General features: G+C 44.3%; 30 protein-coding genes (1 of these 30 running past the window's edge). 10 read left to right on the top strand and 20 right to left on the bottom strand.

Annotated features, from left to right (window positions below):
• The 3 genes from QZY95_RS01780 to QZY95_RS01770 all read left to right on the top strand — a co-directional run.
• Positions 1–5,763 carry the 3' portion of a non-ribosomal peptide synthetase/type I polyketide synthase gene (locus QZY95_RS01780; protein WP_290918571.1) on the top strand. 4,131 nt of this gene lie to the left of the window's left edge, so the window shows 5,763 of its 9,894 coding nt (coding positions 4,132–9,894); its start codon lies off the left edge, out of view; it ends in the stop codon at positions 5,761–5,763.
• 16 nt (positions 5,764–5,779) lie between these two features.
• Positions 5,780–15,310, top strand: a complete 9,531-nt coding sequence (locus QZY95_RS01775; protein ID WP_290918568.1) for a non-ribosomal peptide synthetase/type I polyketide synthase — start codon at positions 5,780–5,782, stop codon at positions 15,308–15,310.
• A 105-nt stretch (positions 15,311–15,415) separates the two neighbouring features.
• Positions 15,416–16,417: an AraC family transcriptional regulator gene (locus QZY95_RS01770; protein WP_290918566.1), complete on the top strand. Its 1,002-nt coding sequence runs from the start codon at positions 15,416–15,418 to the stop codon at positions 16,415–16,417.
• Here the strand turns inward: QZY95_RS01770 and QZY95_RS01765 are convergent.
• The 12 genes from QZY95_RS01765 to QZY95_RS01710 all read right to left on the bottom strand — a co-directional run bounded on the left by QZY95_RS01765 (position 16,414) and on the right by QZY95_RS01710 (position 34,078).
• Complete coding sequence (locus QZY95_RS01765) at positions 16,414–17,802, bottom strand: hypothetical protein (protein ID WP_290918563.1); 1,389 nt, start codon at positions 17,800–17,802, stop codon at positions 16,414–16,416. The genes QZY95_RS01770 and QZY95_RS01765 overlap by 4 nt on opposite strands.
• Positions 17,803–17,863: 61 nt before the next feature.
• On the bottom strand, positions 17,864–18,640 hold the full coding sequence (locus tag QZY95_RS01760; protein WP_290918561.1) for an outer membrane lipoprotein-sorting protein: 777 nt from the start codon (positions 18,638–18,640) through the stop codon (positions 17,864–17,866).
• Entirely contained in the window at positions 18,624–19,781 is a 1,158-nt protein-coding gene (locus QZY95_RS01755) for a saccharopine dehydrogenase NADP-binding domain-containing protein (RefSeq protein WP_290918558.1), read from the bottom strand. The genes QZY95_RS01760 and QZY95_RS01755 overlap by 17 nt, the downstream gene beginning before the upstream one ends.
• On the bottom strand, positions 19,781–20,686 hold the full coding sequence (locus QZY95_RS01750; RefSeq protein ID WP_290918556.1) for a cysteine synthase family protein: 906 nt from the start codon (positions 20,684–20,686) through the stop codon (positions 19,781–19,783). The genes QZY95_RS01755 and QZY95_RS01750 overlap by 1 nt, the downstream gene beginning before the upstream one ends.
• 9 nt (positions 20,687–20,695) lie before the next feature.
• Positions 20,696–21,493 carry a 4'-phosphopantetheinyl transferase superfamily protein gene (locus QZY95_RS01745; RefSeq protein ID WP_290918553.1) on the bottom strand — a complete coding sequence of 266 codons (798 nt, stop codon included), beginning with the start codon at positions 21,491–21,493 and terminating at the stop codon, positions 20,696–20,698.
• Positions 21,468–22,226 (bottom strand): thioesterase domain-containing protein, encoded by a 759-nt coding sequence (locus QZY95_RS01740; protein WP_290918549.1) that lies wholly within the window; start codon positions 22,224–22,226, stop codon positions 21,468–21,470. Before QZY95_RS01740 ends, QZY95_RS01745 begins: the two co-directional genes overlap by 26 nt.
• A gap of 8 nt (positions 22,227–22,234) precedes the next feature.
• Complete coding sequence (locus QZY95_RS01735) at positions 22,235–24,568, bottom strand: efflux RND transporter permease subunit (protein WP_290918546.1); 2,334 nt, start codon at positions 24,566–24,568, stop codon at positions 22,235–22,237.
• Between the two features lie 49 nt (positions 24,569–24,617).
• Entirely contained in the window at positions 24,618–25,463 is an 846-nt protein-coding gene (locus QZY95_RS01730) for a DUF4198 domain-containing protein (protein ID WP_290918545.1), read from the bottom strand.
• A gap of 51 nt (positions 25,464–25,514) precedes the next feature.
• Complete coding sequence (locus QZY95_RS01725) at positions 25,515–27,581, bottom strand: TonB-dependent receptor (RefSeq protein WP_290918542.1); 2,067 nt, start codon at positions 27,579–27,581, stop codon at positions 25,515–25,517.
• Positions 27,582–27,909: 328 nt separating this feature from the next.
• A complete protein-coding gene (locus tag QZY95_RS01720) occupies positions 27,910–29,697 on the bottom strand; it encodes a sigma 54-interacting transcriptional regulator (RefSeq protein ID WP_290918540.1) in 1,788 nt (595 codons plus the stop codon).
• A gap of 17 nt (positions 29,698–29,714) precedes the next feature.
• Positions 29,715–33,398 (bottom strand): transporter substrate-binding domain-containing protein, encoded by a 3,684-nt coding sequence (locus QZY95_RS01715; RefSeq protein WP_290918538.1) that lies wholly within the window; start codon positions 33,396–33,398, stop codon positions 29,715–29,717.
• A gap of 86 nt (positions 33,399–33,484) precedes the next feature.
• Positions 33,485–34,078 (bottom strand): GDSL-type esterase/lipase family protein, encoded by a 594-nt coding sequence (locus QZY95_RS01710; protein ID WP_290918535.1) that lies wholly within the window; start codon positions 34,076–34,078, stop codon positions 33,485–33,487.
• Positions 34,079–34,677: 599 nt separating this feature from the next.
• Between QZY95_RS01710 and QZY95_RS01705 the strand changes: the two genes are divergently transcribed.
• The 3 genes from QZY95_RS01705 (at position 34,678) to QZY95_RS01695 (ending at position 39,431) form a co-directional block, all read left to right on the top strand.
• Entirely contained in the window at positions 34,678–36,219 is a 1,542-nt protein-coding gene (locus QZY95_RS01705; protein WP_290918532.1) for an aldehyde dehydrogenase family protein, read from the top strand.
• Positions 36,220–36,440: 221 nt separating this feature from the next.
• Positions 36,441–37,919, top strand: coding sequence for an APC family permease (locus QZY95_RS01700; RefSeq protein ID WP_290918530.1), 1,479 nt, complete (start codon positions 36,441–36,443; stop codon positions 37,917–37,919).
• Positions 37,920–38,060: 141 nt separating this feature from the next.
• Positions 38,061–39,431 carry an aminotransferase class III-fold pyridoxal phosphate-dependent enzyme gene (locus QZY95_RS01695; RefSeq protein WP_290918527.1) on the top strand — a complete coding sequence of 457 codons (1,371 nt, stop codon included), beginning with the start codon at positions 38,061–38,063 and terminating at the stop codon, positions 39,429–39,431.
• Positions 39,432–39,752: 321 nt separating this feature from the next.
• Here the strand turns inward: QZY95_RS01695 and QZY95_RS01690 are convergent, their stop codons facing one another.
• The 6 genes from QZY95_RS01690 to QZY95_RS01665 form a co-directional block, all read right to left on the bottom strand.
• On the bottom strand, positions 39,753–40,784 hold the full coding sequence (locus QZY95_RS01690) for a DUF4434 domain-containing protein (RefSeq protein WP_290918525.1): 1,032 nt from the start codon (positions 40,782–40,784) through the stop codon (positions 39,753–39,755).
• A 10-nt stretch (positions 40,785–40,794) separates the two neighbouring features.
• On the bottom strand, positions 40,795–44,481 hold the full coding sequence (locus tag QZY95_RS01685) for a tetratricopeptide repeat protein (protein WP_290918522.1): 3,687 nt from the start codon (positions 44,479–44,481) through the stop codon (positions 40,795–40,797).
• Positions 44,481–46,730 (bottom strand): glycosyl transferase family protein, encoded by a 2,250-nt coding sequence (locus QZY95_RS01680; RefSeq protein WP_290918519.1) that lies wholly within the window; start codon positions 46,728–46,730, stop codon positions 44,481–44,483. Before QZY95_RS01680 ends, QZY95_RS01685 begins: the two co-directional genes overlap by 1 nt.
• A 433-nt stretch (positions 46,731–47,163) precedes the next feature.
• Positions 47,164–49,503 carry a molybdopterin cofactor-binding domain-containing protein gene (locus tag QZY95_RS01675; RefSeq protein WP_290918516.1) on the bottom strand — a complete coding sequence of 780 codons (2,340 nt, stop codon included), beginning with the start codon at positions 49,501–49,503 and terminating at the stop codon, positions 47,164–47,166.
• Entirely contained in the window at positions 49,496–49,996 is a 501-nt protein-coding gene (locus QZY95_RS01670; protein WP_290918512.1) for a (2Fe-2S)-binding protein, read from the bottom strand. Before QZY95_RS01670 ends, QZY95_RS01675 begins: the two co-directional genes overlap by 8 nt.
• 12 nt (positions 49,997–50,008) lie before the next feature.
• Positions 50,009–50,878, bottom strand: a complete 870-nt coding sequence (locus tag QZY95_RS01665; RefSeq protein ID WP_290918509.1) for an FAD binding domain-containing protein — start codon at positions 50,876–50,878, stop codon at positions 50,009–50,011.
• A gap of 409 nt (positions 50,879–51,287) precedes the next feature.
• On the opposite strand from QZY95_RS01665, the gene QZY95_RS01660 reads away from it, so the two are divergent.
• The 3 genes from QZY95_RS01660 to yqeC are packed head-to-tail and all read left to right on the top strand — an operon-like array spanning position 51,288 to position 53,480.
• Positions 51,288–51,902: a nucleotidyltransferase family protein gene (locus QZY95_RS01660; protein ID WP_290918506.1), complete on the top strand. Its 615-nt coding sequence runs from the start codon at positions 51,288–51,290 to the stop codon at positions 51,900–51,902.
• Positions 51,903–51,914: 12 nt separating this feature from the next.
• Positions 51,915–52,721 carry a selenium-dependent molybdenum cofactor biosynthesis protein YqeB gene (gene yqeB, locus QZY95_RS01655; RefSeq protein ID WP_290918503.1) on the top strand — a complete coding sequence of 269 codons (807 nt, stop codon included), beginning with the start codon at positions 51,915–51,917 and terminating at the stop codon, positions 52,719–52,721.
• A gap of 3 nt (positions 52,722–52,724) precedes the next feature.
• Positions 52,725–53,480, top strand: a complete 756-nt coding sequence (yqeC, locus tag QZY95_RS01650) for a selenium cofactor biosynthesis protein YqeC (RefSeq protein ID WP_290918500.1) — start codon at positions 52,725–52,727, stop codon at positions 53,478–53,480.
• An 88-nt stretch (positions 53,481–53,568) separates the two neighbouring features.
• On the opposite strand, the gene QZY95_RS01645 is transcribed toward yqeC, so the two are convergent.
• Positions 53,569–54,333 (bottom strand): acyl-CoA dehydratase activase, encoded by a 765-nt coding sequence (locus QZY95_RS01645; RefSeq protein WP_290918498.1) that lies wholly within the window; start codon positions 54,331–54,333, stop codon positions 53,569–53,571.
• Between the two features lie 2 nt (positions 54,334–54,335).
• Positions 54,336–55,613: a double-cubane-cluster-containing anaerobic reductase gene (locus QZY95_RS01640; protein ID WP_290918495.1), complete on the bottom strand. Its 1,278-nt coding sequence runs from the start codon at positions 55,611–55,613 to the stop codon at positions 54,336–54,338.
• Positions 55,614–56,438: 825 nt separating this feature from the next.
• On the opposite strand from QZY95_RS01640, the gene pgtP reads away from it, so the two are divergent.
• The coding region (gene pgtP, locus QZY95_RS01635) for a phosphoglycerate transporter protein PgtP (protein WP_290918492.1) at positions 56,439–57,671 on the top strand (1,233 nt) is incomplete at its 3' end.

Below are 57,671 nucleotides of genomic sequence, written 5' to 3'. Positions count from 1 at the left end.
GTGACACTTACAATGTTTAACCGTCCTTCAAATCACGCTGACGGGCATAACATAGCGGGTGATTTCACTTCAGCTCTTGTTCATTCTATGGATACTTCTTCCGGTGAATCATTCATTCAGCGTGCACAGACAATTCAAGCTGCTCTGTGGGAAGATCTTGAACACCGTTGTTACTCTGGAGTTAGAGTTTTACGCCAGTTGCGTTCTCGAAGCCTGCCATCTGCCATGCCGGTTATTTTTACAAGCATGCTGCCTATAACTGCTACCGCTCCAAATGGATTTTATCCTCAAGAAATTGAAGATGATTTTATACAGAATATTCCGTTTGGAATCTTCCAAACTCCGCAAGTCCATTTTGACCATCAGGCATGGGAAGAAGCAGGAAACCTAAAGTGGAACTGGGATACAGTTGAAGGAAGATACCCTGAAGGCATGCTCGATAGCATGATGCAGAGCTATACAACCCTGCTGAAAAAATTAGCAGAACACTCATATATGTGGTCAGCTCCTACGCCATGCGAACTGCCCAAAGACCAATACCTAAAACGCATTACCGCAAACGATACAGCGGAACCATTACCTAACGGCTTGCTCCAAACCCCAATTTTAGAACAAATTGCAAACCAGCCTGACGCTAAGGCGATAATTTATAAAGACGAAGTTACTACATACCGCCAACTAGGACGCTCCATTGCAGGCATTGCTAACCGCTTAAATCAATTAGGAGTAGAGCAAGAGGAGCTTGTCGGCATTATAGCACCTAAACATTGGGCGCAGGTCACTTCAACAGTAGCTGTTATGCAGGCAGGAGCCGCATACCTGCCAATTGATCCAAGTCTGCCGCAAAGCAGAATTGATGCCATTCTGGAACAGGGCAAAGTTCGTATTGCGCTTCTACTTGAAGAGCAACAGTCCTCAATCAAGCTACCAGAAAGCATCACTTGTGTTTATGCAGACACACTATTTAGTGATTCCCCGCTCAAAAAAACCGACTACTCTGAATCACAACTGGCTTACGTTATCTTCACATCCGGCTCCACCGGAACGCCAAAAGGGGTAGCACTCAGCCATAGCGCGGCACGAAATACATGTGAAGACATGAATAAGCGCTTTGCTGTAACAGCTCGAGATGCAGTACTCGGCATTGCCCGATTAAACTTCGACTTATCCGTCTATGACATATTCGGAGCCCTTGGAGCCGGCGGGACGCTTGTCCTTCCTGAACAAGATCAATTACGCAACCCTGACGAGTGGATATCCCTCATTCATCGTCATGATGTAACATTATGGAACTCTGTCCCTGCACAGATGCAAATGCTTGTTGCTTCTTTAGAGCAAATGACACCTCGTCCAGCATTGTCCACCCTGCGTCTTTCTGTAATGAGCGGAGATTGGATCCCAACGACCCTACCAGATCGTTCAAGGGCAGTTCTCCCATCCACCAAATTGCACAGCCTAGGTGGCGCTACTGAAGCAGCCATATGGTCAATACACTACCCTATCCAGAAAGTACCATCTGATTGGGCAAGTATTCCATACGGCACAGCTATGTCTAACCAAACCTTCCATGTATTAGGACACCATGGTGAGATGTGCCCTGACTGGGTAACTGGAGAACTTCATATTGGCGGAATTGGTTTGGCAAACGGGTATTACGGAGACGCTGAAAAAACCAACGCCTCATTTATTACCCACCCTGAAACTGAAGAGCGCCTTTACCGCACCGGAGACTTAGGACGTTGGCACCCTGATGGACACATTGAGTTTATAGGTCGTGAAGATTTCCAAATTAAAATCCGTGGCCACCGCATTGAACTTGGCGATATTGAAGCCACTGTACGTGACATAGAAGGTGTACAGGATGTTATTGCATTAGCAGTCTCTCGTACAAACGGCGTCCACATGATCGCCCTTTTTGTCATAACTTCTAGTTCCGTAGAAACAATTACAGAAATTATTACCCACCGTTGCGAAACGACATTACCAGATTATATGCAACCGGGTGCCATCATCCGTTGCGACAGTTGGCCGCTAACACCGAGTGGTAAGATTGACCGTAAAAAGCTCGTTGTACCAGATACCGCATTACTGCAAAACGTTGAAACAGAAGAAGACCTTATTGAAGTTTCTACTGCTGATGAAAAAACCTTACAGGACATTTGGCAACAACTTTTGAATATTGAAGTTCCTTCTGTAACAGCAAAGTTTTTTGCTCTTGGTGGTGACTCGTTACTTGCGATCAAACTTGCCAGCGCAATCAGAACACAGTTCAGAAAGAATCTTCCTCTTGCTAAAGTATTTGAACTGGAATCGATTAAAGATCAGGCAACTTGGCTCGCAACGCAGCCACATATTGCAGATGAATTACCTAAACCTTACCACCTTCCAGAAGCAGCAAATGATCCTTTCCCCCTCACAGAAATTCAGCAGGCATATTGGATCGGGCGTGGTAATATTTACGCATTAGGTAATATCTCTACACATATTTATCTTGAGATCGACAGTCCGCTAACTGATACCGCGAAATTAAATCAATATTGGAATGAATTAATTACTCATCACCCAATGTTGCGAGCTATTGTCACAAAGGACGGTTCACAACAAATCCTCAAAGATGTTCCTGAATATTCCTTTATTCAAAATGACTTACGTAGCAAAGATGATAAGTTTCGCGAACAGCAATTAACAAGAACTCGAAACGAACTCTCACACCAGGTAATCGAAACAGATGTCTGGCCTCTTTTTGATATTCGCCTGAACCGATTAGATACAGACACCACTCGTATCCACATCAGTTTCGATGCGTTGTGCGTAGATATTTGGAGTCTCTTCTTACTTCTTGACGAATGGTACAAGCTTTACACCACTGATGGTGATCTCACAAAACTCTCAAAGCAAGGCCTCAGCTTCAGAGACTACGTAACCGCAGTTGAGAAATTCCGTTCCAGTAAAACATATAAAGAAGCCAGACAGTACTGGTGCGAGCGAGTTTCTACAATCCCTTCCGGCCCTCAGCTTCCTTTGAAAAAACAGCCGAGTGAAATTGAAACACCGCAGTTCAGCCGTCTGGAACATCGACTGGATGAAACGTTATGGAAAAAACTAAAAGAACGTGCTTCAGCTGAAGGGATTACCCCGTCGTCTCTTCTTTGTGCAGCGTACACAAAAACTATTGCCCGCTGGAGCAAATCTTCAGACTTCTCTATCAACCTGACGTTGTTCAACAGACTGCCTATTCATGAAGATGTAAATAAAATCGTTGGTGATTTTACTTCATTAACATTGCTTGAAGTCCACGATGCAAATTCTTCGTTTAAAGAATACGCAAAGGCACTTCAACAACAACTCTGGAAAGATCTTGATCACAAAGACTTCAGCGGAGTTGAAGTAATGCGTGAAATTGCCCACGCAAACGGCAATGATCATGCTGTTATTCCTGTTGTCTTTACCAGTGCTCTCGGTTCAGAAGCATTAGGACGTGACGCTTCTGTTATTGATAAACTTGGAGCACAGCGCTTCTGCTTAACACAAACCCCTCAGGTCTGGCTGGATCATCAAGTTTACGAAAATGCTGGAGATCTTGTTTTTAATTGGGATTACGTCGCTGAACTTTTCCCTGAAAACATGATTGAAGATATGTTTACCGCCTATGTATCCACCCTTGAAGCCCTGACCGCTCCTCAAGTATGGGGACAAGAAAATCTGGTAGCCCTTCCACGCCATCAAGAACAACGGCGTATCGCATACAATAGCATGGCACTGGAAATTCCAGAAAAAACACACCATCGTTTACTGACTTCCGGCTTTACTAAAATGGCTCTAACTAAGCCTGAACAAGCCGCCGTAGTTACACCTTCAGGGACTATGGACTACGGAACACTTCATGCCTACGCCTGCACAATAGCCAAACAGCTAACAGATGCCGGCGTACATGTTGGAGATGCCGTTGCCGTTATTGCTCCTCGCAGCTGCGAACAAGCAGCAGCAGTCATCGGTTCCATTTACGCAGGTTGTCACTACGTGCCAATCTCCCCTGAAAACCCGGCACAACGAACCTCTGTCATTCTTGAAAATGCGAAAATTACACACGTTCTAACACTTTCATCACTTCTTTCAGAGCTACAACTACCTACCAACGTAGGCATAATCGCTCTTGATTCAATCGCTGAAGCCATTGACTTCAACACCAACTGGTCAATTCCGGAAAGCTCTCCACTCTCTCCGGCGTATTGCATCTTTACTTCCGGCTCAACAGGTACTCCTAAAGGAGTTCTGATGAATCATGCAGGACCGTGCAATACTTTCGACGACTTGAAAACGCGTTTCAATATCACATCTGACGATTCCGTATTAGGCTTGGCGAACCTTACCTTTGACCTTTCTGTCTTTGACATCTTCGGCATACTCGATGCCGGAGGGACATTAGTCTTCCCTGAACCGGAACGTGAAAAAGACCCTGTCCGTTGGCTTGAAATGCTTGAAGAGCACCGCGTTTCTATATGGAACACAGTGCCGATGATGATGGAACTGCTTGTAGAGTACTGCGAAATGCGTGGTAAAAATCTTCCAACATCCTTGCGTCTTGTGATGATGAGTGGTGATTGGATTCCTCTATCCCTTCCGGAACGCATTAAAGCTCTTACAACAGATTGCAAGGTCGTTTCTCTGGGCGGTGCCACAGAAGGTTCAATTTGGTCCATCATGTACCCAATTGAAACACATAACTCTGAATGGAACAGCATCCCATACGGCTTCCCGATGCATAACCAGTCATTCCATGTGTTAGACAGCACTCTTACCCCCACACCTGAGTGGGCAATAGGAGAATTGTTTATCGGGGGTGAAGGCTTAGCAATGGAGTATCTTGGAGATACCCAAAAAACTGCTGAACACTTTATTATGCATCCACGAACCTCAAATCGTTTATATCGCACTGGTGACCTTGGATTCTTTCATCCAGATGGAACAATACGATTTGTCGGGCGTAATGACACTCAAATTAAGCTTCGCGGACATCGCATCGAGCTTGGAGAAATAGAGTCCGTAGCTAATGGCTTAACTGCAATAAACCACTCAGTTGCCGTTGTTACAAAAAATGAACAGAACACATCCCTTGTGCTCTACTGCCAGACAGCACCTGTAGATCAGGCAGCTATGGCAGTAAACTGCCTTGAAGTTCCTGCTCATACTACAACAGAAAAAACTCGAGTCCAGTTAACCATGCAGCTCGAAGATGCACTCCCCAAATATATGCTTCCAGACTACTTGGTGTTTGTAGACTCATTCCCTCTTACAGCAAACGGAAAAGTCAACCGCAAGCAACTTCCTAAAACCACCAAGAATGATGTGTTTGTCTCTTCAGTTGCGTTATCTGAAAAGTACGTAACTTCTTCCATAATCACTAAGGTTACAACACATCTTACTGATAATACTCAAGCAGTTACGCTAGCAGCTGTTATTGAAGAAAAGCTCTCTGAGCTAACAAACTCCCCGTGCCATGACCATCAAACGAGCTTCTTTGAACTGGGTGCAAATTCACTCCACCTCATCCGTTTACAGAATGCTCTGATGCAACATCTGGATGTATCCATTGATGCTGTAACGCTTTTTGCTAATCCAACAATTGAACAGTTGGCGACTGCTCTTTGCAGCCTTTGTTCAATTGAAAAGGAAGCAACTATAGACGATGCAGCCAGCCATGACACCTCTGATCCTGTTTCCCGTTCATCCCGTAAGCGGAAACGTGTTAAACGCCACCGCTAACCACAAGGATATCATTATGAGTAATACAAATATTACAGATGCAATTGCAATTATCGGTATTGCATGCCGTTTCCCCGGAGCAACTGATAAAGACATGTTTTGGAAAAACCTTCAGAGCGGCAAAGACGTTCTGACAACCTTTACAAAAGAAGAATTGTTGCAAAACGGCGTGTTGCCGGAAACAATCGAGAATCCAGACTACGTGCCTTGCGGGTATCCTATTGATGATATTGAAATGTTTGACGCTTCTCTCTTCGGTTACTCTCCGGCAGAGGCCAAACGCATTGATCCTCAACAACGTTTGTTTTTACAGTGCGCATGGACAGCGCTGGAAGATGCAGGCTATGCACCAGATTCAAAACTTCATACTGGGGTTTTTGCTAGCGCCAAGATGAGCACTTATCAAAATGCTCTTTCCGATCCAAATACAATTGGAACAAGTGCCGCCTTCGCCTCCGTTCTTGGTAATGATAAAGACTACATTGCAACCCGAACATCATTCAAACTGGGGCTTACCGGCCCCAGCTTCACAGTACAGACAGCTTGCTCAAGCTCTCTTGCTGCAACACATCTCGCGGTAGAAAGTTTACTTTCCGGCGAGTGCGACATGGCGCTCGCAGGTGGTGTTTCAATCTCAATTCCACAACGAGTCGGATATACCTACGAAGAAGGGATGATTTGCGCACCAGATGCTAAGTGCCGCGCTTTTGATAAAGATGCAGCTGGAATCTGCGCCAGCAACGGCGTAGGTGCTGTACTGCTGAAACCTCTTGAAGATGCAGTTGAAGACGGTGATCCTATTTATGCTGTCATCCGCGGCTCTGCCATGAATAATGATGGAGCAAACAAAGCCGGCTTTACCGCCCCGAGCGTATCTGGTCAGTACTCTGTCATTCGCGATGCATTATCAGTTGCTGAAGAATCTGCAGATAATATTGGCTATGTTGAAACTCACGGTACAGGAACATTGCTCGGTGACCCTATTGAGATACAGGCTCTTACAAAGGCTTACCGGGAAGACACAGATGCCAGCGGCTATTGTGCAATTGGGTCAGTCAAAAGTAATGTAGGCCATCTGGATACTGCAGCTGGAATTTGTAGCCTAATCAAGACTACATTAGCATTACACCACAAAGAAATTCCGGCAACGCTCCATTACTCCACTCCCAACCCACATATTCCATTTGCCAGCACCCCCTTCTTTCCCATTGCCAATGCGACAACATGGAAGAAACGTAATGAAAAACGATTGGCTGGTGTAAGCTCCTTTGGCGTTGGCGGAACAAATGTCCACATGATTCTTCAAGCTGCAGAGGATGTTACTTCATCAAAAAAGCACCGTTGCCCGCTTGACTCCTCCTCGGACTCAACCGTGAGGTTGCCATATCTTACCCCCCTATCAGCACATGACATAGATCAGTTGGACGAGCTACGCACAACAACCATTGATTACATGAAAAAAAACGAAGAGCTTCCACCTTCATCTGTTATGAAGACACTCTTTAAAGGAAGAAAACACTTTCCTCACCGCATTGCTGTCGCAGGATCATCTATAACTGATGTCACTAATGCGTTAGAAAATACAGAATCCACCTCTTCAACTCGCCCACCTAAAATCGGTATGATATTTACCGGACAAGGTTGTCAGTATAGCGAAATGGGTAAGGCACTTTTTACTACTTCAAAAGTTTTTCAATCAGCACTATTACGCATTGAAAATGCTCTTGAAAACCAACTGCCGCATCCACTAACCGAAATTCTTTTCAACAAAAAGCACGCTGGACTTCTTGACCATACGTCCATTACCCAACCAGCCATTTTTGCAATTCAATATGCACTGACCGAATACTGGAAATCGCTTGGTATTGAGCCGAAGGTGGTCACCGGACATAGCATTGGTGAATTTGCTGCCGCTTGCGTAGCCGGTATTATGACACCGGAAAATGCTGCTACATTAATCGCCCACCGTGGAGCTCTTACCGGCTCTCTACCTCAAGGCGGAGGCATGATGGCAGTTCTTGCTCCTCAAGATACTGTTATTACCATGGTGCAAGAGCGCCATGAACTCTCACTTGATATTGCTGCATTCAATGGTACGGATCATATTGTTCTGTCTGGAAAAACTGAAAATCTGAAGCAAGTAAAAGCCGATTTTGAAGAACAAGGTTTTTTCTGCAAACTGTTAAGTGTATCCCATGCCTTTCACTCTCGTCATCTTGACCCTATTCTTCAAGAATTTGGTAATATTGCAAATTCATTATCTTTTGCTACTCCGACCTTAGAGTACATTTCCTCATATACGGGTCAAAAGGAAAATACATTCACCACTACTTCTGATTACTGGATGAAACACCTTCGTAATCCAGTTCAGTTTGTTGATGCTATGCAGACACTGATGAAAGAACAGTGCGATATTGTGCTTGAAATTGGGCCTCATCCTATTCTCATCGGAATGGCAAAAAAATTTATCAAAACTACCCCAAAACCTTTTGCATGGATTCCGTCTATGCAGCGTGAAGATACTTCTTTGCTTCCTACTTACAATGCCATTGCGACCCTCTATAAATCAGGCGCTTCTTTAAACATTGATGCTTTTATCGACACTTCGGCTCAGTCCATTCCTCTTCCGACCTATCCTTTCAAGCGTGAACCACACTGGGAACCAAGAGCTGTTTTTTCTGTAGCTGAGAATGCACCTATGCAACCTACTGGAACTCCACCATTCTTCATTACTAAACAGCCTCACCCGACAACAACCTACACGGCGCAAATCGGACTTGACCAATTCCCGGCACTTAAAAACCATATCATCAATGGAGAACTGGTCGCACCGCTGGGCATTTTAACCGACGTAATGGCTCAAGTATGGAAAAAGCAGAATGAAAATACTCAAAAGGTAACTATCACAAACTTATCCCTTCATGCCCCTGTACTTCTTGATGTAGAGCAGTCACAAACAATCCACTTGCTTCCTCAAGATAATGGAAAAATTACACTCCTTCAAAAAAGAAAAGATGAATGGGTACATTGCGTTTCAGCACAAATTGAAAAACAACTCCCAGAACAGCTTAACGTTAAAGAAAAAACTGGTTCCACATTTACTAAAAACGAATTACCTGAAGTTCTTCAACAGCTTGGAGTTGATTCAGACGGTCACGAACTTTGGACATTAAAAAATGCTCAAGCAACGGAGAATACAGTTCAGGCTAATATTGTCCTTAGCGATCGACTCCTTGCAGGTATAGCTAAAGGCACTGAAGACGCTATTCATCCTTCAATAATAGACCCATGCATCCAATTGCTAGGAGGAATAACACACCTCTTTACTGCAAAAAATGGGGCACCGTGCATTTTACTTCCTACAGGAGTGAAGTCTACAACTGTCTATGGTTCCCACGAAGCACAGGTTTGTTGTGAGATTACTCTTACAAACTCTACAGATCAGACTGCAACGTGCGATATCAAACTGGTAACACCTGAAAAACAATCTGTTGCAGAACTCATTGGCCTTTCTTTTCTTAAACTGCCAGTTGAAAACAAAGAAAACATTTCACACCGATTCACTTCACTTCGTTGGAAAAAATACGAAGAACTTCACAACAACGATGTTCTCCCTACAGTAACTCTTAATAGTGTGATTTCTGAATACACAGTGCTGACAGAACTGCCAAAACCTTTACTCCCGCCGCAGCTCAAAGAAGGAAACATCCTTACATCAGAAGCAATTCCTTCTAGCTCAGCAGAAAAAGTACTTTTCTACGCAGGCAACGTTCCTGAAAAAAAACTGGTTCAAGTTATGAAGTCTCTCGCGTCTCACAACAGGCTTAAAGAACTTGTAGTAATTACGCAGAGAGCAATTGATCACAACCAACACTCTAGTCCTATTCCAGAACAAAGAGTTGCGTGGGAACTTGCACGCGTATTAAAAGCTGAACGTCCAGAATGCTTAGTGACACTCATTGATGTAGACACTCTTAACCAGCTATCAGAACTTCCTCGTGAATCTAAAAAAGGATTCTTTGTTTTACGTAACAAAGAATGGCTCGTCGCAGAATTAGTGGACGAAGAACCCACTAACGAAAGTGTCCTTATTCCAATCGAAGGTACAACAACACTCGTAACGGGGGGCACAGGCGGTCTAGGTCATAACCTTATCGCCCGCCTTATTGATGAAGGACACAAAACTATTCTGGTTACTGGGCGATCTGCGCCAAATGACAGCATTAGAACTGCATATTCTGAATTCGAAAAAAGCGGTGTCACCATAGTATTCCAAAAGGCAGATTGTAGCTCTACAAGCGAAATGAAGAGTGTGCTTGCACTTTGTAACAGCTCGTTGCCACCATTAGGATCAGTTTTCCATCTGGCTGGCCAGACAAGCAATAAGCCTCTCGCCGAACTGACATGGGAAGAGTACAGAACTGCGACTAAAGCGAAAATGATTGGTGCAGCCTTGTTAGATGAGTACACGAGGACTCACCCGGTAGCACAATTTGTATTATTCTCTTCCATCTCAACATTACATGGAATAGCCCATGCTGGAGCATATACTGCTTCCAATGGATACCTTGAAGCAATTGCTGCGAAACGTTGTTATGACGGACTGGCAGCAACATGTATTTCATGGGGGCCATTTAAGGATTGCGGTATGCTCTCTCAGAACGAGGAAGATCATACCGCCCGTGAAGCGTTGGGAATTAATGCGTGGACTGCAAATGCACTCTCTATGCTGAAAAAAACCTCTTCGAACAAAGCCGTTCTTATCGCCGCAGATATTGTGTGGAGCACTTTTAATCAGGCAATGGAAGCTGCCGGAACCCCGTTGGCTTTTACCATTGAACAACCGGTGCAAACACTGCCTGTTTCAAACACTGCTTCATCAAACAAAACCAGCTCTCTTTCTTTACAAAACTTAGAGCAGAGCATTTCTGAAGCAGTTACCAGACTTTTGCAGATACCTACCAGCCCTGATCATGATGAAAATCTACTCATAGCAGGTCTAGACTCCCTGCTTTTCCTTCAATTTTCTCAGCAGATAAAAAAAGAACTAGATGTACGTATAACTCCAGCAGAAGTCTTTGCTAACCCAACCATTACGAATATTTGTGCATGCATCCGAACAAAAGCTCAGCCAGAGACATCTACTACACAAGTAGCCCATTCACCTTTTACAAAAGAAGAAACAAAACCATTCCCACTGACGGATACCCAGTACGCATACTGGGCAGGTCGCAGTGAAACAATGCCAATGGGCAATATTTCCTGCCACAGTTACGCTGAATATGACGTAACTTCACTTGATAATGAAATTTATGTTCAGGCATGGGATGCCCTCATTGAGCGCCACCCAATGTTGCGCATGACCATCAATGAAAAGGGACAACAACAAATTCTGTCTACGGTTCCCTCTCTTGATATACAACATCATGACCTCTCAGGCCTTATTGAAGAGGAGCAACAAGGTGCCATGGAAGGCATTCGTGGCACGCTCTCTCACAAAGTTCATGACACTACAAGCTGGCCACTCTTCACTGTTGAAACCATTCAGCTGTCTAAGTCTGTAACCAGAATATGCATGAGTATAGACTTATTACTTGCTGATGCACGCAGTTTGCAAATCATGATGCGTGAGCTTCGTGATATCTATGCACAGGGACTCATTTCCGGAATTCCATCTGCAATGAAAAACCTTCCGGAACTACAGTACTCTTTTAAACAATACACTGCAGATACTAAAAAGTTTTTAACAAGCTCTGAAGGCGCAACCTTACTTTCCAATGCGGAATCTTATTGGGAAAACCGGTTAGAAAGCCTTCCTCATGGTCCAGAACTCCCTACCCTTGTGGCACCGGAGTCCATTGCTACCCCTAAATTCACGCACCGCTCCTGCGTAATCAAGAAAAACGTATGGGAAGACATTAAAAAGCAAGCTAAAGCTCACGGGTTAACACCTTCTCTTGTGCTCCTAAGTTGTTACGCTGAAGTGATTGCACGTTGGAGCCACAACAATGCTTTTTGTCTCAACGTAACTCTTTTCAACAGGCAACCTTTTCATGAACAGGTTTCGGATGTTGTCGGTGATTTTACCACACTAAGCCTTCTGGAAATAACTAATGACCCAACACTGCCTTTCGCATCACGCGCCGGTGCTGTTCGTGATCGCTTCTGGGCAGATATGGAACATACATCCGTATCCGGTGTTGAAGTCATCCGCAAATTAACACGAAGTGGAAAACTTCCATTCGGTGAAAGCTACCCTGTTGTGTTTACCAGTAACATTTCCGGTGGCAACTCATCTGGACAATTACTGGAAGCATTGGGAACCCGCGGATTCAACATTAGCCAGACACCGCAAGTATGGCTGGATAATCAAGTCCATGAAAACAATGGCGACCTCATCATTCATTGGGACTCTGTAGACGAGCTTTTTCCAGAAAACATGATTGAAGACATGTTGTCTGCCTACAAATTAATTCTGATGCAACTCTCCAATACTGCATCCTGGGACATCAAAATATTTGATTGCCTCCCACAACGCACCTTGCAGGCACTTGAAGATATGAACAAGACAGAAGCGCCATGCCCAGAGTACAACCTATGGTCATTATTCACAGCTAAATACAACGCAACGCCAGATGCGACCGCAATCATTTGTTCTTCCGAAGAGATATCTTACGGCGAACTCGGAGCGCGTGCTGCCGGCTTTGCATCTCGATTATCTGAACTTGGAGTAAGGCCCAACACTCTTGTCGGCATCAGCTTACCTAAAGGAATTGATCAAATTGCAGCAGTATTAGGTACGCAAGCTGTCGGAGCTGTATTCGTACCTATTGCTCACGAACAACCAGCAAGTCGTAAACAGATTATTGCTGAGGAGAGCAACCTCGCTTTCATCATCGCAGAAGAATCATTCAGCGAGAACGTCACACATGTGGCTCCGAATACAACCACAGACTCACCAGAAAATTACTCTGGCCCTGTTTCAAATAGCGACCTCGCGTACATCATTTTCACCTCCGGTTCTACTGGAAAACCTAAAGGAGTAAGTATTACGCATGAGGCGGCAGTAAACACACTGATTGACATCAACAGACGGTATGCCGTCTCTCATAACGATGTGATATTCGGTGTATCCCGATTAACTTTCGACTTAGCAATTTATGATATATTCGGAGCTCTTGCAGCCGGAGCCACTTTAGTCTTACCAGATGATTCAAGACAAAACGATCCAGAGCATTGGATTGATTGTTTAGCATCATACAAATGCACAATATGGAACTCTGCCCCTGCATTAATGCAGTTGGCTATCCAGTACGCACAAGCAGCAAAGCGCACCTTCTCTCACCTGCGCCTTGCAATGCTTAGCGGAGATAAAATCGTTCCAGATATGCCTCAAGCACTGCAACAGATTGCCCCAAACGCAGTTCCAAACAGCCTTGGCGGTGCCACCGAAGCATCTATCTGGTCTATCTGCCACCCAATAAAAAACTATTCTCCAGAAGACGGCCCTATCCCGTATGGTCGTCCTATGATGAACCAAGAGTGGTATGTACTAGACAGCGGTCTGGGGGCTTGTCCTGAGCATGTGGTTGGAGACTTATACATTGGCGGTAAAGGACTGGCACAAGGCTATTATGGCCGCGATGATCTTACCCAAAATGCATTCCTTACTCATCCAGAGACTGGAAAACGTATCTACCGGACTGGAGATATGGGAGCATTTATGCCTGAAGGTTATTTAACAATTATAGGGCGAAGAGATTTTCAGGTGAAAATCAGAGGGCATCGCGTTGAACCTTCAGAAATTGAACATGTATTATCAGCCCACCCTGAAGTGAACCAAATGATTGTTACCCCAATCACTACGAATAGCGGTACAGCCCTAGTCTCATACTATTCGGGCACAGCTCAAAAACACGATCTAGCTTCATACGCTGCGGAGCAACTTCCAAGATATATGGTGCCTGCATACTATGTTGCAATGAAAGAGTTTCCAATGACACCAAGTGGAAAAGTTGACCGTAAACAACTTCCACAGCCTGCGATAGATGCAAGGCCTGAAAAGCAGGCTGAAGTCTCAACTGAACTGACTCCGCTTCAGGCTACAATTACTGAGGTATGGAATGACTTGCTTCAATTAGATCACACACCACTTGATATGGACTTCTTTAACGCTGGAGGAGATTCTGTGCTTGCGGCTCAGCTCGTTCTGGGAATCCGCAATGCATTAGATGTAAGCCTTGCGCTGCCACGCTTATTTGAAAATCCGACAATTGAATTACTCAGCAAATACCTCATAGAAAAGCATCCAAGCCTAGCAACTAAATGCTCAAAAGATGAGACAATACCTTCTGTTGAAAGTGAACCTCTTCAAGAAAAAGAAGCATCATCTATAGTAGATATCGTGCACGTAGACGTTTTAAAAAAACATCCTGTTTGCGCGTTCAGGCCTGACATTTCTGGTTTGCCAACCGTTCAAGGCACCTTTAAAAAACCATTTATTACTGGAGCAACTGGATTCCTTGGAATCCATGTTCTCAAATCTCTGCTGGAAAATGGTGCTGAAAACGTAACCTGCCTTGTGCGTGCAAAAGGTAAGCAGAGCGGCATACAACGTATTCTCGATACAGCTCAGGTATATGGTTTCTCACTCACGCCATGGATAACCAATATTCAAGCCGTGAATGGTGACCTTTCTCAAAAATACTATGGATTATCAGAAAGCGACTTCACCGCTCTTTCCGAGCAAGTAGATGCTGTCTTCCATGCCGGAGCGCTTGTCCATTACATCTATTCCTGCGAAAGTTTGCTCGGGCCAAACGTTATTGGTACCCGAGAGGCGATTCGCCTGGCATCAACAGGAATTGTCAAACCACTGCATCATGTATCTACGGTATCTGTTTTTTCACCGCTACGATGCACCGACGATCTGACTATTCTAGAAGACGAACACATTGAACAAGATATGAACGTCTTTGGTGGATACCCGCAAAGTAAATGGCTAGCTGAACGTCTGATACAGAATGCAATTGAAGCTGGGCTACCTGCATACATTTACCGTCCGGGGCTTATCACAGGAACAAGTTCAAACGGAACATGGAACAAAGAAGATTTCCTGTGGAGAATCATACAAGGATCATTGCAAGCAGGAGTTATTCCAGATCTCCAGCGAATTGAGAACTTCCTGCCTGTAGACACAGTCGCTGAAGCCCTCGTACATATTGCCCGTGGGGAACTCGCTGAACATGTTTATCATCTTGATGGATTTAATCCTGTTTCCTCTCATCAGTTGATTGAAAAACTACAACAATGCACAGCTGAGCTTAAAGTGGTTTCCTATGCCGGATGGCGAGAAGCCATTGCTCGTCCTGAGAATCCGCTTTACCCGCTTCTTCCTCTATTCCCAGAAGAAGTGAATCCCGAAAGCATTTCTCGCCAGCTGCGTTTTGATAACTCCAACGCAAAAAAGGCGTTACAAAATAGTACAATCTGCTTCCCATCACTTAATGACCTGCTTCCTGTCTACTTGAAAAGCATGGTAGGATAAAAAAAAATAGTTAGTGGCGGCCTATTTTAGGCCGCCACTAACTATTTTGATAACGACTTGCAATTTCAATTAATACTGATTAAGTAATGTTTACAGGAGGTAACTGTGGTTAAGATCAGTATTAACAATTGGAAGCAAGCATTCACAAACGGCGAAGCATGGATTTCTGAAAAAGAAGAGCAATGCTTGTGGAATGAATACCAGATCCGATCAGGTATCAAACTGTTAGTTCAAGACTGCCCTGCCATTACAGCAGATCATACATTTCAGTTCGAACAACAGGATGCACCTGTAGAATTTCTTTACTGCCTTTCAGGGAGAACAACCGTCTGCTTATCTGATAGCAACGGTAAAGAGCAAACAATGACTACCCAGAGCGGTTCCTACACCTGCTCTTATCTTCCATACTGCTGCGGTGTTTCAAAAACCTGCTCTGGAACACCACTTAAAGCTGTCGGACTACAAGTTTCCATGGAAGCTCTTTCTTCTCTCATTTCAAAAGAACAGACATCCCTTCTCTCCCTCATGGAGCAGGAAACGTCTCTACAAAACTCTTGCCCGTTCTTTACAGAGGCAGCCATCCCTTTATCCCTTCAAATCAGCGCTAAACAAATTCTCGAGTGCCCTCTTGAAGGAAATTTCCAAAAAGTTTTTTTAGAATATAAAGCACTAGAGTTGCTCTACACACAGCTCAGCCTGCTTGATTCAATCGCAGCACTAAGTAAAGGTATTACCGAATTCGAAGAAAAAGCTACACGCAAAGCATATACAAAACTTATGGAGGACATATCTACTCCCCCGTCGTTACCTGAACTTGCTAAATCTGTCGGGCTTTCCCATACTCGATTAAACAAACTGTTTAGAATGATATATGGTAACACTGTATTTGGAATACTAAGAAAAGAGCGCCTTGAGTGTGCCAGACGCTTGCTTGAAGATGGTAGACGAAATGTTTCTGAAATTGCTTATGAGTGCGGTTTTTCAAGTCCAAGCCATTTGTCCCGTGCATTTGTAGAACAATTTGGTTCGCAACCTAAAAAATATCAAACTGAACATATGATGCGACAAACAGCTCTTGAACACCCTTCACATCTTAATATTAACTAAAAATAATATCGGGCAGTAATGTAATACAGATCGTTATTATCATACTGCCCGAGCAAACCATTATTTGCTCCAGTCCAGATCATAACGCCCGTCGACAAGTTCCAATCATCACCTATTTTATACTCACCGAATGCCTCAATAAGTCCACCATCACCACTGGTATACGCCTTACCACGCACACCCACTTTAAGGTCATCTCTAAAAAACTTTCTGCTTAATTCGTAAGTGAAACCGTGCCATAGCTTTGTACCGATAAATCCTTCATCGGAAGTACTAAAGTACTGAGAAACAGCATCCATAAAAAACTGAACATTGACGTAATAAACACCATCAAAATCGTAATCTCCTCCGGCAACCCACTGCCAAAGATCACGCCTTCCAATGCCATTGCTGCTACTCTCTCTTGCCACGGGATATTGAGGTTTATATGCAAGTTCTCCACGAATGGTTCCTGCACCAATTCCTTTAGCAAAGTTAATCCCAAAGGCTGTAAATCGAGGATGCTCAGGACGAAATTCTGGAATTCCAGAAGCAGTTTCATATCTGCCATAAACTGGAGAGTTCACAAAACCATGATACGCAATAAATGCTACATCCCAGCCATCAAAGTTGCGAGAAAGCCTTGCACCAACTTCTACATCTCTGAACCACCGATCTGGAACATCCTGCGAATCTAAAATAAGCGTTCCATTATCTTCACCTCGATACAGTTCTTTTAATCCCTGTGTAACCCAAGGATTTCCCTGTTTAGGAATATCTTCTACACTCGCGACAGGCAGAAAGACTCCCTCAAGAGTCCAGTCACCGATAAACCATGTGGCGCTTGCCAGCCAAACCGGAAGACGATTATCTGCTCTGCCTGTCGCGATTGGATCACGAACATCTAATGGGTTAATCAAATCCATAGGGTTAATCCCGTCACCGGTGCCCCAGCGAATAATTTTACTCCCAACCACACAATCAAATTGCTCAGAATCATAGCTTACGTAGCCACTACGGAGCACAGCATACACAGCCTCATGCCCTGTTCCATCCCAGTATTGCGCCGCAATTTCATAATCACCGTCAACACTAAGAAAAGCAGAAAATTTATCGTAACGATAATCTGTCTCAACGCGCAGACGCTGGCGCATAGAGATTGGTTCCTGCGGGGTATTCAATCCAAACTGGTTTCGAGATTCCAAAAAGCCAGCGTACGAAAACACACCACCATCGGCATCAGCTTTTGGATCCTCAATCAACTCTTCAGGAATAGAAAACCCCACATCATTGGCAAAAGGATCTCCACCAACTGTGCTGTCTATTTCTTCAGCTAAAACCCAATGCCCACTCAGGAACAGGCAAGACATAAAGACACAAAGCGAGAATACTATTTTTCGAGTCATAATTCGTGATCTTTGCGGAAACTGTGCAAATAAGATTGAGTAGAAGAAAATGATGCAGAAACTAGCGCTTCAAGTCTGTCTGTAAAAACAATGAGTCACTTAAACCGGTATCATATGCTACCTTACGGTACTCCATAATGGTTACTGTACCTCGGGAAGGTGTTGTCATTTTTTGGCGAGTTGTTGTCCAAATTCCTTGGATTTTTTTGAAACCACCATACACCAGTTCTTTGTATGATTTACCTGCATGGTTGATGTATTCAATTTTTGCAGGAAGCCATATATCTTTACGCACCCATACAATACGTTTACTAAAATTCGTTTTGTGCGGATGGACTGGTGTCATTTCTACTACATAACAATCCACACCAAATAACTGCTCTTCACGCAAAAGCTTGTGTGTATCGTCTGCCACCTCACGCTTAGAAACATCCTCGTTTGCATAATCGCTCCGCATGAAAGGCCCCTTTTTACCGCCTCCACTCACCCTTCGAACGAGTGACTCTGACGGCATGTAGACCCACATATCATCTTCCTTATCAATATCTTGATGTGACCATGTAAGATAAGAAGTATCACGAACTTCCTGAGGCTCTGAGAAACGGATAACCTGCTTTTCAACGCCTTCAAATTTCTTTTTCTTAACATCCATAGCACGCACAAGCTGTTGTGAGCCGCGCTTTATAAGCATAATGGATTGCATTTCACCACACTTGCTTGTGTCAACAGCATCCATACGTTCCGCAACTTCTAATCCGGTAATACAAAAACCTGATTGCGGAATAAGAATTGAAACGATCAACCAACAAAAGAAAGTAACATTAACACGCAACAGCATGACTCTCTCCTTCACGTAATTCCATCTCAATACCTTCTTCCCGCAGCACATCAATCACGGCTTTTGGCGGAATCATCTTTGGAAAACTGCCAATACCAGAAGCTTTTGAAGCACCGGTTACAATACGATGTGCCATCATTGCTGTCGCAAGACCTGTCCCTGTGTATGAGTCAGGAAATCGTAATGTTCCTTGAACGGAGCTTACGGCACCATCTTGAACTCCAGTAATATTTGTTACCAGCATATATCCTTTCGAAGTTCTACGGTTGCCATCCCATGCAGAAACACGGCACAGCAAACGTGCAGCCAAATCCGTCAAAGCCGGAGACCGGTAGCAACGAAGCATACGCATAAGGGAGAGGGTTGCAGAAAAGGCTGGGCCAGTATTCACCCAGAAGCATTTTCCTAAGAAAGCTTCTGTGTCTTTAACTACCCGCTCAAATTCTTTGGTGTAGAACGGTTGAGCTATACTTTTACCAAAGGGGTCTGGAAGCTGAGGAAAATGTACAAAGCGCTCTGAAACTGGAAGAGGAATACGTTTCTTATTTTTTGCCTGACTCGCCCCAAGCTCTTTCAGTTCGCCCATACCACAAACCATGTCATACATGGAGCCGTATGACCAAACATCCTCGCCGGCAAAATAGCTGTTCAAAGAAAAAATCTGTGAAAACTGTTTAGCCATTACTAGCGGAAGTGATGCAGAGATTCCCGGCACAATACCGGCGGCAAAGCACAGTTGTAATTTTTTATCTTTAACAACGTCCTCTAGATCTTTAATAAGCTCAATAACATAGTCATACCCACCGGGGTCTACCATATGACAATCAGCATCGATCGCCACTCGTGCAACTTTATCACCAATTAAAGCAGTTGGGCCGGTGCAATTCACAACCACATCACATGTGCTTAACAAGCTGCGCAGTGAATCAGAACGTTGAATGTCTACTTGATATGGCCGGCATTGAACGTCCTGAATATTGCCTTGCTCCTCCGCCAGCCGCTCAAGCTTTTCAACAGCTTTTGATGCAGACTGGTAATTACGCCCACAAATATAGAGATCTACACCACCTTTTTTAACCAAATATGAAGCTGCAACCATTCCAACATTTCCATAGCCTCCAAGGATCGCAATTTGTTTCATTATATCGCTCCGAAAAGACCAGTGCTGAAATACCGTTCTGCCCGATCTGGAAGTATTGTCGCAATACGCCATTCGGGATGTTCTTTGGCAATTTGCGCTGCTGCCGCCAAGTTTGCACCTGAAGAAATGCCAGCCAGAATCCCATGACTTTTTGCTAAGTCAGCGGCATACTTCATTGCCACATCATCTTGTATTTCAATAATATTACTGATTATTGAAGGTTGGAGAATTTCAGGGATAAAACCGTCTCCAATCCCCTCTATGCGATGCAGTGAGTTAGCCTGACCGAGCAAAGCAGAAGCCCCCTTAGGTTCAACAGCAGCAATGTGAATATTCGGCTGCTTCTCTTTCAGGTACAAACCAACGCCCATTAAAGTTCCGCCACTTCCAATGCCACTAATAAAGCAATCAACATTACACGATACATCCTCCCACAACTCTCTGGCAGTTGTTCGATAATGCGCCTGAATATTCTCTTTATTCACAAATTGGCCGACGGTAAAAATATCGCCCTCTTCTGCTATCAACCTGTGGAGAGCATCCACAGCTCCTCCAACGCTCTCTCCTGCCGGAGTCAATACAACTTCAGCACCGAGATGACGGATCATTTTCTGACGTTCCAAGCTGGCTGTTTCCGGCATAAAAATAGTAACTTTGTATCCCATTGCGGCACCTGCCATAGCTAAAGCAATACCTGTATTTCCGCTTGATGCTTCGGCGATATGCGTTCCGTGGGTCAAGCGCCCTTCCTGTTCTGCATTATCCAAAATATGACGGATGATTCGATCTTTGATTGAACCACCCGGATTCAAAAACTCTGCTTTAGCAAATACCGTCCCGCCCTGCATGTTCAGTTCAAGACAAGGTGTGTGCCCGATACAATCCATGATTGATACTGCGCTCATGGCTTTCTCCTAAACTCGTAACGCTGCTATGGCAGCGAGATAGTTATTTTGCAGTGTTAATTCTAAAATCTGCACGTCATCACATTGAGCATGCTTTGTAATTAAAGGAGACCGAATACCGTTCATTTCTTTTTCCGTTGAAAAAAAATCCGGCAGTAATATTCCAAAAGAATCCAACGGAAGCTTTAAACCACAGCCCACAGCCTTCACAAAAGCCTCACGAATAACCCAACACCGCAAGAACGCTTCATCATTGCATGGCGACGATTTAATCCATGTAGTTTCCATGTCAGAAAACCAATTCTCTGCTATGGACAATGCCTCTGGTATAGGGCGATAAAATTCAACATCTACGCCAAGTTCGTGAGTCTCAGAAACAACAATAAAAACTAGGTCGCCTGAATGTGAAAGATTAAAATAAAGGGGGTTACTCTTAATGAAGGGCTTGCCACTTGCAGCATACTCAAATGTTATATTCTCTGGAGTGACACTGCTGTATTGAGAAAGAACAGCTCTAAGTGCCCCTCTGGCATAGGAGTATTTGTCTGCAAATTTTTTCGAGGCAAACAGCGCTGCCCGCTCCCATTCAAGAGCGGACAGGCTGTCTTGTAATGTCGGAATGTTGAACAACTCTGAATAACTAAACACCCATGCATGTACTTCATCGTCACAAAAACAGCATGACTGACTACTATTCAAGTCCTCCATTCCTAATTGCCTTATTGAAGGGAGAGCAGATGCAGCCCGGGGAATGACTGCATCATGCCCTTCAGCAAAATTATTACATGGCAATGCAATGCTCTGCACAACCACCTGCCTTTACGGTCTCTTCGATTTGATCCAAAACATATGACCACTGACTTTGAATAAAGAAATGATCACCTGTAACCTGCTTAAACGTGAATTGCTCCGTCGTTTGATGTTTCCAGCCAAGCATTTCCTGTGTAGTTGCTTCCGGATCATTTGTTCCGCAAAACGCTGTGATCGAAACAGGCAACGGATCGCCATGGTTATATTCATATGTTTCGTCCACGGTAAAATCAGCCCGCAAAATTGGAAGATAGAGAGCCATTAACTCAGGATTTTCCATTAATTCACGTGGAGTTCCGCCAAAGCGTCCGAGTTCTTCACAAAACCTTTCCTCAGACAACTGATGCAAGGGTCTCGGTTCAGGAATCTCTGGAGAACGACTTCCTGAAACAAACATATGGACAGGTAGCTGATGCCCACGCTTGTGAAGTGTTCTTGCTACTTCAAATGCCATACGAGCACCAAGACTATGCCCAAAAAAGGCATACGGACCGGTTATCTGCAAAGCCAGTTCTTCAACTAACTCACCGAGTATCGCATCCATTGAGTGAAGTAATGGCTCTGCAATCCGATTCTCCCGCCCTGGTAACTGAACAGCTGCTACATCAAGACGAGGCGAATGCTGACGCAGCCAAGTTCTATATGCCGAGGCACCGCCACCGGCAAAAGGAAAGCAGAACAATTGCACATCACCACCCCGCTTTAAGCTAGGCATTATCCATTTAGACATAATTCAACCTACACTTCCTTTTGGTCAAAAGGTTTGAGCAGCAATACAAGAGCAGGAGCCAGCAGCAAATCTGCAAGCAATGCGCAGGCAAAAGCAAAGCCAGCAAGTGCACCAATCTTAACCCAGCCCATCATTGCTGAGATCATCAACACACCAAAACCGAGAGCCAATGTAATTGTGGTAAACATCAAAGGACGTCCTGCGCCGATAATTGTTTCACGAACGGCAGATTCATACTCACCGGTCTTTTCAAACTCTCTACGCAGTCGGATAAAGAAATGAATGGTGTCATCAACAGCAACACCAATAATCATGGCACTCACACTCATGACCACCGTATCCATATAGATTCCGGTAATCCCAAGAAGACCAAGCACCATTAACACTGGAAAGACGTTAGGAAGCATGCTGATCATGCCAAGCTTCACAGAGCGCATTGCCCACATCATAATCAGGCCGATTACCGTAAACGCCAATGCAAAACTAGAATTTTGTCCGGTTGCTATGTTATCAGTAAGAGCTACAGACAAATCCACAGAACCAGTGGTATCTACCGTTACACTTCCATCTGGGAATAGCGCGTTTGCTTGTTTTAAAATAGCGTTTCGAAGAATACGTGCTTCTGCTGTACCGAGTGCTGTGGTACGAGCATTTAACCGTGCAATAGAGCCATCAAAAGAAAGCATCTTATCAAGCTGATCGCCGCCTGCCATTTCATACAAAAGAAGATAATCGGAAACAGCCCGATCGGTTTCCGGCAATGAATAGTATGCCTCAGCTCCACCGTGCATGCCTTTTCTGACCTTGCGCAATGCATCTAAAACACTGGTTACGTCAGTCACAAGTCTATGCTGCTCAATACTCTTTTCAAGCAACTCCATCTTATGAAGGAAGGCAGCGCTCCGAACACCATTTTCTTTTTTAGTGTCCAGAATAACTTCTAACGCCATTGAACCGCCCATGGTATCATCAACATGTTCAATCGCCTGACGCATGGGCACATTTTCTTTCAATAACCGAGTATTATTTGTTTCGATCTGAACAAAGTTTGCTGCCACAAGACCGATAACAACAAAGACAGAAAAACACGCTACAATCTGCTTAGGTCGTTTAATTACAAAATCTGCAAGCCTAACAAATAGACGATCAAAAACGTCTTTTTTTCTCTCTGGTACAGCTTTACTATTCTTTGGATGTTCTCGACCGAAAGAGAAAAAGAATGGAACAAGGAGGAAAGTAAGAACAAGCGCCGCAATAACACCACCCGGAACATACCAGGCCATTTCCTGAAACGGTTTAATAGGAGCGGCAATAAAAGAGAAAAAGCCTGCTGCGGTTGTCAGCGTAGTCAGTAAACACGGTAACCCGACGCTCGCAATAGCTTCTTTGACTGCTTCCTTACGTGGTATTCCGGATTGGTATCGCTCATTAAACGCGACAATTACGTGAACAGCATCACCTATACCTACACAAATAAGTATGACAGGCAGTCCGATGATCATAAGGTTCAGCTGGAGGCCGGTAAGACCGATAATGCCGAATGTCCACAGCACACTAAGAACAACAATCAAAAGGGGGACGAGTGAAGAACGAATCGTTCTTGTGAGCAACGCAAGAAGTATGAGCTGAATCAAAATGCAAACACCAAAAAGCATAGGTGTTTCTTTACCTGCCAGCACGTTGTAGTTGAACATAAATGCAGGTTCACCCACTACCCATGACTTCAATCCGGAAAATTCATTTTTTCCCAAAATATTGTAAACTGTGTAGGCAACTTGCGCCTCAGGATTCTGTGCATCGGCAGGGTACGCACTCATTTCCAACATAATAGCAGCAGTATTACCATCAGCAGAAATGTAACGTCCTACAAAATCTTCCTCTTCTAGAGCACGGGCGCCACGCGCCGCAACTCCATTTTGATCTTCAGGAACATCTTCTTCAAACAGTCTGAGTATATGAATACCGTCTTTGGTAGGATCGATAGCTTCTGCATTACCTACCCACGTCATGTCTTTAAGAAAAGGAACTTCACGTTCCAGTTCACCGGCCAGTTTACGCAAAGATGTTACTGTATCTTTTTTGAAAATCCCTTTGTCTTCGTTTGGCTCGAGCATCAGGTATACAAAATGATCATTCCCGAACTGCTGTTTAAATACATCAAGGCGGCTCATTGCCGGATCATTGTCCACGAACCAGATTTTTGTTGAACCGTTAAAAGTCAGTCCCTGTGACATAAAAAAGAAGCCAGCAGTTAAAGCAACCACCAAAAGTAAAGACAACCAACGAAAACGAACAAGCTTTTCACCCATTCGTTTGAAAATAGCATGTGATTGTTCGGTCATATTGATACCTATAAAAATGGGCGCCTTGTATAAAAGCGCCCTGTTAAGATTAAGCTTTTACATTAAATGTGACGCTGCTGCCGAAGTAGACTCTGTTGCAACTATCTGAGAGCTCTTTCAGCTCATTATCCGGAGTTACATCCTGACGGGAGAAAACGTTGATAAGCCATTGACCGGCTGTCGGCATTTTAATTCGTGCCCTGCCGTTCACAATGTAGGCGGACAAGAAGAAGCCTTCCAATTCACCTCCGGCTTCACCACCGAAGGTATTTGAAGATGCAAGTAAAAATTCCATTGTTTCCTGAGTACAAGAGAATGGTTTACCCATAAATTTCACACTAAAGGTAACCCAATCTCCCACATGCACATCACTAAGATCAGTAAGCGGAATAAGCTCCAGCGCATGCCCAAGTTCTTTAGGCTCAGTCCATTCTTTGTGCTTAAGGAACGTTTTTGCGAATGCCTGATACTTTACGCTGGTAAGTACATTTTTATCTTTAACTTCTGACAACGGTTTATTAGCGGTGCAAACTTGACCATCTTCTTCCCAAAGCGCAAAAAACTCTTCTTTTGTAGAAGCTGTAACTTGATGTGTTCCAACTTCTGCTTTTTCATCAAAAGATATTTTGCGAGCAGCCAGATCACCAGCTTCAATAGTTACGCCGTCCTTACCTGAAACTGTATCTACTTCAGCAACTGGCATCGGGAGTGGCGTTCTACTAAGAGACGGATCTACAAGTTCATATTCGCCAAGGGTTAACGCGCCATCCATAAAGTCATCGTTAGGAACGACATGTCCGAAACCAAGGCTTACAAAATAATGCCATGGTGGGTTTTCAAGAGATTTGTGTAACCCAAATGATTCTGTTGCGTTAATCCATAATTTTCTTGCCATGCTGTTCTCCAAAAAAATGCGAAACCACCCAGCGGATGGTTTCGCATACTGTTAGAAGTTATATGTAAGTGATACGCCCATGGAGCGTGGAGCACCCTGCTGTGCGATGGTGCTGCCCGGTCCCCAAGCCCATTCGTTTTCATTATATTTTTTGTCGAAGAGGTTTTTCACCCAGAAGATAATATCAAAGTTTTCTCCCTCGTAACCAACACGAGTGTTTACAAGAGTACGTCCGTCAACTTTAGAGTCATTTTTTGTATCGGTGTAGAAGGAACTTACACCAACAACATCTGCACCGATAAGGAATCCAGATTCCCAACGGTAAGTACCACCAGCGGTGTAGGACCACTCAGGAGAACCAGGAGTAACTTTGTTATCGTAATCAAACGCGTCAGCTCCTTCAGTCTTCCAATCCTTCAAGCGGCTATTAAGGTAACCTACGCCACCATTAATAGTCAGACCTGCAATTGGTATCCATTGAAGGTCAAGCTCAGCACCGTAAGAGCGGGCTTTCGCAGCGTTTACAATACGGCGACGTTCCAGATCGCCAGCAGTTGGTTCCATCTGTGCAACCTGCTTGTCTCGAATAGTAATGTAGAACAAAGCAACGTTTGCAATCAGACTTTTATCAAACAGATTTGTTTTTAAACCGAGCTCGTAGTTCCACGAGTATTCTGGCTTAAAGTAGAACTGATCAGCTTCTTTTGCTGTTGAGTAATCATACCCACCAGCAAGATAGCCTTTACTAATTTTGGCGTAGGACAAAATATCATCGGTAATGTCGTATGCTAAGCTGGCAGTAGGTAACAGTTCAGTATAGGAGTGGTATTCAGAGAAGGTGTCTTTAGCACCATAACCAGTCAAATCCTTCTTACCGTCAAGTCCCAGCCAGTCAACGCGCAAGCCACCAGTCAAATGCCATTTGCGGGTAATATTCCATGTACCCTGACCAAATGCTGCTGCACCGCTGTTATCTTGTGTTGTTTTGTGAGTGTAACCAGCAGCTTCATATCGTGTTTTCACATCTTCAAGGTAACCGTAAAATCCGCCTAACCAATCAAAAAGACGATCTTCACCCGGCTTTGAAGAAAAACGTAACTCTTGGCTTAAAATTTTAATCCGGTTCTTACCGCCGGAATCACCCCAATCGGCCGGAGACATATCAGCATCGTTTGCGTAACGCTGGTGGAACAAGTGATGAGCAGAAACAGAGGCTATATCAAAATTGCCTGCGTCATAATTCACTTTTAAAACCTGCGCACCAGCATTAACACGGTTCTCATTTGCACCGTTCCAATTAAGTGTGTTGCGCTTAGTTTTGTTAGGACCTTCAATGTAACGATATACACCTACGCCGTTATCTTTTTTGCGCTGCTCGATAATTGCTGTAAATTCCAAATCCTGAGTTGGCGTAAACAGAGTAGTAAATCGGCCACCAAGCTGATTTGTCTTTAACGCATGGTCACCATTGTACTCGTTCTCCATCCAGCCGCTTGAGTAGTCGCGCTGACCGGAAAATTTCATGGCAAGTTTGTTATCAATAACTGGAACATTGACTGCAAAACCACCACGGGCAATCGGCTCTCCACCATGCGCGTCATATGCGCCCAGCTGTGTGTAAAGCTTCGCACTAAGGTCAAAATTCGGCTTTTTTGTTACAATGTTAATTACACCGGACTCAGAGTTACGTCCGTACAAAGTCCCCTGAGGGCCTTTAAGCACTTCGATTCGCTCGATGTCCCAAAAATCTAAATCCTGCATCTGATGAATCGGATAGTTAACACCGTCCACATAAAAGCCGGCAGTCGAATAGAGAGACCCTGCAAATGATGAAACCCCACGAATCACGATTGCCTGGTCAATACTGTTCTTACGTAAAAATACGTTTGGAACATACTCAACAAATTCACTGAAGTTATTGATGACTCTCTCATCCAGTTCCAGATCAGTATAAGCTTCAACTGTTCCTGGAATTTTCTGAATATTCTGCTCAACCTTTTGAGCAGTTACAGTCATTCCCTCAAGATAATAAGACTTTTCTTCCTCTGCATGTCCGTTAATCGGCAAAGACAGCATAATGCCGATTAGAACAAGCAGCACCCCTACTTGTTTTTTCATGGTTCGACTCCATTGCGTGTTAAAAACTAGTCAAACCATCTATAATGAAATTCATTATCAATCTTTCATTTTATGAACATTTCCTTGCTTTTTAGGAATTTCTGAGCAGAACTCCTCAACTTTTCGACTAGCTCTACCAAATTCTTTTAAATACATACTTTAAACATTTTACAACAACTACAAACAGATAGAATATAAACGCCCTCTAATCCCTTCTAATCCAATCCTCATAGTTCAGATGCCCCAACAAAAAAGGACTACAAATTTTTTTGTAGTCCTTTTTTCTATCCAATTTCTTATCTATTTTCATTTGAGCAACATACTATCACTATTCTTCCACGATATTATGATGACGCATCTTCCGGAACAGCGTTTTTCTGTCAATCTGCAATGTGCTTGCAGTCATCATCCTTCGCCAATCATTCCTTTTTAATACATCAATAATATATTGTCGCTCAAATCGCGCGACTGCACGTTCCAGTGTTTCTTGCGGCATGTATTCCTGCTTAATAGCATTTCTACCACTGATTACCTGTTCTTCACCAAGGATTAATGTTCCGAGATGCAGATACTGATGTAATGCATTCTGTAATTCTCGAATGTTACCCGGCCAATCATATTGAACAAAGGCATTCATAACTTCTGTTGTAATTGGTGAACAGCAGTCCTGACGAGGAAACATACGCATAAAATGCTCAATAAGCTGTGGGATATCATGCTTTCTTTCCCTGAGTGGCGGAATATAAATGGGAACAACGTGGATTCTGTAATAAAAGTCACTACGCATTGCGCCGCTCTTAACCAGTTCCATTAAATCACGGTTTGTTGCCGCCACAATACGCGGCCTTACATGGACGACTCCAGTACCTCCGACAGGAGTAAACCCACCACCTTCAATCGCCCTCAACAGTTTAATCTGCCCCATCTGGCTTATCTCGCCAAGTTCATCTAAAAAAAGAGTTCCATTATCTGCCTGTTCAAGAAATCCTCTGCGATTTGCAACAGCGCCCGTAAACGCACCTTTTTTATGTCCGAAAAATTCACTTTCAAATAAATGCTCCGGCACGGCTCCGCAGTTAACGGGAACAAAATTACCATTAATCCTTGTACTATGATCATGGACTGCGCGGGAAACCAGCTCTTTTCCTGTACCGGATTCTCCGTACACAATGACGTTGTCATCTGTACCGGCAGCTTTCAGTATCATTTCATATAAATTTTGCATCGGTTCAGAATCACCGACAATATTTTCAGAATAATGAGCCTGCATCTTTTTCTTCAATACTGAGTTCTCTTTACGAATGCCCAATTCCTGTGTCTTGCTTTTTGTGGCGTCAGAAATAAACCCTTCAATGGCATATAACGAATCTTCTTCATCATACAGCCCAACGCCTTGCTCACGCACCCACTTTGTTTCTCCAGATTTCAAAACAATTCTATATTCACACTCAAAACGCTCTTTTTTTGTCAACGCCTCTGAAATCTTAGCACGTATGCTGCCGCGATCTTTTTCCAATACTATAGAGAGAAAACTGTTTGCATTCCTGCCTGTAAAATATTCAGGAGGATACCCCGTCAAAGCCTGTGTTCCCACACTCATAAGCTGCATAGTTCGATCAGCATCTACATCTGCACGATATGCAATACCAAACAGGTTATCCATAAGCGTTGATAGCTGCCTGTTTTTTTCAGACAACTGCCGGCTGATGATGTTTTTCTGCTGCTCCAAAACTTCCCGCATAGACTTCAATTGTAAATGCGTTTGAACCCGTGCCATGACTTCTGCCTGATGGAAAGGCTTAGTGACATAATCCACACCACCAACAGCAAAAGCACGTGTTTTTTGAAGTGGATCATGAACGCTGGAAATAAAAATAATGGGTATTGAACTTGTTATCTCATTTTCCTGCAATCGTTCGCATACAGTAAAGCCATCCATATCCGGCAGCATAATATCCAACAAAATAATGTCCGGCGTATGGTTCATAGCATTTTTCAATGCTGCCTCACCCGTTTTAGAAACAAGCAGGTCATATTCCGTCTGTAAATTCTTTACCAGAACACGCAAGTTAATCGGGTTATCATCAACAACCAGAATGCTTGATTTTTTATTCATTCCCTCACCTCACACAATCACGCACGTTCAGCTGCCTGCTGACATTGCAAAAGATACGCATGCGCTTTCTCATACTCATATTCCATAACCAAAGCATCCAGCTCTTTAAAATCATCATGCTCCAACAACGGTTGAACTTGCGGCAGTAACTCTTCAATCTTTAGAGGATTAGTTAGCTCCAAGGCACTCGCCAATTCCATAAGCAATGCACATCCTTCTTCAGTCAATGGCGTTGGCGAACCAACAATTCCTTCAAGGTATCCAGAGTCTGGAATTAAAGCATGGATCTCTTCAACAACAAACTGTAGTTCTCGCTCAAGCGTTGCAAGCAACTCGTCAATTGCAGAAGAGTTACCAACACCATTGTTCATTCCTTCAGCGTGAATTTCTATACGCTTTGCCAACGCAGCGCATTCACCTGCTCCAACATTAGCAGCCGCACCAGTAAGGGCGTGAGCCTCACTTTCAAGCTGCACATAATCGTGTTCAATCCTCGCGGCATGCATGGCTTCAACGGAATTACAATGTTCTTTAGCAAACTGTTTTAACAAAACATCATACTCATCCTGAGGAAGCCCCAACCTGTTTGCTATCTCGCTATCAATGGAAGAAGGAAGGACTAAACGAGTCTCCTCTTTGTCTGTTGTCGGCATATAATTTCCGCCTATATCAGCCCGCCCGAGAGCTGCTGTCATTACTGAATACAAAGAATCCTTTCCAAAAGGTTTCGTAAGAAAATACTCCATCCCTGCCTGCAACATTCGCTGCCTGCTTCCCTTAATGGCGTGCGCCGTCAAGGCAATAATCGGCACGTCTGTCACCTGCAATTCTGTGCGAATAGCAGTTGCGGCCTCACACCCGTTCATTCTCGGCATCTGAACATCCATCAAAATCAGGTCGTATGAACCATCCTTAACGGCTTCCACGGCATCATACCCGTTAGTAACAAAGGTCAATTCTGCACCTGTCGGAGAAAGAAGCAGTTGCAAGATGTCTCTGTTAGTCAATGTATCTTCAGCAATAAGCACCCGCACCCCCTTAAACACACTATTGTCACTATGGGCTGTAAATGGCGTCTCCGCATCCAGCGGCACAAGGGGCTCTGCACCAAAAATATTGCAAAGTGCATGCTGAAGCATTCTATGTGTCAGTATTTCCGTAACAACGTGTACATGCTCAGGAAGGGCACGGTTAGAAAGAGATAGCTTGTCGTTTTTCGCAGCCAACATCAGTACAGGGATATCTTCGCCTGTGCTGGAGACAAAAAGCCTTTCGGGGCACTCAGACGCTGCGATATTATGCCCGATACAAATCACATCCGGCTTAGATTCTGCGGAGTTCAGAGACTCTATAGCGGCATCAACCCCGTATGCGATTTCTGTTTTCAACGAAGCAAAGGTAAAATGACGCGCCATAGCCTTTCCGGAGCGTTCAGACCTTGTAACAAGCAACACTTTCAACCCGGAAAGTTCTTCCGGAACAGGAGGTTGTTTCATTGCATCTTTTTGCAGCAACACAGGAACAGTAAAGGCAAACAATGACCCTTTTCCGCTTTCAGATTCAACGCTTATCTCACCGCCCATACCTTCAATAAAGCGCTTGCAAATACTCAGCCCCAGCCCTGTTCCTCCATAGCTATACAAGTCACCACCTGAAAGCTGCTGAAACGGAACAAAAAGTTGATCGAGAGAATCTTCAGGAATTCCGATGCCTGTATCTTCAACATAGCAATGCAACCAAATTTCCTGTTCAGCCTTCATCTTATAGTCAAATGAAAGTGTGATAGCTCCTCCTGAAGGAGTGAACTTCAAGGCGTTACTCGCAATATTTAATATAATCTGCTGCAGCTTACCTGAATCACCAACGAGCCGTGCGGGCACTGTCGGAGGCAAATCAACAATAAACTCAAGCTCCTGAGCTGCTGCCCTTGCCAAAACAAGGTTACATACACGCTGCACGCAATGATCAAGCATAAATGGAACACGCTCCAAGACAACATGTCCTGCTTCAATTTTAGAAAAATCGAGGAGATCATTGATAATATCAAGCAACGTAAATGATGAATCGAGAATATTACGCAGATAATTCCGCACAGCGGATGAAGATTCGAGGGAACGAACATGCTCAGTGAAAGCAATAATGGCATGAAGCGGAGTACGTAATTCGTGGCTGATACTTGTCAAAAATTGACTCTTCGCCTTTGTTGCAGCATCTGCTTCTTCTTTGGAACGCTGCAACTCTTCGTTCATTTTCTGTAAATCACGGGTTCGCTCTTCTACTCTGGATTCCAACTCAAGATTAGCGTCACTCAACATTTTTTCATACTGAACGCGCGTGGTAACATTGCGAACAGACCCCACAAACTCTGTCGGCTCTCCATTGCTGTTACGAAGAAATGTACCTGTTACGGAACAAAATACAGGTTCATCTGATGAATGGTATACAAAGGCATAGTCTTCTAATTCTCCATGCTTACGCAACACACTCCACATATCTTCCAGAACAGAAGCATCAATAAAATTTTTCACAGAAAGCCGTTGAGCCTCTTCCTGTGTACACCCGAACACCCTTTCAACAGAGGGGCTGATCTCAAGTATCGTTCCGTCCAATGTTGCTTGAAAATATACGTCCTGAATATTTTCAAAAATACGCCGATAACGCTCCTCACTTTTACGCAAAGCAGCTTCAACCCTATCGCGATTGCCAAGCTCGTTATTGAGCTCACATGTTTGTTTCTCAACAATCCGTTTCAAAGAGATGTTCCAGAGTAAAATAAAACACGTCGCCACAAGCAAGCTCAATAAACAAGCGATCATCACTGCTATAGCCCTGTTTGAAACAGTGCTTTTTTCACTGACTTTTACCCACTTGCCGGCTATCGCATTTTTTTCCTCCGGAGTTACCCTTTTTAATGCCTTATCAATAATTCCCTTCAGAATCACAAGATCAGTCCGTACCCCCATTGAGATTCCGGGATCAAAGCCGATTCCTCCGCCCACTTGCAGATTAAGAATACCACTCTGTTTTATCTTATGAGTAATACTGAACTGAAAATCGACCATAGCATCAGACTGTCCGAATGAGACATGCTGCAACCCTTCCTGACTGTCTTCCACCACATCCAATGTGATGTCTTTATAAAACTCTTCGAGATAGTCATGCCAGACATACCGCTTAACAACAGAAACAGTCTTGCCTTTAAGATCGTCAAGAGTAAGCCCCTCTTCACTTCCCCTCTGCACAACAATAATGCCGGGCATGGCAATATAGGATTCGGTAAAGGTTAAAAACTGTGCACGACTGGGGCTGGGGGCAAGAGCAGCCAGCATATCAAGTCTACCGGACTTCACTGACGAAAGAACATTCGGCCAATCACCGGCAACAGAGATTGAAAAACTCAATCCCGTCAATTTCTCTAAAATCCGCAAATAGTCACTGGCTACTCCTATATAGCGACCATTCTCATCCAGCCCTTCCATAGGAAAAAAGTTTTTATCAACTCCAACAGTCACTGTAGAGTTTTTTGAAAGCCAATCGCGTTCCTCATCAGTAAAATTAGCCCATACAAATTCTTTATTTTCAATAATCTTTTCAACAGCTGCTTCGCTGTCACTCAAATGCTCGAGCACTTTTTGATATGTAAAATGCAACCCGATTAAAACCATGATTGCCCCAAGAACAAGTAAGGAACGCAACCGCATTTCACTCTCCCTATTACATCAGGATGCCTTTGACCGTTTTATCTACTGAACATAATGCAGCACGCTCAAAGACATCCTATTTTGATCTATGCAATCCAATCCGGAATAGACGGATCATTAGACAAATATCCGGCAATTACTTCGCACCCTTTTTCTGCAGGATGCACACCATCTTGTAAGTCACCCATATAATTTTCGTCACCGGCAAGAGATGTGAATACATCCACATATCCAACACCATATTTTCGACAGACCGCGGCGTAGGCAAAATGCAGCTCTTCAATACGTCCACGATGCTCTGCCTGCGCCACAGGAAACGGACTCAATACACGAATAGAATCTATGGGATACGTTGATGTTGCCTCTTGAATCAACGCTTCCAAATTCTTTACAGACTGTTGCAACGGAATAATCGGTTTGCCTTCTGGTGCCGCCATATCAACTACACCAAATGAAAACATTATCCTCACATCTGATTCCGGCAGTGCGCGTCTATCCACTTCATCCTTCCATCGTTCAATAACAGCATGGCTGGAATGCTTACATACCCCGAGATTATAGAAAGTTGTCGGCGGCACAGGCACATCCAGTGTCGAAGCAAACCGCCCCGTCCACCCGAGCATCCCCTTATCATTCACTCCCAACGTCAACGAATCACCAAAGAAAAAGAAGGTCTTCATAGTGTCTCCTGTGTAATGAATTAAGTAAGTCCACCATACACAGCAAAGATCACACCAACAGACGAACAGCAGTTCTTGGCACTTTTATCTACAAAAACAAATGAAAACGCTGAGTTCTGCCTTCTTCTCTTCCATCAAAACGCACACTGAAATAATCCATGTGGCTTTTATGCCCCGTGACAAAGCCCATCTATACGACACATTCCCAAAAATGTTTTTCACGGGGCAAATGTGCCCCGCGAAAAAGTACAGCCCAGCGTGAAAGAGAACACCCCGCAAACATTTTCAGGGGCTTTCATGCCCCATACAATGCACCTACCTAAAAGACCACCAAAACAGTCTTCACTCGAAAACTATCAACACACTGTTTTTAAAGGAAATATAACAAGAAGAGCATTTTTGGTCTCAACTTTGCTTTTAGAGAAGTGATTTCAGCATATCTCGGGAAGCGACACGCGGACTGTAATTATGGGATGCACCCGTTGTCGTTTCCCACCTTAAGTGATGAAGGATATCGCACCGTTAAAAAGGTGCAACGTTATCTGAATAATACAACAAGGTGCACATGCGCCTGATTAGGACATCAAGGAGTCTCTCTCATGGCAAACGAATTTTACACCATCAAACATTATATAAACGGTGAATGGGTTCAGGAACAAGGCACAGAGTTTACACCGTTATATAACCCTTCCACGGGTGAAGTACTCGGTGAAGTGCCAATGGGTAGCGATGCCCTTGCTCAAAAAGCAATTGATACCGCAGCAGAAGCTTTTAAAACTTGGAAAAATACCCCTATTGCAAAACGCATGGGATACATTTTCAAAATGCGTGAGCTCATGGAACGTGAGCAGGAAAATCTCGCGTATTCCATCGCCATAGATCAGGCAAAACACATTTCTGAAGCACGCGGTGAAGTCCGCCGAGTCATTGAAATTCTCGAAGCAACAGCAAGTGTACCGACACTTATTCAGGGTGACACCTTGGATAACATTGCCAACAACATCAACGGCAAAGTGGTAAAAAAACCTCTGGGCGTTTTTGGCGGCGTTGCTCCGTTTAACTTCCCTGCACTTGTTTTCGGCTGGTTTATTCCGGTTGCTATCGCAACAGGTAACACCTTCATTTACAAGCCATCCACACAGTCTCCGCTCTTCATGCAAAAGATGATTGAAATATTTATGGAAATCGGAATTCCTGCGGGCGTTGTGAACGTAATTTACGGTAGCAGAAGCGTAGCAGCTCCTTGGTATGAAGATCCACGCGTTGCCGGTGTATGCCTTGTTGGTTCCACACCTACAGCAAAAGCAATGGCAAAAGCAGCTGGTGAAAATGCAAAACGCTCCATGTTGCTCGGCGGCGCAAAAAACATGCTTCTTGTTATGGAAGATACCGATATGGATATCTTCATCGATAACTTCATCAACTCCTGCTACGGCTCTGCCGGCCAGCGTTGTCTTGCCGGCTCCATCGTCGGTGTTGTTCCGGAAATTTATGACGAAGTATGTGAACGCATGCTGGAAGCATCCAAAAAAGTTACTGTGGGTAACGCCATGGATGACGGCGTATACATGGGCCCACTCATCAGTAAGGCTGCAAAAGAAAACGTTGAAAAATACGTTGATATCGCCTTGGAACACGGTGGCGGCTGTTCATTGCTTCTGGACGGACGTAACCCTGAAGTTCCTGAAAAAGATCAGAACGGATTCTACGTGGGGCCGACAATCATTAAAGATGTTACCCCGTGCAACCCAGTTTTCAGTACAGAAGTATTCGGCCCGCTCGTATCAGTTGTAAAAGTTGCAGACATGGACGACGCAATCAACCTGATCAACAGCTCCGAATTCGGTAACGGCGCATGTATCTTTACACAAAACATGCATTACGCAGAAACCTTCAGCCGCGAAGCCGAAGTAGGCATGATCGGCGTTAATGTCGGCATCTGCGCTCCACATCCATATCTGCCTTTCGGTGGCATCAAAGGTTCCCTCGTAGGTACCGACAAAGTTCAGGGAAAAGATGCGGTAGATTTCTACACCCAGAACAAAGTTGTCACCGTTCGCACTTACCATCCGGACCCGGAAGTCCGTGCCGGTAAGGCAAAGCCAGCAAGTTCAAACGTACGTAGCTGTGTAGCTTCGTAGTTACTCTCGAACTTGAAGGGAACCCTGCAGAACACAGGGTTCCCCACCTATTTCTATAGGCGTCTGCCTTACCCGTACGAAGTATTGTGGATACGATTATCCACTTTTGTTTGAAATTGATTATATTTCATGTCCGTGCCCTACACGTAGACGCTTATGAATGTCCGCCAGCAAGAAAAATCGCCTTACGGCGCAAACGCATATCCAAACGAGGAGTTATAATGGCTGGAACATCTCAAAAAACAGAACGTGGCACGCTTGAAAAAAGCCTATCCCCTTGGCAAGTAGGCGCACTGGCACTCGGCTGTATTGTCGGCTGGGGCTGTTTCGTCCTTCCCGGTATATCCTTTCTGCCTAACGCAGGCCCTCTGGCTACAATCATAGCATTCGCAATCGGCGGCATAGTCATGAGTGTTGTTGCACTCAGCTACAGCCAAATGATTGAGCATTATCCTGTAGCTGGCGGCGAGTTTGCATACGCTTACGCAGGATTCGGCCCTGTCGGTGCCTTTGTCTGCGGCTGGGCACTGGTACTCGGCTATCTCAGCATTGTAGGCATCAACGCCTCTGCAATAGCCCTTCTTGCCCGCTTCCTGCTACCGGGTGCCTTTGAATTCGGCTACCTGTACACCATTGCAGGATGGGACGTGTATGTCGGTGAAGTGCTCATTATGTCTGCCTCTATCCTCATCTTCGGCATCATGAACTATCGCGGCGTAAGTGTTGCAGGAAGCATTCAGCTTATTCTCGCCTTTGCTCTTACTTTTGGCGTACTGGCAATGACCTTCGGTGTTGTTACAACAGACACATTTGCATTCTCAAACCTTATTCCACACTTTGCAGAAGGCAAATCCCCGTTCGCGTCTATCATCACAGTTGTTGCTATTGCGCCTTTCTTATTCGTTGGGTTCGACACCATTCCTCAAGCTGCTGAAGAATTCTCTTTCTCTCCAAAGAAAGCACGAGTTCTTATGCTCGGCGCTATCGGTATCGGTGCATTGCTCTACACACTTGTCACATTCTGTGTCGGCAGTGTTCTTCCTTACAAAGAACTGCTTGCTCAAGACCACGCATGGGCTACCGGCACTGTTGCCCATCTTGCCCTTGGTAAATTCGGCAGCATCATTCTGGGTACAGCCGTTCTTGGAGCAGTCTGTACGGGAATGAACGGCTTCTACCTTGCTACCACCCGTCTCATCTTCTCTATTGCCCGCGGTAAATTTTTGCCGCCATGGTTTGGAGAAGTACACCCGACTTACCACACACCGCATAACGCAATCATTTTCACCATCGCTATCAGCCTTCTCACTCCTTGGGCTGGACGCGCAGTTGTAGGCTGGATTGTTGATATGTGCTCTGTGGGCACTGTTATCGCGTATCTCTACACCTGCCTGGCATGCTACAAAATGTTCGCTGCCCGCGGTGAAAGAAACCTGAGCTCTATTCTCGGTGCAATTGCCTCTCTTATTATCCTTGGTATGCTCACCATTCCAGGCTCCCCGGCCATCATCGGAAGAGAGCCTTGGATTCTCATGGCAATTTGGATTATGATGGGTATTGGATTCTACTTCATTCAAGTTCAGACAGTCCGCAACACTCCTGAACTTGAAATCCGTGAAAGTATCTTTGGCGACAACTCCATCCCTGTTTTCTTTGAAACCAAAGAAGAAACCACTGCTTCTCGCGCAACAGAGAACTAGCAGTCCACGAAGTCTATTCTGCTGACAAAACGACCGGAGAATCTCCCTCCAGATTTTCCGGTCGTCATGGTATTGTAACTTTCAAGGTATGACGGATATCCGCTCCGTCATGTCAATCTATCTGTCCACAAGGAAAAAACTATGAGTAAATTAATTGATCCAACCAACGCCGTACAACAAGATAAAGACTGCTGCTGGCACCACATTACCCAGCACAAACCATTTGAGCAAAATGACCCGCCTGTTTTTGTTGAAGGTAAAGGCATGCGTATTACCGACGCAAAGGGAAATGAGTATCTCGATGCCGTATCCGGCGGGGTATGGACAGTTAACGTCGGGTATGGACGTGAATCCATAGCAGACGCAGTCCGCGATCAGCTGGTAAAACTTTGCTACTTTGCAAACAGTGCCGGTAACGTTCCTGCTGCAAATTTTGCAGAACGACTCGTAGATAAAATGCCTGGCTTCAGCCGTGTATATTATTCAAACTCCGGCTCTGAAGCGAACGAAAAAGCTTTCAAAATGATCCGTCAGCTTGCCCATTTCAACAATGACGGGAAAAAACATAAAGTTATCTACCGCGACAGAGACTACCACGGAACAACTATCGCTGCACTCAGTGCTACAGGCCAATCAGAACGAAAAGCGCAGTACGGTCCATTCCTCACAGGCTTTTCAGAACTGGAACACTGTTGCTGCTACCGCTGCCCGTTTGGAAAAGAATACGGAAGCTGTAACATAGAGTGCGCACATGCATTAGAAACATTGCTGTTGAAAGAAGATCCGGACACTGTAGGCGGTATCATCCTTGAGCCGATTACAGCCGGCGGCGGTGTTATTCCACCTGCACCAGAATACTTCCCGATAATTCGTGAGATTTGTGATAAATACGGCGTGCTTCTCCATATCGATGAAGTAGTTTGCGGGATCGGCCGTACAGGCAAGTGGTTCGGCTACCAGCATTACGACTTTACACCGGATATCGTAACAATGGCAAAAGGCGTTGCTTCCGGTTACGCAGCAATCTCCTGCACCGTAACCACAGAAGACGTTTTTAATCAGTTTAAAGCTGACCCTTCAGACCGTGAGCGCTACTTCCGTGACATTTCTACCTTTGGCGGCTGTACAGCAGGTCCAGCTGCTGCATTGGAAAATATGCGTATTGTAGAAGAAGAAAACCTGCTTGAAAATGTTACCACTATGGGTGCATACATGCAGGATCGTCTCTTTGAATTGAAGGACAAATACGAAATCATTGGTGATGTTCGCGGTGTCGGACTATTCCAAGGCATGGAGCTTGTTACCGATAGAAAAACAAAAGAACCTGTTGATGAATCCGTCACAATGAAAATTGCCGGTCACTGCATGCAAAACGGCGTTATCATCGGCCGCACTAACCGTTCTTTTGAAAAATACAATAACAACCTTTGCTTCAGCCCTGCACTCATCTCAACAAAGTCTGAAATCGATGAAATCATTTCTGCTGTAGATAACGCTTTGGCAGCGCTATAGCTTCTAACAGGCGTTACCAGCGCCCACCAAACCCATAACAGACATGCATACCATTGAAACTGGTGTGCATGTCTGCTTATCATTTTTGCAGCTAACCCACTGCAGTACATCATTCTGGCAACTGTCGTCCTGATAGTTCATGACAGCGGCCTGCGTCTATGGAAGACACCAGTTATCCATGCATAAACAGAGTTGGTTCATCGCAGCAAGAGAATCCAGCTTATCCCCGTACCAAAAAGCCCGCGCAGTACACACTGCGCGGGCTTTTTCACATATCTTACATAGGAACTGTCACACAAACAGCTCACCCTTCACGCTCGTTTATCTTTCAGTAAGCACCTTATGAAGCAATGCTTCAGCCTTTTCACCCCCGATAGGGCTCATATATTCAGCAACGCTAAACAGCATCACGCCATTAGGAGCAAACGGAAGTTCTTCACGCAGTTGAGCTTTGATACGTTTCAAAGAAGCAGGTTCTGCTTTAAAAACATCTCCCTCCAACTGTGTAAAAATTTCAACAACAGGTTGAATAGCACAGCAGGCTCCAGCCATTTCCTGCTGAAGTGCATTCAAATAAATTGGTGCTTCAGCAACAGTAAGTTTTTTTACACCTACACCATCCTGAAAAAGCACACGCACTATACCTGTTTCATCAGCAACAGTTCGCCAAAACTCGCCAAGTGTTTGCGGTGACGCCCAACCATTGGAAAATGCAGAAATGGACATTGGCCGATTAGAAACAAGTGCATCCAGCTCCCGATACATATCTTTAATAAATGTACATAAAATAGCCGAACGCTGCTTACCCAACCAAGTTCGATCGTCAATTTCCTGAGATAGATACCATCCGGCAAAAGCCGGAGAACATGTCAAACGTGGAGCAAGCTGCTCTATAACCTTCACGGTTTCCCTGCGGACTCGCATAAGATGCACCTGAAGGATCTCCGGCTCGGCATTCAATCTGGTCCAGTATGAATTGATAAAGAACCCACCGATAGTAACATGCATGCCATAACATTCTGCATAGCTAAGTACTTTTTCAATAACAGAAAGGTCATGCACTACGGCCTGTTTTGTATCTGCTGCATCCTGTGCCTCTGCTGATTCCGGAGTAATTTCGGGGTCAGGTTCTCCTTCTTCAAAGACCACCCACTGAACAATGATTTCGCAAATACCGAGTCGTTGATATGTCGCAAAAAGAGTATCCCAGGTTGTATCATCCCACGACTTCATCGCATTAGTGGGTTGAAAGAAGGTTCCTGAAACACCTTGCATTGCAAAACCAGAGCTCGGGAAAACAAGGGACAAAGCTAGAACACAAGCACCTAAAATCAAATAAAGACGACGTATCATGTTGCACCCTCTAGAAGTTAAATCTCAACGCGACACTCACGCCGGAATAATCGTCGTTGCCATCATTGTTGTCCTTTGTGTATTTGCCGAAAGTATACCGAACGAGCACTTCCCATTCTCTTTTATAAGAAATGTACTCGTCTTCACCTTCAAGCCAGCGGAAAGAAATTGCCGGCCCGCCTTCAACATGACTCAACCCGTCGCGGTCAGGCAAAACATCCTGATACGTAATGTAGCCATGAGGAGAAATCAGCAATTGATCAGCAACATTCCATGTCCAGCCTTGACGACCATGAATGAGAAATACGGATCGGGAATCTTCTTCAACATACTGATCAAACTCACCATACAGGAACGTATAGTTCCAATTAGACTCAGCAGCCTTCATTGCCCAGCCGTCATCTAACGATCCCATAACTCGAACCAGAGTGTTGTCTTCAGCATTGTCTCCAATTCTGAAAAGACGCTCTACGCCAACGGCAAGATTATAATCTGAAAACGGCTTATAACGGAGACCTGCGGCACCCTGTGTGCCATCAGCATCAAAATCTACAACACCATTGTCAAGGCGATTAACGCTCACACGCGCAATCAATTCAAAAATCCGCGCATTACGGAAACCAATTTTTGGAGGAATATAGGCAACTTCAACACCGGCAGTGTTATTCAATACACCTACCTGAACACCCTGAGCATCTGAGAAGAAATTGGCATCATCCGGTGAATAAGAATAGAAGCCTGTAATGTCCCAACGGTTTGTTATGTAACGGATCTCTTCTTTAAAATCATAGATTTTACGACGGAGAGAATCCTCTGTCTCGTTTGGATAATACTCTGCGTTATCAATGGCTCTTTTAAACCATGCTACCGACAAATCATTGCGACATAACTGTTTGTTAATATGCGCTAAGTCTTCCGCAAGGCTTATATAATCAGAGTCATTTTTAAGAAGTTCTCCAAAGATTAAGGCTGCTTTTTCAAGCTCACCATCTCTGTAGTATGCGTAGCCAAGTGAAGTTTTGTAAGGCTCTGCAGGATTCAAATCTACTGCCCGCTGGAACGACTGAATAGCGCCTTTATGGTCTTCCACAGCTTCCTGAGATTGACCTAACAGGTAAAAACCTGTTGCACTTTCCTGTTCGGCAATACCCTTACGGAATATTTCCTGCGCCTTCTCATACTGTTCAGCGTCTTTGTAGATCCGTCCAAGCTCTTCGTAATAGAGCATACGTGTTTCAGCAGATTCCAGTTGCTCAGGAGAAATTGAAAGCAAAGTTGCTTCAGCAGCACCATGCTGCCCTGCTAACCGTTGAACCTGTCCAAGCTTAAACACTGTCAGAGGGCGAGGAACAACACACAATGCTCTCTGATAATATTCAATGGAACACAGGTAACTTTTTTCGCTCGAATAAAGAAAACCAAGCTGATTGTATATCTCATCAGACTTCAGCAATACATCTGGTGGAGCACTGAGCTCTGCCTGTTTCATGTAATGCAGAGCAAGACCGGGCTTATTAAGTTTTTCATAGCAGAAACCAAGTGTGGTATCTGCTTCGTACCCGGCTCCAAGCTCTTTAGCCCGCCGCAACTGCTCTATAGCTTCTGGATACTTTTCAGCACTATACAAAGCTAAACCAATCTCTAGCCGCAGCTGCATGTCTTCACCACCGACAGCAATTGCCTGCTGCATGTAGTTAACACCTTCGTCTACTTTTCCCATGGCAATAGACATGTAGCCAAGACTTACCAAAATGGTTTTGCGTTGTTTAGGAGTTAACTTTGAAGAAGCAAGCGCTCTCTTGTATGCAGATATTGCTTCTGCAGTTTTCCCCTGCTTTGAATATATCGCACCCATCATACTGTAGGCTTGATAATTATCAGCGTTAGGGGCTACTTTCAGATATCTATGAAGAACCTGCAATGCGCTTGGATACTGTTTTGCACCATAATACGATTCACCAGCTCGCAGCAGTAATGTTGGATCTTTTTTCTCAGCAGCGTCATACGCTTTAAGGTAAAGATCTCCCGCAGCCTGTTTTCTGCCATACACGCTTTCAAGAGTGGCCATACGTTCAAGCACAACCATGGTGTTTTCACCCGGCAATATTTCAGACTCAAGCACTGACTTGTAGATTGCTGCAGCTTTGGCAGGCTGCCCATCCTTCTCATATGCATAGGCAAGAAGCATTGAGACTGCGAAGTCATGCTGCTGTTTATCAAGCTTCGTAAAGGTTTCAATCGCATCTTTATATTGTCCCGCATCCAGCTGTGCACGTCCTAATGCCAACAATGTTTCATCATTGTCCGGCTGTTGTGCCAATGCTTCAAGAAAAGCCTTTTCTGCAGCTGCATATTGTTTAGAGCGGTAATACAAAAATCCAAGATTTTGCAAAACTGCTTCCTGATCTTTTGCTGAAAGATGACCGGAGTCTCTAGCTTTAACCAATTGTGAAATGGCCTCAGAATCATTACCAAGCTTAATGTATGCAATACCAAGCTGCATACGGGCACGGGATTTTTCTGCTCCATCACTTAGATGAGAAAGCAACAATGTATACGTCTCTACTGCCATTGCCCACTCGCCATTTAGTCCCTGCGCTGTCGCAAGTGCTTCCATGGCTTCTGTTGTAGGCATTACAGATATAGACTCTTTAAATGCTAGTATTGCCGCTTCATTATTCCCCACTTTCATGGCAACAAAACCTTTTTGAATAAAAAGTTCTGCTTTTTCTTTTTTTGTAGAAGCTGACTTCACAAGCCTGTCAAAAAGAATCAACGCTTGTGCACTTTCACCAAGCTCTTCTAAAATAAATGCTTTAAGCAACAGCTGCTTCGAAGTCTGCTCATCTTTTAAGGAGAGATTTATCCACTGCAATGCCTTTTCATATTGCTCTGTATCATATGAAATCTCTGCCAATCGGTAAGTTATGGACATTAAATCAGGAGCAAGAGTACGAGCTTCAAGCAAAATCTTCTGCGCTTTATCGTACTCTTTAGATTGAATCAAAATATCCGCAACATCACTTAATGCAACAAGCCTGTCTTCTTTTGAAAGGGCATCATCCCCTGTATATGCCAAGGCTTTTTCATAAGCAGCTCGAGCCTTATCAAGCTCTCCTGCCCCTTTATAAGCGAGACCAAGAATATAGTCGTGTTTTGCAGGGAATAATATGTTCTTTTCATTACCCACTACATTCAATAACAATGCATATTCTTTTTGTTTAATAAGAAGATCAACCGCACTGACAAAAGCATTTTCCTGTGCCTTTTGTGAAAGAACACCTTTCTTTAACGTGCCAAGCAGTAAATCCAACGCTTCCGAATTATTTCCCAACTTTTGCAAAGAACTTACTGCAAGCATCAAAGCCCCACCGCTTTCCGGTAACAGCTTGAGAACTTCCATAGCCTGAACTTTTGCCTGAGAATATTCACCAAGGTCATACAACGTTTGAGAATAATCCAAACGTACATTTGTATCATAAGGATCAATTTCAAGAACCTTGGCAAACTCCGCCGCAGCTTCTTTCGGCTTATCTTCTTTGAGATAACTATAGGCCTTTGCCCTATGCGGATACACTTTCAAGTGTATTATCTGCCGCTCAATCCAATTTCTTTTAACAGGAGCGGGTTCCGCAAGTACAACATTTGGAATGGAGAACAACACTAACAAGGTCATAACAGTAATAAATCGATACATTACTTGATCTCCCAAACGCTAAGGTAATGATCAAGGGTTTTCGGTGAAATAACCCCTTGTTGTACAAGCACTTCACCAAGCAAAGGACTATGTTTTTCTTGTTGCTTCAGTGCTGAATTCAACTGTGCTGCGCTTATTATTTCCCGGGCAAGCAAATACTCTCCAATCCGCTTGTATTCCGTTTGCTCAAGGAACTCATTTTTCGCTTCAGCAAATCGCTCTTCTGTCAGCACCTTTTGTCTTACTAAAATTTCTCCAAGAGGAAGATATTGTCTGCGCTGCGCACGTAGTGCTTCTGTCAGTTGCTCAGAAGTAATTTTCCCTTCATTAACAAGCATTTTGCCAAGAAAGTCTGAGTGCTTAATATTAAACTTGCGCTCATACCCTCTGCGTATCGCAAATGAAATATCACTTCGGGTCGCCAGTCGCAGTGTAATGGCGTACCCCAATGCCTTTTCAAGATCGTGCAAGGCACTCTCATCAATAATGTCATTCGTTGCTACAATCAGCCGGCCATTCTCTAAAGCAATCGGGAAAACTTTATATTTTACAGCAAGTCTGGCTGGAATGAGTTCCAACAATTCAAGAGGAGTACTATACGGATCAACTTCATGTGTTTCCAAACTAAATTGCACCCCAAGAGTCTGTACCAGCTGATCTTCTGTAATATAGCCTAGATCAACAAGAACTTCGCCAAGCCTCTTTTGGGACTTACTTTTTTCTTTCAAAGCAGTATGCAACTGTTCAATAGTAAGGAAGTGTCGGTCTACCAGAAGGTCACCGAGCTTACGGCGGTAAGCTCGTAACTCTGTCTCTGAAGGATATACGTGACAGGTCTTATCCCAAACAATCGGTTTACCCGTTGCTCGCATTCTAGTGTATTGTGAAATAGCCTTTACCGTTGCGATAAAGTTGATAATGTTCCCCCAGAATAAACGAGGAATTGAAAGTACCCCTTGGAACCAATTGTATGTTCGCACCACAAACGCCATGCGCATAAAGATTCTCCAGAAGAGGAAGAACATACAAATAGATATAATAACAACAGACTCTAACGAATCGTCCACCAGTGGCGGAAGCATATAGGTGTCTGTCACCATGTTGTAGATAAACAGCCCTAAAATTAGAACAAAGAGAATATTACCTAAAAAGTTTGCTAGGTTGGTTACAAGAGTCTTTCTGTCACGCCATAACATATAGCGTGATGCAAGACCGCCCTTCCATCCCATATGCTCCCAGCCTTGCAATGCAATGCCCATTACCCAGCGAGTTTTTTGTCGAACCGCTTCATGAAAAGTGTTTGGAAAATATTCACGAATCGAGATAAATTCCTGCACTCTTTTTTGTTTGGGAGTACCTGTTAACCTTCCGGAAACCATTCGATTTCGCCATACCCACTGCCGAACAAATGCCTGCTTCAAACCAAGCTCTTTAATTCGAAGTCCAAACTCATAATCTTCTGTCAGTGACTTGGTATCAAACAGCTCAAATTTACTTTTTTCAGAAACAAGCTGTAACGTACGACGACTTAATGCTGTCCCTACTCCAGCAGAAGGAATAGCACCTGTCAGAGCCTCGCGAACAATGAGGTCTCGAGTATGGCTTTCTGCAAATTCATCCAGATAATGGTTACCGGTAAAATTAGTCCAATGTCGCGGCATGGGGTGAACAGGCAACTGAACCATATCGAGTTTCGGAATAATGTAGTTGCACAATTTTAATAAGAGTGGATGCAGAATATCTTCGGAGTCTTCTAACACGAAAATATCAAACTTCTTATTGTGCTCTTTTTCGTGGGCAAGAATTCCATCATAAATCCAGTTCAAACAATCGGCCTTACAAGTAGGACCTTCATGGGGAGTTACAATACATTCCACCCCGCCAAACTGTTCTCGAACTTTTTCGACTTCATCACGGGTTGCCGCATCATTCGGATACGTTCCCACAAAAATCGTATAATTTGAATATGTGACAGTTTTAATTGTATTCTCAAGCATACGACGAATAACCGACGATTCATCCCAGCAAGGGATCATAATTGCTATGGACTGTTCAGGCTTTGCCAACAGTTGTTCTTCGGTTAACCGTTTATGATGGCTGGTAATAAATATCTTTCGATAGGTCTCTCGGAAGAAGTAACAAAGATCTATAAAGAACTCATCGATCCCGCTGATAACAAAGATTAATGCAATTAAAATAAAGACGATCTTTAATACCAAAAATAGAATGATCCCTACTTCATTTAACATATGCATCCCATTTAATTATTTTTACATGAATCCCGATCAACACAGCATTTATGTCCGTTACAACTGAGGAGAACACCTACTCAGAAAAGTGGAAGAAACAACTCTCTGTTTATATATAATGGCTATGACCATGCTTAACCCTATACAAACTCCGAGCATATAACCTGCACGTTACTGTAACATACAATTAATACACTCTTTTCCTATTATATATGCAATCATAACACCCGCCTTCATCAAGTACTTTCCCTTTCATAACCATTATCTTCATGCAATTCTCTTTCGCCCCCGTCATCATCTAAGAAAACAGCCATAAAAAAAGCCCTGATTACATCAGGGCTTTTCGCAAGTAAGGCTATATACAATTACATCTTCTCACAAAGCCCTCGGAGGAGCATCTCTGTAGAAATCTGTAATTATTAATAATTTCTAATTAGTTTTGTGGATGAAGTTTCGCAAAAATCCTTTCTGGAGTTGCCGGCAGTTCCGTAAAGCGAATATTAGTTGCATTTGCAAGAGCATTGGCAATTGCTGAGGCCGGACAAACCAAACTGCACTCACCAGCACCTTTTGCTCCAAACGGCCCTGTTGGATCATGAGATTCCACAATGATTGATTTCATAGGTGGAATATCTTCTGCTGTCGGCAGCATGTAACTATGCATATTACTGTGAGTCTGAACTCCACTGTCATTGTAGCGGATCTCTTCAGTAAGCGCATAGCCTAACCCTTGAACTACACCGCCTTCAATCTGCCCTTCAACGATCATCGGGTTCACGGCAGTTCCCACATCATGTGCTGCCACAAGATTCAGAACATCCACTTTGCCCGTCTCGGTATCCACTTCCACATCAGCAAAACATACATGCCAAGGCGGTGCATTCTTTGGAACTATCTTGCCTGTACTAATAAACTGCTTGTTTCGTACATGAGCGTGGTACGCGATATTTTCCAATGACACTTTGCTTTGCTTATGCTCTTTTACATCATCCAAAGAAACTACAGATGCCGCATCCGGATCAGAAAGAGATGAAACGAACACGTACCCGTCCTGCAAACTTACCATTTCAGGGGTAACATCAAAATACGGAGCAACATAGTCAAAGATCTGCGCACGTGCATCTTCTGCTGCTTCTTTAATAGCAAGACCTGCTGCATAACAGGTACGGCTGGCATGGCTGCCGATATCAAACGGAGTCGTCAACGTATCGCCAAACGACAACGAGATTCTGTCCATGTCTATCCCGAAGGCATCTGCCGCAATCTGAATCAATGAAGTGCACACACCTGTACCCATTTCAGGCACACCGGAGGCAACATGTACAGTTCCGTCAGACTGAACAGTAAAATACGCGTTGTCATAATCTACACAAAACGGCCATGCATTACTTACATGTGTTCCCACAGCCATACCCATACCACGCACTTTGTGCGGTGCTGAAGCCTTTAGGGACTCTCTCTTCTCCCAACCAATACTCTCTGACGCCTGCTTCATGCACTCGGCAAGCTCCGTGCTCAAGCATGGGAACGGCAGGCACCAGGGATCATTGACCTTCATAATATTTTTCAAACGAAGTTCGTACGGACTCATGCCCAACGCGTCCGCCATCATGTCCACAACCTGTTCAAGAGCAAAGTTCCCTTGAGGATTACCAAAACCACGCATAGCACCGGAGCTTGTGCGGTTGGTATATACGCTATGTCCCAAATAACGTTGATGCGGGATACGATAAATCGCAAGGGTCATTGCCCCGCAGACTCCGGGAAGTTCGGTTCCAAAGCCGCAATAAGCACCGGTGTTAAAAATCCCTTTCAAATCCAGCGCGTGGAATGTGCCATCCTTTTTTGCTCCGAGCTTGACGGTAACAGTAGCCGGATGACGAGTGTCTGATGCAATAAAATCTTCTTTGCGAGAGTATACCATTTTTACAGGACGCTTTGCCTGTAATGCCAAGCCCAAGGCGATGGCTTCTGCTAAACCGCTTAACCCGATGCGTACGCCAAAACCGCCACCAACATATGGAGGAGCAAGCACACGAATCTTACTTGCGGGAATACCGAAGACCTGCCCTAAAATAGCGCGGGAAGGATGAGGTGTCTGTGTCGTTGACCACACTGTCACATCACCGCTGCCGCTTACCTGAGCAACAGCACTCTGAGTTTCCATCTGCACTTGTTTAACAATCGGTAACGTAAAAGACTTTTCGATAACAACGTCTGATTCTTTCAGCCCTTTTTCTACGTCACCGTATGGAATCCGGATAATTTCACCCGGGATATTTTTTCCTTCCGGGGTACACCCTTTACCCGCATGCAATTCCGGAGCATTTTCGCTCATAGCTTCTTCAGCATCCAACACTGCCGGAAGCAACTCGTATTCTACCTCTATTAACGACAGAGCTTTTTCTGCGATAGCTTCTGTTGTAGCAGCAACCGCCGCAACTTCATCGCCAACATACCGCACTATTTCATCAAACAAATACTGATCCAGCACCCGTTCAAGATTTGAAACAGTTAGAAACATAGGAGCAGCCGCATTAAATAGATTCTTCGGGCCATTCTTATGCGTCATCACGGCTTTAACGCCATCTAACTTTTCAGCTTTCGAGGTATCAATAGAAACAATTCGGGCATGCGCATGCGGGCTGCGCAGCACTTTTGCATGCAGCATTCCGGGGAATGTCATATCACTGGTAAAAAGAGCACGGCCTGTTGTCTTATCAACACCGTCACGACGATCTACGCTTTTCCCAACCGCTCGCAAATTAGCCATGACTTTCTCCTTTTACCGCCGCTTTTCGAAGCGTTTTTGCTGCGTCTTCAATTGCCTCTTCAATCTTTACATAGCCGGTACAACGACAGATATTACCGGAGACCGCCTCCAAAATTTCTTCTTTAGACGGGGATTTGTTTTTATCCAGCAATGCCTTTGCCGACATAATCATACCGGGAGTACAAAAACCGCACTGAACCGCACCCTTTTCAATAAAGCTTGTTTGAAGCGGATGAAGCTCACCATTGTCCTCTACGCCTTCGATAGTTTGAATAGACGTTCCTTCAACACGCATGGCAGGCAAGAGGCATGAATTTACTGCTTCTCCGTTTATAAGCACGGTACAGGAGCCGCAGCCACCTTCACCGCATCCTTTTTTCGTTCCGGTCAGTTGCAGCTTTTCACGCAGCACATCGACGAACAGCTCAAAAGGGTCTACTCGGACAGACACCGGCTCGCCATTCAACACAAACGAAATAAGTTTAGTATTCATGAAACCTCCCTTTTACCCTTCCTGCGCATCCGCAATTGCCGCTCGTAATGCCCGTTCCACGCATACAGGAAGTACTCCTATGCGATATTCTTTGGAACCACGGACGGCACTGCTTCTAAACGTAGCCTGTTCTCTGGCCAGCACACCCGCCTGACGAATATTCTCGTCTGTAATATCTTTACCCATCAAAAAATCTTCTGCTGTCACAGCATGCTGAGGGCCTGCACCCACAGGTGCCATCAACAGCTGCACATCCTGAAACTGGCTGTTAATAACACGCACTTTCGATGAAACATTGAGCATCGGGAGTGACAAAGCTTTGCGCTGCTCCATACGAATATATGAAGAGCCTTCACCAGCTTTCTTCTTAGGAAACGAAATTTGTGTAACGATCTGACACGAACTGTTGATGCATGAAATACATATTCCTGCATACAACTCGTTGAATGGAATTGTCCTTGTCCCCTGCTCATCAACGACGGTTGCAGTAGCATCAAGGCAGGCAAGAGCTACAGCAGCATCCGCAGCCGGATTACCGTTTACAACATTCCCCACAACAGTTGCTACATTGCGAATCTGCAAGGAGCCGACCTTACGGCATGCATCTACTAACCCCGGAGCATGGTGCCGAAGCAACGTAGATCGAACAATCTGTGAATGGGTGACGCTTGCCCCGATAGAAATAGAATCATCGTGCTCAACTATGCGCTGCATACCGTCAATTGCACGAAGGTCTACTAGCTTATCTGCTGTAATCTTTCCATCACGCATGTCCAAAACAAGGTCTGTGCCCCCTGCAATAACTCTGGCGCGACCTTTAGACTCCGCAAGCATAGCAACAGCCTGTTCAACTGTTCCCGGGAAAACATAATCCTGAACCATATTGTGCCTCCAAAAAGGTAAACACGAGCAGCGGTAAAAAGTATTCTCCTTAGGGCTGCTGTTACGATTAAAAAAGATAAAACACCCATACATATATATTTAAATATAAGGCTGTTATAATTACTCTGTATAGTTTTTTGATTATAACCCCTTAACAATAAAATACGAACAAATTGTCGATAACAATCTGCTTTTACAAAGAAAAAAGGTGTGATCAGTTGTCACACCTTTTGAAAAAAATTCACCCTGCTTTTTATTATAAAAATAAAATTTCATGCCAACCCTCGTTTTTTTATGATGAATTGGCCTTATAAAAAAGGATTCACTAAACCCATTGATTTCAAACTGATAAACAGTACATCATAATACATACTGTTTCATAAATCTAAGCCAAAACAACGCACATGCCATGACAAAATCCAACGGACTGTCCACCGCTACTACAGCAGGAATCATCTTAGCTGCCGGAACAGCGTCACGAATGGGAAACGACAAACTTCTATTACCATTCAAAGGCTTACCGCTGGTACAGCATGTTGTGAATGCTGCCCGCAATTCACACTTATCATCTGTCACCGTTGTTCTTCCTGAACATTCAAGACTTGAAGAACATCTGTCGCTTACGGGTTGCACTGTCGCTTACAGCATCAACAGGAAAGATGGGCAGGCAGAATCTCTGAAAACAGGATTACAGAATATCCCGCCGCAAATGCAGGGAGTCATGGTGCTGTTAGGAGACCTCCCTCTCATCAGAACCGCAACAATCAATCACCTGCTAACAGTTTTTTCTAACTCCCCAGACCATTGGATCATTCCTCGCCACCAAGCAATACGGGGGAATCCGGTAACTATTCCATCAAGCTACTTCACAAAAATACTGAATCTGAGTGGAGATACTGGAGCACGACCACTTCTTACCCTGTCAGACACGCCTAAACGTATGGTTGAACTAGATGATGTCGGCCCTTTTTTTGATATTGATACTCCTCAGCAGTATGCAATGCTTCTGAATAACTACGAATAGAATGAGCAACATATGACAAAATCCCCTACCATATTGATACGAGGAGCCGGCGATCTGGCAACCGGTGTTGCAATACGCCTTTACCGTGCCGGTCTACGTAATATTATTATGCTGGAAACAGCAGAGCCCCTTGCTGTTCGACGTACAGTCGTTTTTTCAGAAGCAGTGTATAACCGCACGGCATCCGTTGAGGAAGTGACAGCCACCAGCTGTACAACTCAAAAGCAAATAAATCCCATCTGGAACACAGGTGGAATTCCCCTGTTTTGCGACCCTGCCGGAAGCATGATTGAGGCACTACAGCCAGATGTAGTAATTGACGCGATCATCGCCAAAAAAAATATTGGAACCCATATGGATATGGCTCCAACCGTCATTGGACTTGGTCCCGGTTTTACCGCGGGAAAAGATGTTCATGCCGTAGTTGAAACAAAACGGGGACACTATCTGGGAAGAACCATTACCGAAGGTTCTGCCATCCCCAATACAGGCATCCCGGGCTCTGTAAACGGGTTCACAAAAGAACGGGTTCACTGGGCGACAGAGGCTGGCACTTTCACAACGACCAATCATATCGGTAATCATATTCTTAAAAGCGACCTTGTCGGGTATATCAACGATACCCCTGTGCGAGCTTCTATTTCAGGAGTCTTACGCGGTCTTCTTCCCAATAACACGAGTGTAAAAAAGGGAACCAAAATAGCCGACATCGACCCTCGCAATATTCCTTCGTATTGTGATGAAGTGTCAGACAAAGCACTCGCCGTAGGTGGTGCTGTGCTTGAAATACTATGCGCCCGTCTACTGACTGCGGAGTAAGCAGTGCAGGATAGCTCTTCTCTCAACAATATTTTTCCTGTTCCCCCGACCATGATTACACTCATCGGTGCAGGTGGAAAAACATCCATCATGTATTGGCTTGCTCAACATTTTTCCAAAGCAGGTAAACGTATAATAGTCACAACAACTACTAAGATGTTTCCTCCCAAAAACGGAACAACTGTTCTGCAAAAACATTCACCGGACTTCTTTACTGAGATAAACAACGCACTGACTTCATACCCCCTTGTAACAGTCGCGGAATCATTCAATCCAGATTGCAAAAAATTGATCGGACTTTCTAAACAAACCATCTCGAAGCTATGTCAGGCCGGCATTGCTGACTGTATACTTGTCGAAGCAGACGGTGCTGCACGCAAGCCCCTCAAAGCTCCAAACACACGGGAACCCGTTATTCCTGCCGAAACAAATATCTGTATAGGAGTAATGGGGCTTGATGCCGTATTTTCCCCACTCACAGAAGAAAATGTTCATCGCTCTGTCCTGTTTTCAAAGTGCACGGAATGCATGCCTGAGACGCAAATCCTCCCCGAACATCTGATCGCGCTTGCAGACCATCCCAATGGCTTATTTCAATTCTGCCCTTCCACCGCCTCCCGCTATGTATTCCTCAATAAAGCCGACCTCACTGGCGCAAAGCACATAATTAACGACTTGCGCTCACAATTACGAAACGCTAATGGCGCTCCCTCATGGTATTCTTGTTCTGTTCTTGCAAACCATATCAATCCAATATGATACGTCCCAAGATACCCATCCATAAAAAAAGCCCTGTGAATATACCACAAGGCTTTCTATCGTTTCTATTTTATGACGAAAACAATATCTACGAGCAACATCGCTCCGCCCACAAGCTGGCTCCATAGGCACCGCACATATCAGGCTCCTCCGCAACGCACAGTATTCCCTGTTCACCGCAGTCTTCCTGCAATAATTTACGGATACAGGCATTGTTTGCAACACCGCCTGAAAACACAAGAGGAAATGCCAGCCCAACTCTTTTCAGCATAGTGCTTGTTCGGCGAACAACTGAAGTGTGAAGTGCTAACGCGATATCTTCCGGTAACGCTCCCTGAGCCATCAAAGAAGTTGCTTCAGTTTCCGCAAAAACCGTACACATGCTGTTAATAACTGGAGGATTACTCCCCTTCAACGCATATGCACCAAACTCTTCAATGCTAATTTGAAATACGTTTGCAGTGTATTCCAAAAACTTCCCTGTTCCCGCGGCGCAACGGTCGTTCATTTCAAAACGAAGGACACCGCCTTTGGGGTTCAATGAAATTGCCTTGGTGTCTTGTCCTCCTATGTCGAGAACAGTACGAGCATCCGGAAACAACGCATGCGCACCAAGTGCGTGCGCTTTAATCTCGGTTATGGCTTCAACTCGATACGGTAACCCAAGCGTTTTCACCAGTTCCCGTCCGTACCCTGTGGCAACAAGACACTCTGGCGAATATCCTTCAAGCAACTTGCGACACTGCTCAAGAGGAGAAAACGTGGTCGGCAACTGCGCCCTGTGAATAACGGTTCCCTCTTTCTGCAACACAAGCTCTGTCGAGCGGGAACCTATATCAATGCCGGCAAACATAGTTAATCCAACATCTCTACAAAAGCTTCCACACGTGTTTTCAACTGCTCAACATCTTCCATGCTGTAGCCAGTTTCTACACTCAACATAGGGATGCCTTTTTCAGAAAGCACATTCTGCAACTTAATAGCTTCATGAGCATATGGCTGACAAAAAGACAAAGCGTAATGGACAACACCGTCTGCTTTCAACTCAGAAACCATATTCTCTACGTTGACCATACGTTCGTCGTTCGGAGTAAAACACGCACAGTCAATCTTCATATAACGGTCAACAAGAGCATCAAGCATCTCGTCCATACAGTCACCAGATTCATCCACGAGATCACGGATATTTCTGGAGCCGATGCACGACTCTTCACCAACGATCACAGCATTTGAACTTTCCATAACATACGGCAATTTCCAGTTTGGTACTGCCATCGGGCAACCGGAAAGGAGCAGACGTTTAGTGCCGGAAGGAACCACACCTTCCCCTTGTGCAATACGTTCTTCAATCTGATCACAGAGCGTATTAATTGACTGGGTAAAACGCACCGGATCGTCATAAAATGAGACCTGATTAATAAGCAAAGCATCACGGCCAGAAATAGGAGCCGGATCAGCTGCACGTAAACGAGACAATCTCTGCAATGCCTTTCGCTTTTCGTTTACGATAGCAATGGACTTGCGCAAATTCTCAACAGTAATTTCAACACCTGTCAGTTCTTCCAAAGCAGCCTTGTATCGAAGCACTTCTGATTTAAAAAGTTGTTTCGCATCATCAGTTTTAGTCTGCGGAACTTCCATAACATGCATTGGAACAAGCTTACCGAACGCTTCGTATGCCTTTTTCTTTCCATCACAGGTTGTTTCACCAACAACCAAATCACAAGATTCTGTAAACGGACACAGACGGGCAAGTTTAAACCCAATGAATGATTTAATCAGTGCGCATGTGTTTCGAGGTACTAACTTCTCTGCCTCGTCAGTGCCGGCATCTGCACCGGAACATAATCCTACATGCACTGCATTTGCAGCCAATGTTAACTCTTCCGGTACAAAAACACAGAATGTACCGATAATTTTTTTACCGGTGGCTTTTGCGTCCTGAAGTTCTTTAATTCGCAAGCCATGTACCTCTGACAAAACAAAGTCGAGGTACTCCATTCCTTTCAGTCTATTTTCCTGTGAAAGATAAATATCCCCGTAGAATTTTCCTAAAACTTCCAACAATCCATCATGTGCAGAAATATCAAGATTTAACTTTTCCCACATCTCGGTATGTGCAGCGTCGCTCATCGTAACCTCCTAAAATTGAAATAATTACGTATACACACGCCTAAAGGGATAAACAAATTGATAAAAACAATCCTGTTATGAAAAATTCATTATAAAACCTGATAGATACTCCAACCTGCCCTTTTACCCCGTCTTTAAAAATACGCTTATCAATACAGCGGGGGTAACCAAAAATAAAAACGGTAAGAGCCAATCCTGATTTCTTGGCTCTTACCGTTTTTTGTCAATTTTTCCTGTCTGTGCCTTCTAAATTTTCAAAAAAAATTCTTCGAGACATAAAAAAATCTACAAATATGTATCGTAAGACATATTGAGACACTTATAGACACACCACCCCATTGATAAACACGATAGCAACAATAAAAAACTATAGTCGCGCTCATTACACTAAATGAAAGCTAATACTCACTCCGCCTCTCAGGCTGATAACCACCAATTTTATCCATTGCTACAGTTTTTTTGATGTAGAAATAAAGAAATTATATAAACACCACGCAGAACTGACCGCTATACACACTCTTTTACTACAAAAGAAACCGTTTTCACTACATCAATACATTACTACAACATTTACTACTACAAATTATCCCTTTTTTTTATTTAACTTTCTTGAACACTAGACCCGATGTATACGGTTACACATTTTTTGTAAAAAAAATAATATTACGGCAATGTGACAAAGTGTTGACAAAAGCGTTGCAACATCGGTTTTTTTCTAGTAGCTCCACCTTCTGCATTGACACAAAAAGTCAAATGTAAACTTTTAGTTGCCAACTTTATTCATTAATTGCTGCTCTATACCTTTAACCTATTTGGAGAGAGAGGATGATTGGTATTTTCAAGCCGGCACCGCACATTGCACGCGTGCCTGAAGAGCGAGTTGATGCTGAATACAAAAGAAACAAAATGAAGGTGTTTCTTGGTATTTTCATCGGTTACGCTGCGTACTACCTTGTACGCAAAAACTTTGCACTTGCTATCCCTGATATTCTTAAAGAATACCCGGAATACTCAAAAGCTATGCTTGGTACTGCAATGACTGGTTTGTCTATTGCGTACGGTGTATCTAAATTTATTATGGGTTCTATCTCTGACAGAAGTAACCCTAAGTACTTCCTTCCATGTGGCCTCCTTCTTTCCTGTGCCATTCTTGCCTTTACCGGCTTGAACAAATGGGTATTTGAAAGTGTAACCCTCATGGTAGTACTCATGACACTGAACGGCTGGGTTCAGGGTATGGGTTGGCCTCCATGTGGTAAAACCATGGTTCACTGGTACTCAACTAAAGAGCGCGGCATGACTGTTGCTGTCTGGAACGTAGCTCACAACATCGGCGGCGCATTAGTTGCTAACCTCGCGTTCCTCGGTGTTATGATGTTCAACGACTGGGCTGCTAAATTCTACTTCAACGCATTTATTGCTGCCGGTCTCGCTCTGCTCGTTTTCCTTCTTATGCGTGACACTCCTCAGTCCTGCGGTCTTCCTAGTGTTGAAGAATACCGTAACGACTACCCTGAAGGATACGACGCTAAGAAACACGAAGAGACCTTTACTTTCAAAGAAATCTTCTTCGAACACATTCTTACTAACAAATACCTCTGGGCAATCGCTATTGCGAACGCATTCTGCTACTTCGTGCGTTACGGCGTAGTTGACTGGATTCCTACCTACTTGCAGGAAGTTAAAGGTTACTCCTTTAAAGAATCTTCCATTGCATGGTCACTCTTCGAATATGCAGCTATTCCTGGCACCATCGTGTGTGGCTGGATGTCTGATAAAATCTTCAAAGGTAAACGTGCTCCGGCTACCATGCTCTTCATGGCGCTGACCCTTATCTTTGTTGTAGTTTACTGGTTCAACCTCAGCGGTCCAAAATGGATCGACTACGTTGCACTCGTTGCTATCGGCTTCCTCGTATACGGCCCAATCATGATCATTGGCCTTCACGCACTTGACCTCGTACCTAAAAAAGCTGCTGGTACCGCTGCCGGCTTCACAGGCTTCTTCGGTTACGTATTCGGTTCAGCTATTGCTGGTTCCGGTGTAGGTTGGATTGCG

This window comes from Halodesulfovibrio sp. (genome assembly GCF_015482765.1).
GTDB lineage: Bacteria > Desulfobacterota > Desulfovibrionia > Desulfovibrionales > Desulfovibrionaceae > Halodesulfovibrio.
The sequence above is the reverse complement of the archived record's forward strand: the minus strand, read 5'-3'. Positions and strand labels throughout refer to the sequence as shown.

Bases quoted from the DNA above. Each gene is read 5' to 3' on its own strand.
- QZY95_RS01690 (WP_290918525.1), bottom strand. From the start codon at position 40,784: ATGATACGTCGTCTTTATTTGATTTTAGGTGCTTGTGTTCTAGCTTTG.
- QZY95_RS01715 (WP_290918538.1), bottom strand. From the start codon at position 33,398: ATGCGGTTGCGTTCCTTACTTGTTCTTGGGGCAATCATGGTTTTAATC.
- QZY95_RS01695 (WP_290918527.1), top strand. From the start codon at position 38,061: ATGAGTAAATTAATTGATCCAACCAACGCCGTACAACAAGATAAAGAC.
- QZY95_RS01660 (WP_290918506.1), top strand. From the start codon at position 51,288: ATGACAAAATCCAACGGACTGTCCACCGCTACTACAGCAGGAATCATC.
- QZY95_RS01730 (WP_290918545.1), bottom strand. From the start codon at position 25,463: ATGGCAAGAAAATTATGGATTAACGCAACAGAATCATTTGGGTTACAC.
- QZY95_RS01765 (WP_290918563.1), bottom strand. From the start codon at position 17,802: ATGACTCGAAAAATAGTATTCTCGCTTTGTGTCTTTATGTCTTGCCTG.
- QZY95_RS01710 (WP_290918535.1), bottom strand. From the start codon at position 34,078: ATGAAGACCTTCTTTTTCTTTGGTGATTCGTTGACGTTGGGAGTGAAT.
- QZY95_RS01775 (WP_290918568.1), top strand. From the start codon at position 5,780: ATGAGTAATACAAATATTACAGATGCAATTGCAATTATCGGTATTGCA.
- QZY95_RS01680 (WP_290918519.1), bottom strand. From the start codon at position 46,730: ATGTTAAATGAAGTAGGGATCATTCTATTTTTGGTATTAAAGATCGTC.
- QZY95_RS01720 (WP_290918540.1), bottom strand. From the start codon at position 29,697: ATGAATAAAAAATCAAGCATTCTGGTTGTTGATGATAACCCGATTAAC.
- QZY95_RS01670 (WP_290918512.1), bottom strand. From the start codon at position 49,996: ATGAATACTAAACTTATTTCGTTTGTGTTGAATGGCGAGCCGGTGTCT.
- QZY95_RS01645 (WP_290918498.1), bottom strand. From the start codon at position 54,333: ATGTTTGCCGGCATTGATATAGGTTCCCGCTCGACAGAGCTTGTGTTG.
- yqeB (WP_290918503.1), top strand. From the start codon at position 51,915: ATGACAAAATCCCCTACCATATTGATACGAGGAGCCGGCGATCTGGCA.
- QZY95_RS01705 (WP_290918532.1), top strand. From the start codon at position 34,678: ATGGCAAACGAATTTTACACCATCAAACATTATATAAACGGTGAATGG.
- QZY95_RS01640 (WP_290918495.1), bottom strand. From the start codon at position 55,613: ATGAGCGACGCTGCACATACCGAGATGTGGGAAAAGTTAAATCTTGAT.
- QZY95_RS01700 (WP_290918530.1), top strand. From the start codon at position 36,441: ATGGCTGGAACATCTCAAAAAACAGAACGTGGCACGCTTGAAAAAAGC.
- QZY95_RS01685 (WP_290918522.1), bottom strand. From the start codon at position 44,481: ATGTATCGATTTATTACTGTTATGACCTTGTTAGTGTTGTTCTCCATT.
- QZY95_RS01740 (WP_290918549.1), bottom strand. From the start codon at position 22,226: ATGTCTAAATGGATAATGCCTAGCTTAAAGCGGGGTGGTGATGTGCAA.
- QZY95_RS01725 (WP_290918542.1), bottom strand. From the start codon at position 27,581: ATGAAAAAACAAGTAGGGGTGCTGCTTGTTCTAATCGGCATTATGCTG.
- QZY95_RS01760 (WP_290918561.1), bottom strand. From the start codon at position 18,640: ATGCTGTTGCGTGTTAATGTTACTTTCTTTTGTTGGTTGATCGTTTCA.
- QZY95_RS01750 (WP_290918556.1), bottom strand. From the start codon at position 20,686: ATGAGCGCAGTATCAATCATGGATTGTATCGGGCACACACCTTGTCTT.
- QZY95_RS01755 (WP_290918558.1), bottom strand. From the start codon at position 19,781: ATGAAACAAATTGCGATCCTTGGAGGCTATGGAAATGTTGGAATGGTT.
- QZY95_RS01665 (WP_290918509.1), bottom strand. From the start codon at position 50,878: ATGGTTCAGGATTATGTTTTCCCGGGAACAGTTGAACAGGCTGTTGCT.
- QZY95_RS01675 (WP_290918516.1), bottom strand. From the start codon at position 49,503: ATGGCTAATTTGCGAGCGGTTGGGAAAAGCGTAGATCGTCGTGACGGT.
- QZY95_RS01735 (WP_290918546.1), bottom strand. From the start codon at position 24,568: ATGACCGAACAATCACATGCTATTTTCAAACGAATGGGTGAAAAGCTT.